This is a genomic window from Hydrangea phyllody phytoplasma (genome assembly GCF_036985185.1).
GTDB classification, from domain to species: Bacteria; Bacillota_I; Bacilli_A; order Acholeplasmatales; family Acholeplasmataceae; genus Phytoplasma; species Phytoplasma asteris.
In genome coordinates, this window is the sequence record NZ_BSDA01000003.1 from 1 (window position 1) to 57,671 (window position 57,671).

Annotated in this window: 50 protein-coding genes and 3 pseudogenes (1 of these 53 running past the window's edge); 25 read left to right on the forward strand and 28 right to left on the reverse strand. The window is 30.5% G+C overall.

Going from position 1 to position 57,671, the window contains the following annotated elements; translation table 11 throughout:
• Positions 1-572: 572 nt before the first annotated feature.
• The 4 genes and pseudogenes from AACP42_RS01505 to AACP42_RS01520 form a co-directional block, all read left to right on the forward strand.
• Positions 573-1,301, forward strand: a pseudogene (locus tag AACP42_RS01505) (AAA family ATPase); the annotation flags it as partial.
• A 72-nt stretch (positions 1,302-1,373) separates the two neighbouring features.
• Entirely contained in the window at positions 1,374-1,706 is a 333-nt protein-coding gene (locus AACP42_RS01510; protein WP_212775309.1) for a hypothetical protein, read from the forward strand.
• Between the two features lie 178 nt (positions 1,707-1,884).
• On the forward strand, positions 1,885-2,100 hold the full coding sequence (locus tag AACP42_RS01515) for a hypothetical protein (protein ID WP_212775308.1): 216 nt from the start codon (positions 1,885-1,887) through the stop codon (positions 2,098-2,100).
• Positions 2,101-2,300: 200 nt separating this feature from the next.
• Positions 2,301-3,584, forward strand: a complete 1,284-nt coding sequence (locus AACP42_RS01520; RefSeq protein WP_308437382.1) for a hypothetical protein — start codon at positions 2,301-2,303, stop codon at positions 3,582-3,584.
• A 686-nt stretch (positions 3,585-4,270) separates the two neighbouring features.
• On the opposite strand, the gene AACP42_RS03090 is transcribed toward AACP42_RS01520, so the two are convergent.
• Positions 4,271-4,501, reverse strand: a complete 231-nt coding sequence (locus AACP42_RS03090) for a type I restriction endonuclease (protein ID WP_425342244.1) — start codon at positions 4,499-4,501, stop codon at positions 4,271-4,273.
• The gene (locus AACP42_RS01525; RefSeq protein WP_212775524.1) at positions 4,489-4,794 is read right to left on the reverse strand and encodes a hypothetical protein; all 306 of its coding nucleotides are present in this window, start codon (positions 4,792-4,794) and stop codon (positions 4,489-4,491) included. Before AACP42_RS01525 ends, AACP42_RS03090 begins: the two co-directional genes overlap by 13 nt.
• Before the next feature lie 962 nt (positions 4,795-5,756).
• Between AACP42_RS01525 and dnaX the strand changes: the two genes are divergently transcribed.
• From dnaX to AACP42_RS01555, 6 genes are all read left to right on the forward strand, one after another.
• On the forward strand, positions 5,757-7,739 hold the full coding sequence (dnaX, locus tag AACP42_RS01530; protein ID WP_212775525.1) for a DNA polymerase III subunit gamma/tau: 1,983 nt from the start codon (positions 5,757-5,759) through the stop codon (positions 7,737-7,739).
• A 12-nt stretch (positions 7,740-7,751) separates the two neighbouring features.
• Positions 7,752-8,036, forward strand: a complete 285-nt coding sequence (locus tag AACP42_RS01535) for a YbaB/EbfC family nucleoid-associated protein (protein ID WP_212509169.1) — start codon at positions 7,752-7,754, stop codon at positions 8,034-8,036.
• 133 nt (positions 8,037-8,169) lie between these two features.
• On the forward strand, positions 8,170-8,562 hold the full coding sequence (gene rpoE / locus AACP42_RS01540; protein ID WP_227807046.1) for a DNA-directed RNA polymerase subunit delta: 393 nt from the start codon (positions 8,170-8,172) through the stop codon (positions 8,560-8,562).
• Positions 8,563-8,854: 292 nt separating this feature from the next.
• Positions 8,855-9,589 (forward strand): CDP-alcohol phosphatidyltransferase family protein, encoded by a 735-nt coding sequence (locus AACP42_RS01545; RefSeq protein WP_212509168.1) that lies wholly within the window; start codon positions 8,855-8,857, stop codon positions 9,587-9,589.
• 12 nt (positions 9,590-9,601) lie between these two features.
• On the forward strand, positions 9,602-10,600 hold the full coding sequence (locus AACP42_RS01550) for a phosphatidylserine decarboxylase (RefSeq protein ID WP_212509167.1): 999 nt from the start codon (positions 9,602-9,604) through the stop codon (positions 10,598-10,600).
• Positions 10,593-12,215, forward strand: a complete 1,623-nt coding sequence (locus AACP42_RS01555; protein WP_212775526.1) for a CTP synthase — start codon at positions 10,593-10,595, stop codon at positions 12,213-12,215. Before AACP42_RS01550 ends, AACP42_RS01555 begins: the two co-directional genes overlap by 8 nt.
• 79 nt (positions 12,216-12,294) lie before the next feature.
• On the opposite strand, the gene AACP42_RS01560 is transcribed toward AACP42_RS01555, so the two are convergent.
• From AACP42_RS01560 to plsX, 4 genes are all read right to left on the reverse strand, one after another.
• Positions 12,295-12,762 carry a hypothetical protein gene (locus AACP42_RS01560; RefSeq protein WP_212775527.1) on the reverse strand — a complete coding sequence of 156 codons (468 nt, stop codon included), beginning with the start codon at positions 12,760-12,762 and terminating at the stop codon, positions 12,295-12,297.
• 126 nt (positions 12,763-12,888) lie between these two features.
• Entirely contained in the window at positions 12,889-13,509 is a 621-nt protein-coding gene (locus AACP42_RS01565) for a DnaD domain protein (protein WP_212775528.1), read from the reverse strand.
• 4 nt (positions 13,510-13,513) lie between these two features.
• Positions 13,514-14,230 (reverse strand): ribonuclease III, encoded by a 717-nt coding sequence (gene rnc / locus AACP42_RS01570; RefSeq protein WP_212775529.1) that lies wholly within the window; start codon positions 14,228-14,230, stop codon positions 13,514-13,516.
• An 80-nt stretch (positions 14,231-14,310) separates the two neighbouring features.
• Positions 14,311-15,342 carry a phosphate acyltransferase PlsX gene (gene plsX, locus AACP42_RS01575; RefSeq protein ID WP_212775530.1) on the reverse strand — a complete coding sequence of 344 codons (1,032 nt, stop codon included), beginning with the start codon at positions 15,340-15,342 and terminating at the stop codon, positions 14,311-14,313.
• A 691-nt stretch (positions 15,343-16,033) separates the two neighbouring features.
• On the opposite strand from plsX, the gene AACP42_RS01580 reads away from it, so the two are divergent.
• Positions 16,034-16,360 carry a hypothetical protein gene (locus AACP42_RS01580; protein WP_041624979.1) on the forward strand — a complete coding sequence of 109 codons (327 nt, stop codon included), beginning with the start codon at positions 16,034-16,036 and terminating at the stop codon, positions 16,358-16,360.
• A 94-nt stretch (positions 16,361-16,454) separates the two neighbouring features.
• Here AACP42_RS01580 and AACP42_RS01585 read toward each other — a convergent pair whose 3' ends face one another.
• The 17 genes and pseudogenes from AACP42_RS01585 to dnaE form a co-directional block, all read right to left on the reverse strand.
• Positions 16,455-17,222 (reverse strand): TatD family hydrolase, encoded by a 768-nt coding sequence (locus AACP42_RS01585; RefSeq protein WP_212509161.1) that lies wholly within the window; start codon positions 17,220-17,222, stop codon positions 16,455-16,457.
• Positions 17,223-17,419: 197 nt separating this feature from the next.
• A complete protein-coding gene (locus tag AACP42_RS01590) occupies positions 17,420-17,884 on the reverse strand; it encodes a hypothetical protein (RefSeq protein WP_212775531.1) in 465 nt (154 codons plus the stop codon).
• Positions 17,885-17,900: 16 nt separating this feature from the next.
• Positions 17,901-18,092, reverse strand: a complete 192-nt coding sequence (locus AACP42_RS01595; protein WP_212775532.1) for a hypothetical protein — start codon at positions 18,090-18,092, stop codon at positions 17,901-17,903.
• Positions 18,093-18,283: 191 nt separating this feature from the next.
• Positions 18,284-19,657, reverse strand: a complete 1,374-nt coding sequence (gene lpdA, locus AACP42_RS01600; protein WP_212775533.1) for a dihydrolipoyl dehydrogenase — start codon at positions 19,655-19,657, stop codon at positions 18,284-18,286.
• 21 nt (positions 19,658-19,678) lie between these two features.
• Positions 19,679-20,935: a dihydrolipoamide acetyltransferase family protein gene (locus AACP42_RS01605; RefSeq protein ID WP_212775534.1), complete on the reverse strand. Its 1,257-nt coding sequence runs from the start codon at positions 20,933-20,935 to the stop codon at positions 19,679-19,681.
• A gap of 30 nt (positions 20,936-20,965) precedes the next feature.
• Entirely contained in the window at positions 20,966-21,940 is a 975-nt protein-coding gene (locus AACP42_RS01610) for an alpha-ketoacid dehydrogenase subunit beta (protein WP_212775535.1), read from the reverse strand.
• A gap of 2 nt (positions 21,941-21,942) precedes the next feature.
• Positions 21,943-23,034: a pyruvate dehydrogenase (acetyl-transferring) E1 component subunit alpha gene (gene pdhA / locus AACP42_RS01615; protein ID WP_212509156.1), complete on the reverse strand. Its 1,092-nt coding sequence runs from the start codon at positions 23,032-23,034 to the stop codon at positions 21,943-21,945.
• Between the two features lie 224 nt (positions 23,035-23,258).
• A complete protein-coding gene (locus tag AACP42_RS01620) occupies positions 23,259-24,896 on the reverse strand; it encodes an ABC transporter ATP-binding protein (RefSeq protein ID WP_212775536.1) in 1,638 nt (545 codons plus the stop codon).
• Between the two features lie 187 nt (positions 24,897-25,083).
• The gene (gene pheT, locus AACP42_RS01625; protein WP_212775537.1) at positions 25,084-27,552 is read right to left on the reverse strand and encodes a phenylalanine--tRNA ligase subunit beta; all 2,469 of its coding nucleotides are present in this window, start codon (positions 27,550-27,552) and stop codon (positions 25,084-25,086) included.
• Entirely contained in the window at positions 27,539-28,573 is a 1,035-nt protein-coding gene (gene pheS / locus AACP42_RS01630; protein ID WP_212509153.1) for a phenylalanine--tRNA ligase subunit alpha, read from the reverse strand. Before pheS ends, pheT begins: the two co-directional genes overlap by 14 nt.
• 65 nt (positions 28,574-28,638) lie before the next feature.
• Positions 28,639-28,992: a hypothetical protein gene (locus AACP42_RS01635; RefSeq protein ID WP_212775538.1), complete on the reverse strand. Its 354-nt coding sequence runs from the start codon at positions 28,990-28,992 to the stop codon at positions 28,639-28,641.
• A 301-nt stretch (positions 28,993-29,293) separates the two neighbouring features.
• Positions 29,294-30,971, reverse strand: a pseudogene (asnB, locus tag AACP42_RS03095) (asparagine synthase B).
• Between the two features lie 58 nt (positions 30,972-31,029).
• Positions 31,030-31,809: pseudogene (locus AACP42_RS01660) on the reverse strand (HAD-IIB family hydrolase).
• A 113-nt stretch (positions 31,810-31,922) separates the two neighbouring features.
• The gene (locus tag AACP42_RS01665; RefSeq protein ID WP_212775545.1) at positions 31,923-32,174 is read right to left on the reverse strand and encodes a hypothetical protein; all 252 of its coding nucleotides are present in this window, start codon (positions 32,172-32,174) and stop codon (positions 31,923-31,925) included.
• A 19-nt stretch (positions 32,175-32,193) separates the two neighbouring features.
• Positions 32,194-32,700, reverse strand: a complete 507-nt coding sequence (locus AACP42_RS01670) for a hypothetical protein (protein WP_212775546.1) — start codon at positions 32,698-32,700, stop codon at positions 32,194-32,196.
• Positions 32,701-33,101: 401 nt separating this feature from the next.
• On the reverse strand, positions 33,102-34,733 hold the full coding sequence (gene ltrA, locus AACP42_RS01675) for a group II intron reverse transcriptase/maturase (RefSeq protein WP_339332557.1): 1,632 nt from the start codon (positions 34,731-34,733) through the stop codon (positions 33,102-33,104).
• Positions 34,734-35,418: 685 nt separating this feature from the next.
• Positions 35,419-38,172 carry a DNA polymerase III subunit alpha gene (gene dnaE, locus AACP42_RS01680; RefSeq protein ID WP_212775261.1) on the reverse strand — a complete coding sequence of 918 codons (2,754 nt, stop codon included), beginning with the start codon at positions 38,170-38,172 and terminating at the stop codon, positions 35,419-35,421.
• 47 nt (positions 38,173-38,219) lie between these two features.
• Here dnaE and AACP42_RS01685 point away from each other — a divergent pair, with 47 nt between their 5' ends.
• A complete protein-coding gene (locus AACP42_RS01685) occupies positions 38,220-38,489 on the forward strand; it encodes a hypothetical protein (protein WP_212775262.1) in 270 nt (89 codons plus the stop codon).
• 586 nt (positions 38,490-39,075) lie between these two features.
• Here AACP42_RS01685 and lysS read toward each other — a convergent pair.
• A complete protein-coding gene (gene lysS, locus AACP42_RS01690) occupies positions 39,076-40,611 on the reverse strand; it encodes a lysine--tRNA ligase (protein WP_212775263.1) in 1,536 nt (511 codons plus the stop codon).
• A 756-nt stretch (positions 40,612-41,367) separates the two neighbouring features.
• Positions 41,368-41,532: a hypothetical protein gene (locus tag AACP42_RS01695; protein WP_212509203.1), complete on the reverse strand. Its 165-nt coding sequence runs from the start codon at positions 41,530-41,532 to the stop codon at positions 41,368-41,370.
• Between the two features lie 112 nt (positions 41,533-41,644).
• On the opposite strand from AACP42_RS01695, the gene AACP42_RS01700 reads away from it, so the two are divergent.
• The 13 genes from AACP42_RS01700 to AACP42_RS01760 all read left to right on the forward strand — a co-directional run bounded on the left by AACP42_RS01700 (position 41,645) and on the right by AACP42_RS01760 (position 55,483).
• Positions 41,645-42,364, forward strand: coding sequence for an N-6 DNA methylase (locus AACP42_RS01700; protein WP_283241822.1), 720 nt, complete (start codon positions 41,645-41,647; stop codon positions 42,362-42,364).
• Positions 42,365-42,398: 34 nt separating this feature from the next.
• Positions 42,399-42,767 (forward strand): restriction endonuclease subunit S, encoded by a 369-nt coding sequence (locus AACP42_RS01705; protein ID WP_249402797.1) that lies wholly within the window; start codon positions 42,399-42,401, stop codon positions 42,765-42,767.
• Between the two features lie 431 nt (positions 42,768-43,198).
• The gene (glnS, locus tag AACP42_RS01710; RefSeq protein ID WP_212775265.1) at positions 43,199-44,926 is read left to right on the forward strand and encodes a glutamine--tRNA ligase; all 1,728 of its coding nucleotides are present in this window, start codon (positions 43,199-43,201) and stop codon (positions 44,924-44,926) included.
• Between the two features lie 119 nt (positions 44,927-45,045).
• On the forward strand, positions 45,046-47,289 hold the full coding sequence (locus AACP42_RS01715; protein WP_212775266.1) for an ATP-dependent helicase: 2,244 nt from the start codon (positions 45,046-45,048) through the stop codon (positions 47,287-47,289).
• A 117-nt stretch (positions 47,290-47,406) separates the two neighbouring features.
• Entirely contained in the window at positions 47,407-47,619 is a 213-nt protein-coding gene (locus AACP42_RS01720; protein WP_042068387.1) for a hypothetical protein, read from the forward strand.
• A 10-nt stretch (positions 47,620-47,629) separates the two neighbouring features.
• The gene (locus AACP42_RS01725) at positions 47,630-48,208 is read left to right on the forward strand and encodes a YqaJ viral recombinase family protein (RefSeq protein ID WP_212509194.1); all 579 of its coding nucleotides are present in this window, start codon (positions 47,630-47,632) and stop codon (positions 48,206-48,208) included.
• Positions 48,209-48,436: 228 nt separating this feature from the next.
• The gene (rpsU, locus tag AACP42_RS01730) at positions 48,437-48,610 is read left to right on the forward strand and encodes a 30S ribosomal protein S21 (RefSeq protein ID WP_011160972.1); all 174 of its coding nucleotides are present in this window, start codon (positions 48,437-48,439) and stop codon (positions 48,608-48,610) included.
• A gap of 221 nt (positions 48,611-48,831) precedes the next feature.
• Complete coding sequence (ybeY, locus tag AACP42_RS01735; RefSeq protein ID WP_212775267.1) at positions 48,832-49,272, forward strand: rRNA maturation RNase YbeY; 441 nt, start codon at positions 48,832-48,834, stop codon at positions 49,270-49,272.
• A gap of 125 nt (positions 49,273-49,397) precedes the next feature.
• Positions 49,398-50,273, forward strand: a complete 876-nt coding sequence (gene era, locus AACP42_RS01740) for a GTPase Era (protein WP_249402798.1) — start codon at positions 49,398-49,400, stop codon at positions 50,271-50,273.
• Positions 50,274-50,375: 102 nt separating this feature from the next.
• The gene (locus AACP42_RS01745; protein WP_212775269.1) at positions 50,376-51,734 is read left to right on the forward strand and encodes a glycine--tRNA ligase; all 1,359 of its coding nucleotides are present in this window, start codon (positions 50,376-50,378) and stop codon (positions 51,732-51,734) included.
• Between the two features lie 9 nt (positions 51,735-51,743).
• On the forward strand, positions 51,744-53,558 hold the full coding sequence (dnaG, locus tag AACP42_RS01750; protein WP_212775270.1) for a DNA primase: 1,815 nt from the start codon (positions 51,744-51,746) through the stop codon (positions 53,556-53,558).
• An 82-nt stretch (positions 53,559-53,640) separates the two neighbouring features.
• The gene (rpoD, locus tag AACP42_RS01755) at positions 53,641-55,038 is read left to right on the forward strand and encodes an RNA polymerase sigma factor RpoD (protein ID WP_212775271.1); all 1,398 of its coding nucleotides are present in this window, start codon (positions 53,641-53,643) and stop codon (positions 55,036-55,038) included.
• 1 nt (position 55,039) lies between these two features.
• The gene (locus AACP42_RS01760; protein WP_212775272.1) at positions 55,040-55,483 is read left to right on the forward strand and encodes a class I SAM-dependent methyltransferase; all 444 of its coding nucleotides are present in this window, start codon (positions 55,040-55,042) and stop codon (positions 55,481-55,483) included.
• A 273-nt stretch (positions 55,484-55,756) separates the two neighbouring features.
• On the opposite strand, the gene AACP42_RS01765 is transcribed toward AACP42_RS01760, so the two are convergent.
• The 3 genes from AACP42_RS01765 to spx form a co-directional block, all read right to left on the reverse strand.
• Complete coding sequence (locus tag AACP42_RS01765; RefSeq protein ID WP_034171969.1) at positions 55,757-56,176, reverse strand: HIT family protein; 420 nt, start codon at positions 56,174-56,176, stop codon at positions 55,757-55,759.
• A 63-nt stretch (positions 56,177-56,239) separates the two neighbouring features.
• Positions 56,240-57,229 carry a ribonuclease HIII gene (rnhC, locus tag AACP42_RS01770; RefSeq protein ID WP_249402799.1) on the reverse strand — a complete coding sequence of 330 codons (990 nt, stop codon included), beginning with the start codon at positions 57,227-57,229 and terminating at the stop codon, positions 56,240-56,242.
• A gap of 409 nt (positions 57,230-57,638) precedes the next feature.
• On the reverse strand, positions 57,639-57,671 hold the final stretch of the coding sequence (gene spx / locus AACP42_RS01775) for a transcriptional regulator Spx (protein ID WP_212509188.1). The gene runs 420 nt beyond the window's last position; 33 of the gene's 453 nt are visible here — the last part of the coding sequence; the start codon falls outside the window, past its right edge; the stop codon is at positions 57,639-57,641.

Genomic DNA, 57,671 nt, shown 5'->3' on the forward strand with positions numbered 1-57,671 from the left:
ATATAGTAATACCCAAACCTTAAAGTAAAAGTTATTAAATTCTTTAAGATTGAGGAAGATATAAGGACAGATTAAAAGTCTTTATAGATAATCACAAGTCACCTTAAATGGAAACCTCAATGATATCGTTTGTCAGAATAGAAATATTTTAGTATATCCGCAACGGATTTAGCAAACGAAAGCGAACCTAAAACTATCGGGCATAATGATGTCGGAAATTCGAGATTCCTAAAAACCATCCCAAACAAAGGGAATTGAAAAGCCTTTGGGCTCAAGGATAAAGAGGCTTTTAGTAGTCGGAGGAGTTAAAACTTAATTTGGAATAGTTAAGATAATTGCCCTCACACGGAGCCTAGGAAAGCTAGGTACAAGGCGAAGAAGTTAGATTTATAGTGTTTACACCAACGAATACAATCATCAATTGATGACGAAAAACAAACAGTCAAACAAATAATAATATTTGAAAGATCCTAGAAATAGGCTATGAATGGGAAAGCCGTATACTTGGAAACTTGTTCGTACGGTTTGGAGCGGGGCTGCACGTAAATAACCAACACGAGTGTAATCTATCGCTATTGTATGGGTGCCTAGGCACTGGTAAAACCACTTTAGCACGAGCGATTGCCAAAGAAACCAATTTGCCTTTCTTTGAAATAAGTAGTTCTTTATTCTCCCAAAAGTATAAAGGAATTACTCCTCAGATGGTTAAAAATTTATTCACAGATGCAAGAATTGCTGCAGAAAAAAATAATGGTGCTATCATCTTTTTAAATGAATGTGAAACCATCTTTGTTAATTTAAGTCAATTAGAAGGTGGTTCAGAAATCGCGAATGTCGTGAACCAATTCAAAACTGAAATGACTTCGATGGATAATAACCCTGAAAAACCTATTTTTGTCATTGGGGCTACTAATCATATACATTTAATTGATGAAGCAATTAAATCACGTTTTACGTACAACATCGAATTAAAACCAGGAAATAAAGTTGAACGCCAACAAATGTTAGAATTTTTAATTAACAAAAGGAAAAATCCTTACAGTGAGGAAGCTAAAAAGTACTTATTTGAAGTCATTAACGAATCTTTAGAAAAAATACCTTCAGATAAAGAATATTTAAAAGCTAATCGCACCTTAGAAAACCTTTTAAAAACATCTGTAAATATTTTCGCTCGAAATAGAGGGCAAGGAGAAACACTCAGAAATGAAATTAACAAAGCAGATTTAAAACAAGCATACAAAATGATTTTTTTCCAAGATACTAGTATTTTAGATGAAATCGAAAACAAAGGAGGCAAATAATATATGGTACTATCTCCTTTAAATTTAATTAAAAGTTATTTTAATTTTAAATTATATTACCTTTGAGTTGTAATGGCTATCGTTGTATTTGTTTTGTTTGTTTTCTTTAAAAGAAAATTTACATCCGATACAAATACTACAACCTGGAAAGACTATTTGATGACTTTTATCATTATCTTATTGATTTTTAGTTTCATTTACTTATGTTTTTTTGAATCACGATCAGAAGCAGCATCAAAATATACAGGTCAATTAATCACTAAAATAGATGAAACCATTGATAAATACGATAAAACTATTAATAGTTTCAAAGGATTAAAAAGCGATTGGGAAAATGAATTAAAGGAACTTTATAAATCTCAAGAAATCCACAAGAACAAAAAGCTAAAATTAAAAAATACTTAGATGAAAACGAATCTAAAATTAAAAATATCCAAAACGAATTAAAAAATACAACAGGAAATATCACTTTTTAAAAGGTAAATTACAAAAATTAGAAAAAGACAAAGAAGATAAAGATAAAGAAATTAACCAAACAGAAGAACAATTAAAACAAACAACTAATAAAGATGATAAAAAACGTTTGCAAGAAAACCACGATAAATTAAAAAAAGAAAGATTAGACATAATACAAAAAATCAGTGATGTTAAACTTGAAATCGGAAAATTAGAATCAAAAGAAAAAATGTATGAAGGTATGTTATCTAGAGCTAATAAACTGAAAGAGAATCTTGAAAGTGAAGCTTATAATTTAACAGAAGACGGAAAACAACTATACGCCACGGAACCAAAGGTGTAATTTCTCGCATCTTACCTAAAGAAGACCTATACGAAATCATTGCATAATATCAAATTACCATTAATTAAAAACCCTTTTAAAGGTTTTTTTATTTACCATATCTGAGCGAAGTAAAAAAACAAATATAATAGGAGGAATTAATTATCATAAAAAATAAAAAAAATAATTTATTAAAATTTTTTATCAGCATTATATTTATTTTGATTTTTAACTTTTTTCCTTTCACCTATGCTCATTCTTATTTTCATTACCGAACTAAATCAACTATAAAACTAGCTGATACCGAAACCCTTAAACAAGAATGGTTAACCTTCCAACCTAAAATGAAAAGGTATGATATCAGCGTTTTATCCAAAGAAAGTATTCCTGAAATTTTAAAATATTTTGATGCCAAAGCTTCTATCTGCAGAATCAAAGAACCGCCTGTAGGCTTATTAGAAGTTTATTTAAAACCCACATTAACCAATCCTTTTGACATCAGATATCCTTCTTTTGATAATAAATACACTTTAGAAGATCTCTTAAAATATGAATACGACATCGAAGAAATTTTTGTCTTTTGGGATGCTACCCAAACCCGACAAAAAGAACATGTCAATATTGAGGTTAAAAAAATTGACATATTTGCAGACCAAAATAAAGTAGAAGTGCTGGAAAAATATTTAATCGAAGAAAAAATCATTCAAAAACAAAAATTAATCAAATTAGGTTGTTATAACATAACCCCTGATACGGACTTGGTAGCGCCTTTGCCATCAGATGATTGGAATGGTTTAAAAATTGAGGCTATGTATTTTGATGATGGAATAAGAATATTACCTATAAACCCCAAGCATCAACGAGGGCAAAATTTAAACAATCCCCAAACTTATACCATTGAAGATTTGCTGAAATTATCAAATGGTGCTAAAAATGTTTATCTTTTCACTTTTAACACCCAAAAAAAAGTAATTAATATTAAACTCCCAGACTCCTTAAAACCTCATGACGCTATACTCCAATGGAAAAGAGATAATAATTTATATAATTATGAAGGTACTTCCAAATTAATGGAGGAAACCAGCGATCAATCTACATGGGTTTCAGCAACTGGGTGCCAAAAAAAAATAGAAACATTTTGCAAAGATAAAACGTTAAAACATACCTTTGAAACTGAAACAAAAATTTATTATATTATCTGCACCAATTTAGAACCATTAAGAAAAATAAATAAAGATTATCAAGGAAAATATGTAGATTGGCTAACCCAATGTTGCATTCGTGCTGGAGAATGTTATTCGAAAACAAACATAATAAATAAGTTTGGTTCTTCAGATCGATACATTTATGATGAAAAAGGAAGATCATGTCAATATATTTATTCCAGTTCGTGGGGTTTTTCAAGTTGTAAAGTGAACGGATATACATGTACATGGTATAATAATGTATTTACATCTTTTTATAACACTACCCCGCCACCAACTAAACCTGAAGAATTAGAGTAGTTGTTGATTAAGACCGCTCAAAAGTTATCTCAAATAACATTAAAAAAAAGAAAAAAATAAAATTATATTTTGGATGATTGTATAATTGTTAATTACACTACTCACAGTTAAGGGATTCATCTTAAACGCATTATTTTGCCCCTCTCGCATCGATTTAAATCCAATTAGGGTTATTCTAGGATTGATTTAGACACCCCTTAAATTTAATTTAATGAAAAAGCAGTCCTCAAAACCCTAGGAAAACACTCACTTTTATTTTTTCCAATTTTTGCATAAATTTAAACGAATCATTTTTTTAATCTAATTTAGACCCCTCATTTGAGGGGTCTTTTTTTTATTTTTGAGGGAGATTTTTTTGATCGTTTTTTGACTACTTTTTTTGGTTTTTTTGTCTCTTCCCATCAAATTCGCTAGTGTTTATGGTAAGCAATTTGCCCTTTAACCCTGTTATTATCTGGCATAACCGACCTAAAATCAAAAACTCCGCATAATCTCGTAAAAAATTTAATCCATGTCGTTTTATAGGTGAGTTTTTCGTTTTTTCGGCCTATATATATAGTGTAGGGATAAAATATTTAAAAAAAATATCTTTTGAAACTAGCAAATTATGAAAAAACATTAGACACTTTTTAAGTTTAATGAAATTATTTGTTAGTTTGAAAAGATATGAAATTATCTATTTAATTTTAAGTCTTAAAGAGTAATTTTGAAATAAAAAAGTGTCTAAAAAAACGGAACAGTTCATAGTCTTCTACTTGTTTAAAAGCTTTGTCAAGCCCTTTATCCAAACTTCTTTTTTTTAATTCTATTAATACCAGTGGTATGCCATTAATTAATATTACTATATCATACTCAGCTGATTTTGACTCGTTTTTATATGAATTTTGAGCAGGAACGTTTTGTGCTACTTGAAAAATATTTTTACACCAATTTTTTTATTAAAAAAATTAAAATAAAAATAGTCTTTTTTGTCTTTTTTTGGAATTTTTATTTCTTTTCTTAAATATTTATAAATGTCGATAACATCCATTTTTTCATTGGTAAGCAATTCACTATTAATTGTAGAAAACCAGTATTCATTCAGCTCCTCCTTCCCCTTCTCTTGAAAAGAAGTGTCAGGACCATACCTACTGTTATATTCTATAAATTGTCTTTTAAAATTATCCTCTAATTTTTCTTGTGTTTTGATGCTAACTTCTGCATAACCCATTTTTTTAATTTGTTAATAATGCTTTTTCTTAATATTGCCTCTTCCTTTTTATTTTTTTGTTTTTTATTATTTAAACACATATTTGTTAATTCTCCACTCTCATTAACTATTTTAGAAAATATTTAAAATGAAAAAAAATAATTAGATAATTTGTCTTTTGTATATTAGGTCGTTGATTTATATTTAATATTTAAACGTCGCTTGATAAACGTTATTAACTATATTTTATCAAAAAAAACAAAACAACAATATAATTCGTTATTTTAACCACTTTTTATGTCTTTTTGGCTTTTATTTTTTCTTTATGGGTGGGAATTAATTTTATTTTAAAACGATTATAAATTATTATTTTGATATTTTTTGGGTTATAATAAAGTCATAAGCAATTTAGTTTATTTTAGATTATTATTTATTATGTTAATTATTTTATTTATAGACAAATAGCTTTTATAATTTTAATCAGTTATCGAGTATATTGTTTTTAGCAAAACCAAAGAAATAGAAAAAATATATACTCAAAATGGTGAAAAATATTTTGTTCAAAACAATGGCGATATAGAAAATAAAAATGGCGACAAAGTATTTTTCAAAAAATGCGAGACAATAGAAAAAATAAACCGCAAAAATGGGCAAATAGAATTTTATAAAAAGAATGGCAAAATGCATAAAAAAGAATTGAAAGATGGAACTCTTATTTATTATGACGCAAAGGGAAAAAAATACAAAAATAATAAATGTAAAGTTAATTCAATCTAATCGTATTCTAACCATAGAATAGATCAATATTTTTAATTACAATAAACAAATAATTCATTTGCAAATTTGCAAAATAAACTTCTATTTTCATCTAATATTATGTTATAATATTTAGGAGATTTTTTTGTATATAAAAATTATTTATGTTCTAATTTATCTAGATTTATTGTTGTAGTTTGGGCATAATTTAATCAAAGGAGTTTTTAGTGTCTTATTTAGTTTTATACAGAAAATACAGACCACAAACTTTTGCAGATGTTGTCGGTCAAGAAATTATTATCCAAACTTTAAAAAATTCCATCAGATACCAAAAAATTAATCATTGTTATCTTTTTAGCGGCAACAAAGGCACTGGAAAAACTACTTTAGCCAAAATTTTTGCCAAAGCCATTAATTGCTTGTTGCCCAATCAAGGAGATGTGTGTTGTTCTTGTCATTATTGCCAAAACTTTACCAAAGCAAACACAGACATCACAGAAATTGATGGCGCTTCTTATAATGGGGTTGACGAAATCAGAGAATTACAGGATAAAGCCCAATACAAAGCTCACACAGGCAAATACAAAGTCTATATTATTGACGAAGTTCACGTCCTTACACCAAACGCTTTTAACGCTTTGTTAAAAATTTTAGAAGAACCGCCCGAACATGTAGTTTTCATCTTGATTACTACCGAAATTTATAAAATCCCTGACACCATTTTTTCGCGCGCCCAAAGTTTTGCCTTTGAAAATTTGAACCTCAAAAACATCACTGCACAATTAACCAAAATTGCTGCTTTGGAAAATATGTTTATCACTGAAGATGCCATCAAAAGCATTGCTTGCCATTCGGAAGGTGGAATGCGAAACGCCCTTAGTTTGTTAGATCAGGTAAGCGCTTATCAAAATAATTTGATTACTTCAGAAGATGTTGCAAATATTAAAGGTACGGTGTCTGCCAGCATTATCAAAAAATTGTTCCAAAATCTACTAAAAAAAGAAGCGATCAAAGCATTGCAACTTTTGCACAAAGCAATTGATTCAGGCAAAAACATCGACCTTTTAATTTTAGATTTAATTGATGCTATCAAAGATTATTTAATTTGGAATGCCAAAAATAAAAAAGATTCCAAAACATCGCCACTTTCCCAAGACCAAAAAATATTATTGCTTGAAGAAACAAACCACATTGATCATTTTTTAAGAATCTTAATTAAATTACAGCAAGACCTCAAAAAAAGCGATCAAAAAAAATCTTTGGTAGAAATTGCCTTTTTGCAAATATGCTCTCTACATTCTTTTCAATTTCAAGCCAATTTACAAGAAACTCAACAATTTGTAACAAATAAAACAAATATTTACAATAATGAGCAAGCATCACTTGCATTAGATGAAACAAATGCCAAAGAAAATTATGAACCAACAAAGCTTACCCAAAACAATACAGAAAAAAAAACCTTTGACAAAACAGAAAAAATCAAACCAACTAAACTTGCGTCAATAGCAAACGAAAAACCACCAAAGCCACCAAAAACAGAATATCTGCATCCAGTCCAAGATTTACAGTCTCAAAATAATTTTTCACAAAAAACACCTAACAATTCTACTACCTCCGAATTGACTCAACAAAATAACTTGCCTTCCCAAAACTCACAAGAAACCAAATCCCCAACAAAAAAACACCCTTATTTTTCCAATTCTTCTCTTTGTAATTTGATATCATTTGCAATTAATATTTTATCTAATCAAGACGAGCCAACCAAAAACACAATAACAAATTTTTGGACAAATTTAAAAAATCGCTATTCTACTCACAGTTATTATAAAAGTGTAGCCGAAATTTTGGATAGAGGAAAAATAGTTGCTTTGAGTCAATCCCAAAAAATGATTTTAGTTTTTGAAGATGAAGATGCCTTTGAACTTGTTTTACAAAAAAACATCAAACAAAAAGCTTTAGAAATTTTGAATAACGACACTTTTGCAATTATAGACTACATTGCTTTTTTAAAACAAGATTGGCAAGCCTTAGAAACTTTTTACAACAAAAATCATCCTCAGCCAAACCAGGCATCAATTGCAAAATTCAAAGCTACTTGCAATTTTGATCTTGACTTATATCAAATCAAAGCGACCCAACCAACCAAGCCTGCTATTATCCAACTAGCTTATGATTTTTTTGGTAAAGATATAGTAGAAATAATTAACTAGGAGCAAAAAATTATGAAAACACAATCTAATATGTTTGAAAAATTAAAAAAAATGCAAGAAGCAATTGAAAACGCTCAACAACAATTAGAATTACAAGAATTTATTGGCAAAGCAGGGGATGTAGAAATTGTTTTACAAGGCACCAAAAAAGTCGTAGATGTTATTATTTCTCAAATTCACAGCAAAGCAATTCTCCAAGAAAGCGTTTTGTTGGCTTTTAATGCTGCTTTAAAAAAGTTAGAAAGAAAATCCAAAGAACTCATGCAAAAAGCATCTGGAGATTTGATAGAATTCTAAAATTTTTACCCCCCCATATTTTGCATTTCTTTATTTTATTTAGCCCTTTTCTTTTCCTTTCTTTTCTTTTTATTTTATCACTTATCATTATTTCCCAAATCCCAAACATTATTACATTAAAAGGAGGTATTTTATGAAAAAAACCAAAACTCCAAAATCACTTTTGGAAACTGCTTATGACATTATGAAAAAACATCACAATCCTGTTTCAGTCTATGATTTATTAAAACAAACATTGCAAAAACACCAAATACCAAATAACAACCCCAATGTAGCTAATCAGCTTTATTTAGACATCGCTTTGAGCGGAAAATTTGTTTTTTGTGAAGACAATCAATTAATTATTAAAGAAAATAATAAACTTTTTTGGGATAAAGATTTTTTTGAAAAAACTCAAATTTCAAACGACGAACCTCTAGACGAAGATACCAATTTACAAGAATTAGATTTTGAGGATTTCCTTTCTGACAAAGACACTGTCCAAACTGACCCTCTACAAGATGATTTGCTTGATTTAGAAGACTAACCTTCAGAAGAACAAAACAAAGACGATGACAAAATTGAAGATGATATTGTTTTAGAAGACAAAGATGATTATGAAGATCCATTAGAAGAAGAATACGAACATCTTTATGAAAAATAATTACTACTTTACAATTTGCATTTACAAACAACCAATCAATAATTATCAAGTTTTTTAAGTTCATTAATATCCTTTATTCTTGATGGATAAGGGATTTTTCCTTTTTTATTTCCCCCAACTCTAAACAACCAAAAATGGTTTAAGAAAAAACATTAGTAAAACGAGATTAAATAATATGTTTTTAGGTTTTTACAATTATACAACTTATTTAACTTACCTAAATTTAATGAGTGGTTTTTGTGGCATTGGCTTTGGTGCTTGCGGCAAATACACTTCTGCTTTAATCTGCCTATTAATATCAGGCGTTTGTGATATGTTTGATGGTGTGGTAAGCCGAACCAAAAAAAATCGCAGTCATACAGAAAAAAGCTATGGCATTCAAATTGATTCTTTAGCCGATATAATAAGCTTTGGCGTCCTTCCTATTTTTATTAACTATTCTTTGAGTTTCAAAGGTGAAACTTCAACCCTAAAAGAAGAATTTTGGCTATTTGCACTTGTTTGGCTAGTTTGGGGCTTTTATCTTTTGGCAGCCTTAATTAGACTTGCTTATTATAATGTTTTAGCTGAAACCCAAAAATACGACTCTCAAAGCCCTTCTTATTTTACAGGTTTGCCCGTAACTGCAGCTGTTATTTTATTTCCTTTTTTATTTTTAGCTAAGTTTATTTGCAAAACTTGGGATTTCAAAAGTTTAGGATTTATCGAACAAAGACCTACTTTTTTTTGGTTTCATTTTGCCTGCATGTTACTTTTAACTTTTTTATTTCTTTGTAAAAAAATCCATTTCCCCAAGCCAAAAGCCAAAACTACAATAACAATTATTTTATTATTAGCACTAAATTTTATCCTATTTATGTTGCTTAAAATCTTATTAAAATATTTGTTACCAATGGCAATTACAAAGTGAGCGATTTACAATATGAAAATAGTTAATTTAGAAGGAAAAATTATTTGTCAAGACCCAGCAAGTCGTCTGCAAAAATTTTTATACACAAACTTAGAAAAAAACTTTTGGAAAAGATGCCTTCTCAAAATTTTGATCACTAAACCTATTTCTTGGTTAGTTAATCTGTATTTTTATTCTCCTTGGTCACGCCAATACGCTTTGAAAATCATCGAACAACACCAAATTGATTTAAACTTATTTGAAAAACAAAAATTTAGTTCTTATAATGATTTTTTTACAAGAAAATACAAAGAACTTGCTATTCCTCAAGACAACTTTGCTTTTATCAGTCCTTGTGAATCCAAATTAAGTATTTATCCTATCACCAAAAAAGCACTCTATTGCATCAAAGAAACCAATTACAGTTTAGTTGATTTGTTGCAAAATCCCACATTAGCTCAAGAATACGAGGAAGGCTATTTGCTTATTTTCCGCTTAGAACCCCATGATTATCACCGTTATCTTTTTGTAGACGAAGGTTTTTTTCAAATGTTTCCTTGCAAAATCAAAGGAAAATTACATATAGTAAATCCCATTGCCTTTGAAAGTTTTGATGTGTTTAAAACAAACACTCGCGAATATAGTATCTTACAAACCAAAAATTTTGGTAAAATAGTTCAAATAGAAGTAGGAGCCACATTGGTAGGAAAAATCCAAAATCATCCTTTGCAAACGTTTTCAAAAGGTCAAGAAAAAGGCTATTTTGATACAGGAGGTTCAACTATTATTATCTTAGTTAAAAAAAATATAGTTTCATTTGATCCTCGTATTTTAGAACACACCCAAAAAAGATATGAAACCCAAATCCCTATTTTAACTGTTATTGGTAAAAAAATAACTCCTACAAAGCCCCATCCAATCACTTATAAATCCTTCTCTGAACCAATTACACCCCAATCAAAATCAAATCAAAACTCCAATTGCACCACACAAGCCAATCATAAAGAAAGCGAAGTACAAAAACTTGAATAAAAAAGATTTAAAAACCAAATTTATTTTTATTACTGGAGGAGTCGTTTCAAGCCTAGGAAAAGGCATCACTGCTGCTTCTATTGGGCAAATTTTAAAAAATAGAGGTCTTAAAGTAAGTATTCAAAAACTAGATCCTTATATTAATATTGATCCTGGAACAATGAGCCCTTATCAACACGGTGAGGTCTTTGTCACTGATGATGGCGCTGAAACTGATCTTGATTTGGGTCATTATGAAAGATTTTTAGATGAAAACATGAGCAAAAAGTCAAATGTCACTGCAGGGCAAATTTATCAAAGTGTGATCAATAAAGAACGCGAAGGCAAATACTTAGGTAAAACCGTTCAAGTTATTCCACACATCACTGAAGAAATCAAACGCAAACTAATTGATGCTGCTCTTTTTCACAAATCAGATGTTGTTATTGTAGAAATTGGAGGCACCGTAGGAGACATTGAATCATCGCCTTTTTTAGAAGCCATCAGACAAGTGCGCTTTGATTTTGGTTATCACAATGTTTTGTATCTTCATACCACTTTAGTTCCTTATTTAAAAAAAGCTCAAGAAATCAAAACAAAACCTACCCAACACAGCGTTAAAGAATTACGTGCTTTAGGAATACAACCTCAAATTTTGGTCTTACGTAGTGAAGTTCCTATCAACCAAGAAACCAAAAATAAAATTGCTGCTTTATGTGACATCAATCCACAAGCTATTTTTGAAGCCTTAGATGTTGATATTTTATATCAAATGATTCTTAACTTGCATCATCAAGGAATCGATGATTTTATTTTACAACATTTAAAACTTACTAATTTTTCAAACGCCGATTTGCAAGCCTGGCAACAACTAATTACACGCATCCAAAATTTAGAAAAAAAAGTAGTCATTGCTCTAGTGGGTAAATACATTGTTTTACATGATGCTTATTTATCAATCATAGAAGCTCTTAAACATGCTTCTTATCAATATAATTGTAAACTGGAAATTAAATGGATAGATGCTGAAAAAGTAACGCCAGACAATATTTCTTCTTTGCTTGAAGACTATGATGGTATTTTAGTTCCTTATGGTTTTGGCAATCGCGCTATTGAAGGCAAAATTTTAGCCATTAATTATGCAAGAACTAACAATATTCCTTTCTTTGGGATTTGTCTAGGTATGCAGTTAGCAGTTATTGAATATGCCCGCAATGTGCTACATTTACAAGGTGCCAATTCTTTGGAAGTTGACGAAAAGACGCCGCATCCTGTAATTACTAAAAAAATAGTTGACAGCAATTTAGGAGGAACCCTGCGATTAGGTTCTTATCCGTGCCATCTTAAAGCCAACACCAAAAGTAAAGCTATTTATAATCAAGAAATAATTTATGAAAGACATCGTCATCGTTTTGAGATGAATCCTCATTATGTTGCTTTATTTGAAAAAAATAATGATTTTGTTGTTTCTGGAATAAATCAAGAACAAAAGCTTTGTGAAATTGTTGAGTTAAAAAGCCATCCTTGGTTTATTGCAGTACAATTTCATCCTGAGTTTTTGTCAAGACCATTAAAACCACATCCTTTATTTAAAGGGTTTGTTGAAGCGTCTTTATTAAATCAAAAAAATAAATAATTTATAAATGAAAAAAACTACCTTAATAAGGTAGTTTTTTTTATATGCATAATAAAAAACACCCTTATTAAGGGTGTTTTTATTTGGTTAAATTATTAACTTTTTCTTGGAGGTTTTTGGCATTATCGTTTTTAAATAATGTTTTTATATTTGAAAAAATTGCATCATCTGCTTTATTATCGTTTTTTTTTAAATCATCATAAGCACCGTCTTTTGCTTTAACAATTTTTTCGTATAGTTCTTTTACTACTTTGTATTCATTGCTAGTTGATTCTTTATAATATTCAATTACGTGTTTATTTACTGCTTCTAAATTAGTTTTAATGCTGGCAAGTTTGGAATTAACATTGCCTTTATTTTCTTCTTTTGTTAACTTTTCAATTGAATTATACAAATTTTGAACTGCTTGTTTTGCCCAAACTTTTTTAGGAGAAAGCCAGTTAACAGGATTAAAAGAAATATAAAAACCTAAACCTACATAAAGAGTAACAGTAATAAAAATAATGCCAGTAATGATTTTTCCTCGTTTAGTTGCTAAAAATTTCATTTTTTTAATTCCTTTACTAGTTATTTTTCATAAATAAAATAATTGAAATACTAAAAAAATAATTACATAAGTAATTATAACACATAAAAAGAGTAAGCTTGACTTTTTGTTTGCCCAAACTGAGTGTTATTTTATTTTTTTAAAAAGTTTTGCTAAGGCTTTGTCTGCTTTTTCATCGGGTATAACTGTCAAAAATTTCTTTTTGCCAAGCAAAGTGTTGATGTAAAAAACAGAGGTTTTTTTAACACAAAGAGCTTCTTCAATTGTGTTTTTAATTTCTTCATGGCTAAATTCTTGGTCTTGATACCAATTTCTAACTAAATCTAATTCGTTAGATGTAAGAGTTTGTCCTTTGTTGTGTTCTAAATATTCAATAGTTTGTTGGATTAAGGTAAGTTGGTTTTGGCGTTTGGATTCGCGAATTTGGTCTTGATAGATTTTTTCTAGCTTGGCAAAAGTGGGGTGTAGTGAAAAAACTTCAATAATTTTATGGTTTTTAGTTTCTTGGGAAAGGTCAAAAAAATTCTTTGACATTAATTGTTCTAAAATATGTTCTACTTCTTTTTTAGTGATTCCTGCTTTTTTGGCTAAGGCGTTGGACGAAAAGACGCGTTTTTTGGAAAAATCTAGTAAGAATAGCAAAATAGTTAGTTCAGGGTAGGTTAATCCTAATTTTTGGTATTCTTGAATTAACATTTTTTCTACTTGTAAAAAACCATCTTCGTAAAGTTTTTGAAACATAACCATATTATTATTGAAGCTCCTTTTCTTTGCCGCCTTTGTTGTTGAGTAGGTCTTTGGGTTTGGCAACTTTGGATAATGCTTGTTGGGCTGCTTTTTGCTCAGCGGCTTTTTTAGTGTTGCCTTCACCTGTTCCTAAAAGATTTTTTTCTAAATAAACTTCTGCTACAAAATTTTTAGAATGAGCAAATCCTTGCTCTTGGACTATTTTATATTGGATAGTTTTTTTTTCTGACTGAACTATTTCTTGTAATTGAGTTTTAAAATCAATAATATAGATAGTTTTTGCTAAGTGAGGTAAGACAATATTATGAAAAACTTTTTTGGCTGTCAAATATCCTAAATCAAGATAAATAGCACCAAATAAGGCTTCAAAAGTATCTGCCATAATACTTTTAGCATTAAAATCTTTGTTTTTTTCTCCTTTGCCTAAAAGAAGATAATTTTGCAATTCAATGTTTTGAGCGTAGATGATAAGTGACCTTCCACACACCGCTTGAGCTCTTTTTTTAGTCATAATGCCTTCGTCTTCTTTGGATTGGGAATAAAGATAGTCAGCCATAAGTAAGCCTACGATGGCATCTCCTAAAAATTCAAGTCTTTCGTTGTCTTCTTGGGGTGGGTTTTGTTCGTTAGAATAAGAGCTGTGGGTAAGAGCTTGTTTGTAAAGGGCAAGGTTTTGGGGAGTGATATTGAGGGTTTGAAAAAGAGTTTGGATGTTTTTCATAGGAATTGCTTTCTTTGGTGGTTTCAGAATTTTTGGGAGTTTCAGAGGTTTTGGGAGCTGTGTTTGTTGTTGATGCTTGTTTACTTTGGGTTTCTTTGTTTTTTTGAACTTTCTAAGGAATGAGCAATTTTTTGATTTACTTGGGCTTTAATTAGTTTTTGAGCTTGTAAAATAGCTTGGCAAAAAGCGTAAGCTTGGGAAGAACCGTGAGCTTTAATGACAATTTTGTTAAGTCCTAAAAGCATAGCTCCTCCAATTTGGCGTGGGTCTAGTTGGTTTTTTAATTGTTGTAGTGGTTTTTGAAATAAAGTTTTAGTGGCCATTTTTTTGATAAGATTTTTAGTAAGGATAGTTTTTAAGTGGTTCATGAAATTAAGCATTGTGCCTTCATAAGTTTTTAAGGCGATGTTGGCAGTAAATCCATCACTTAATAAAATGTCTGCTGAAGTAGTAAGAAGGTTTTGAGGTTCTTCGTTACCGCCAAAATTAAGATTGGAGTCTTGGGATAAAAGTTGGTAAGTTTCAAGTTCCAAAGCTCTTCCTTTGGTAGGCTCTGTTCCGATGTTAAGTAGTTTTATTTGGGGATTTGGAATTTCTAAAATTTCTTTGGCAATAATGGTGGCATAATTTGCAAAAGTGTGCAAATGCTGGGGTTTTAGTTCGGTGTTAGCGCCTGCATCTAACAAAATTCTTGTGCGATTATCAAAGGAATTAAACATAGGGGCAATGGCAATTCTTTGCATTAAAGGCATTTTTTTAAGAATAAGATGACTTGCTAAGACCAAAGTTTGGGTAGCGCCTGCCGAAACTACTCCTTGAACCTCATCTTGTTTGGCTGCTTCAAGCGCTAAAAATAAAGAAGCGTTGGGAGTGGCTTTTAATTGGTCTCTTATATTTTTGTCGGCTGATTTTGAAAAATAAGGGGTGTGTTTGATAGTAATTTGGTTGTTGCCAAAAAAAGAAGTTTTTTCAATAAGTGGAGTTATTAATTTTTGATTGCCATATAAAACGACATGAAGTTCTTTATTTTTATTTAAGGCAAGCAAGGTTCCTTTGACAATTTCTAATGGGGCAAAATCGCCTCCCATGGAATCTATTGCTATTTTAATCATAAAAAAGCTCCTTTCTTTTGTGTATTTTTTTTGAAATTTAATTTTGTTTTTGTTTTTTAGATTAAATTGTTTTGTTGGTAAATAAAACGTTTGAGGTTTTTTAAGTTTGGGGTTCATTAAAAAGTATTTTATTTTTACCAAATCGAAATATAGAGGCAAAAAATAAAAATAAGGCTAAATCATAATTTGATTGTTTCTTTTGTGAAGTGTTGAAAAATTATAATCCATCATAATAAATTACTTTGATAATAATTATCTTCTAGCCTTTTTGAGTTAAAATTTCAAAGCATTTGCAATTAAAAGAAATTTCAGAAAAAGCATTATCAAAATAATTTTCAAGTTGCAATTAATAAGTCTTGGCAAAAATGTGGCAAAAATAAAAAAAATAAAGAGGCAAATAATGATATCAAAAGATTGGTTGACAAATAATTATAGAAACAAAAAGATAATTTAGAACAAATTAATGATAAATTTATTACAAATATTTTTTTATCAAAATAAAATTTATAATAATTTGCTATAATAGTAAATGAAATGTTAAATAAAAAAACTACATTAAACAGTTCAATATTATTTTATCATATTAGGAGATAATTTCATTATTTTAAGTTTTTAAGTAATGAATTAAACTTGAAAAGTAACGATTTTATCAACAAAAAATTGTAAAAGGAAGCGTTAGAAAATGGAATGCATGCAACAAGCAATCGTTAAAAATTTTTATTTAGAAGTAAAAGTTAGATATTTAAAACAAAATGGTAGTTCAAAAAGACAATGGTTTGCTACTAATGTTTGTGTAGGAACTGATAATTGTAAACAAAAATATGATGAAGTTCTTATGAATTTTACTCATATTGACGCTGATAATCCTGAGTTTTTTTTGCAACCCGGACAAGTTATTAAAGTGTTAGAAGGAAAAGTTAAGCAAAGTAAATGTGGTACTGTTTCTGAAGTTTGGTTAGATGTAGATAGTTTTCGCCAAACTGATGAAGAAGAAAAAAGCAAAATCAACTTCGTATAAGCGGAGTTGATTTTTTTATTATATAAGGGATGTTTTTTGGGTGTGATTTTGAATTATTCTATATTTCAAATATTTTTTTGATATGCCAAAAAGATTAAAAAGAATTTTTATTTAAAAACAACTTAGCTACATTATTGCTTGTTTGAGTAGCAACACATTGCAAAGAAATATTTCTTAATTGAGCAATTTTTTGGGCAATTAATTTGATATGATAAGGCTCATTGGTTTCATTTTGAAACGGATAAGGAGTTAAATAAGGACAATCAGTTTCTAATAAAATTTTATCTAGGGGAATAGTTTTTGCAATTTCGTGGGCAACTTGGGCATGAGGATAAGTAACAACTCCTCCAATTCCAATGTAAAAACCTAGTTCCAAAGCTTTTTTGGCTTCTTCTAAACTAAAAACTAAACAATGAAAAACTCCTCTAACTTGATTGCGATAAGGTAGTAAAAGTTGATAAATTTCTTCAAAAGATTTGCGTGCATGAATAATAATAGGTAAGTTATATTGGATAGCAATTTTAACTTGGGCTTGAAAAAACTTTTTTTGGACAGCTAAATTATCTTGTCTGTGATGAAGATCAAGGCCAATTTCTCCTATAGCAACTGTTTGCGGATGATTGAGGTATTTGATGATGCTTTCGGGCGTTTCTTGGGAAAAATCAGAACAAGGATGAATCCCAAAAGCTACCATTACTTCTTTATATTTATTAGCGATTTCATATGCTTTTTGGTTAGTTTTTTCATCCATGCCTATAACAATCATTTTTTTGACTTCATTATTCCAAGCTTTTTGAAAAACATCATCTAATTTATTTTTATATGTTTTAAGATTGAGATGAGCGTGAGTGTCTATTAACATTTTAATGTATTCCTTTTTTTGATTTTAAGGGGTTGGAAAATGGTTATTTTGTTGTTATTTATAAGTTTTAAAAAATGGTAAATATAAAAGATTAAAGAAGTGATTTTAGATTTGTTAATTTCATAGGGTAAATTATTTTGCAAGGTTAAAAGTAATAATAATTTATAATTAGATACATAAGAAAGCAAAACAAAAATTTATTTAATAAATGTTGGGCTTTTAATCTTTATTTTTCTTATTCTTTTTTGGTTTTCATAATAAAAAATACTAATAGCAAATAAATTATGTTTTTTGATAGTTTTGATAAAATCTTTTTCAAAATAAGCAAAACCTAACCATTTAAAAAATTTAACATATAAAAACCATAAAACACTATATGAATATAAAGTAAAATAGATATAAAAACAAATAAAATAAGTTAAAGAAATATAAAATAAAAATTTTGCCAATGTTTCTTTTTTTAATTCCACACTAAAAAATAGTGCTAAAATCATTAGTATAACAACTAAAACAAAAGAGCAACAAACTATTTTAGTTTTTTTCTCTTTAGAATTAAAACCTATATTGCCATCATACATGCATGCTTTAAAATCTGGCCTAATAGATTCACCAAAATCAATATTTTGAAGTGTTTCCCTCTTGTTAGGGTCTTTATTAAACAAATTCTTTACCTTGGGATCATTTAAATCCAATATAAAAAGGAATGCCAGAAAGAGTCAAAAATGGCAACAAATAAATAAAAGGTAAACTTAATGCCCAATATTTATTTGTGATTGTAAATATTTTGGCTTTTTCGAGAAAAGCTATGGTAAAATCTGCAAATAATAAGATAAAAAATAAAACTTTTCTAATGGTATATTTAGTAATCATTTATCATCTCCTTTTATTCAAAAATATTTGAGGATTTAATATTTAATGTTGTGCTTTATCTTTATTTTAGTTTTGTTGTTTTATTTCGCTTCGTTTTCTTTTTCTTTTTTTGAGTTTTCATAATTGCATCACCCATTTAAGGAAAAAGAACCTATTAAAGGTTCTTTTTTTGTTAAAAGATCAAATAATAATTATGCATGAATTGGTTTGTCAACGGCTCCTAAAAGAGCTTCAAAAGTAAGTTCTGATAAGGTAGGATGAGGATGAATTGCTTGAGATAGTTCATAAGCAGTTCCTTCAAGTTCCATTCCTACAGCCATTTCACTAATTAATTCAGTAGCATTGTAAGCATAAATATGCATTCCTAAAATTTCTAAATGTTTTTTGCAAACAATTAATTTAGCAAAACCTTCTTTTTCGCCATCAGCTAAAGATTTGCCAACAGCTCCCAGAGATATTTTAGAAACTTTATAATCCATTTGTTTTTCTTTGGCTTGTTGTTCGGTCATGCCAATAGAAGCAATTTCAGGAAAACCATAAATACAAGCAGGAACACGGTCATAATTAATGGAATGTGCTTTTTGTTCTAAAGCGTGAGTCACAGCTACAATACCTTCATGACTTGCCACGTGAGCTAACATGTGTTTGCCGTTTACATCACCAATAGCATATACTCCAGGAATTGAAGTTTGACAAAAATTATCAGTTTGGACGCTATTGCGGTTGAGGGCTAAATTTAATTTTTCTAAGCCTGCAAGATTGGCTTTGGTGCCTACAGCCATTAAAATAACATCCGAAGTAATTGTTTTGGCATTGCCTTTTTGAGTGTAGGTAGTTTGATTGTCATTAATTTTAGTTACTTCTACTTGAGTCAAAATTTGGATGCCGTCTGCTTGAAGTTTTTTAGTGTATGCAACAACAACGTCCCTATCCATACCATTTAGAATAGTGTCTTGTCTTTCTAAAATACTCACTTCGCTACCAAAAGAATTAAAAATAGTTGCAAATTCTACTCCAATAACACCGCCTCCTACAACAGTAACTTTGGAAGGATAGCTTTCTAGTTGTAGTAATTCTTTACTAGTTTTAAGAATGCCTTTTTGATAAGCTTCTTGGGCACCTGGAATAGGAGGAACAAAAGCGGTACTGCCTGTTGCAATAATTAATTTTTGGGTGTGCAATAAGTTAGTGTCTACTTGGACTTCGCAAGGAGAAAGAACACTTGCAAAACCATGGTAAAAATCAATTTTATTTTTTTTCAGGAGAAAAGATATACCTGTAGTAAGTTGAGCAACAATTTTATTTTTGCGTGATAAAATGGAGGACCAATCAAAAGAAACGCCGTTTTGAACTTTAATTCCAAAATCATCACAACGTTTGATATCTTTATACATTTTGGCACTTTTTAAATAAGCTTTGGTAGGAATACAGCCATAATTAAGACAAATACCACCTAATTTATGTTTTTCTACTAAAGCAACTTTAGCACCCATTTGAGCAGCTTTAATGGCAGCAACGTATCCACCAGGACCTCCACCAACCACTAAAACATCATAATTTTTCATAATTTGCCCTTGGTCTTTCTGTTAGGATAAAAGCAATAAAGTAGGAGTATTTAGCAATTCTTTAACGCGTTTTAAAAATCTACCGCCATCAGCACCATCAATAATACGGTGGTCAATTGCTAAGGAAAGAGGAAGCATGTCTGCAATTACAATTTGACTGTTTTCAACTACAGGTTTTTTGGTGATTTTTCCTACTCCTAAAATAGCTAATTCAGGGTAATTAATAACTGGAGTGCCGTAAGTAATATCGATAGAACCAAAATTAGTGATAGTAAAAGTTCCGTTTTGAAGCTGATTTAATTCTACTTTTCTTTCGGTAGTGGCTTTGGCTACTTGTTGTAATTGTTGTGCCATTTCTAAAAGAGTTAATTTGTTAGCATCTTTGATGTTAGGAACGATTAGACCGTCTTTGGTATCAACTGCTACTCCTAAATTAATGAATTTTTTGTAAGTAACTTCTTCTTTAACGTCATCATAACTAGCGTTAAATACTGGGAATTCTTGTAAGGCAATCGCTACTGCTTTCATGATAAAAGCCATAAAAGTTAATTTGATTCCTTGGGATTGTGCTTGATCTTTGGCTTGTTTGCGTAGTGTTACTAAAGCAGTAATGTTTACTTCGTCCATTAGAGTAGTTTCTGGGATTTTTCCTTTGGAAAGAACCATTTTTTGGGCGATGGCTTTTCTGAGGCGAGAAATTTTTACTACTTCTGTTTCTTGGCTAGATGTGGCAAAAGTTGGGGTGGGGGTTGGTTGTTCTTGGACAAAAGGGGTTTTTGGTTGGGGTTGAGTTTGTAAAGGGTTAGTTGCGTTTTGTACATCTACTTTTAAGATTTTTCCATTTACACCTGTTCCTTTAATGGTTGAAAGGTCAAGTCCTAGTTCTTTGGCTAGACTTTTTACTAATGGAGTAGCAAGTACTTTTTGAGGTGGTAAAGAGGTTTGTGCGGATGTTTGTGCTTGTTGGGTGTCGTTTTTTTCTGTAGCAGCAGTTTCATTAGGGTTTTGAGAAGAAAACTTTTTAACATCTGCATCAGTGTCACCTGATTCTTGGATTAAAACGATAGTATCTCCTACGCAAATAACTTCACCTTCATTAAGGTCTCTTTTTAAGATTTTTCCTGCTACAGGAGAAGTTAGTTCAACGTCTAATTTGTCAGTTTCAACTTTAACTAAAACATCACCTTCTTTTACTTGGTCGCCCACTTTAAAAAACCATCTTGTAATTGTACCTTCATGAATGCCTTCGCCGACATCAGCAAATTTAAATTCAAACATATTTTTATATCCTTATATCTTTTTGTTATCTTATTCGCAAACCACTTTTTTAATAGCATCAGCTATTTTTTCAGGGCTTAAAAACTGATAATGTTCTGCTTTGGCTAAAGGCATTATGATATCATTTCCAGTAACTCTGGCAGGAGCTGCATCTAGGTATAAGAAAGCTTGTTCGTTAACTAAAGCCATTAATTCTCCTGCAGGTCCATAAGTTTTACATGCTTCATGAACTACTAAAAAGCGTCCAGTTTTTTTAACAGATGTAATTACAGTTTCTCTGTCAATAGGATTAATAGTTCTTAAATCAATTAGTTCTACGGAAACATTAGGATCAAGTTGTTTAAGGGCTAATAGTGTTTCTGGTACCATTGCTCCCCAAGCTACAACTGTAATGTCTGTGCCTTCTTGAACGACTTTGGCTTTACCGATTTGGACTTCGTAATCTGTTTCGGGAACTTCTTGACGGAAACCACGATAAATTCTTTTAGGTTCCATGTAGACTACTGGATCAGGGTCGTTAATAGCAGCCATTAATAAACCTTTAGCGTCGTAAGGATTAGATGGAATAACTACTTTAAGACCAGGAACAGAGCCTAAAATTACTTCTAATGATTCGGAGTGATGTTCTAAGGATTTTACCCCTCCACCAACTGGGACTCTTACTACCATAGGTACTGTGTAATTACCACGACTACGGTTACGCAAACGGGCTGCGTGGGCAAATAGGTCTTCTAGTCCTACAAAAATAAAACCATCAAATTGGATTTCTGCAACTGGTCGCATGCCGTTAATGGCAAGTCCGATAGCACTTCCGATAATAGAAGATTCAGCAATAGGGGCATTAAAAACGCGAGTTTCTCCGTGTTTGTCTTGTAGGCCTTTAGTTACGCGGAAAACGCCGCCTAATTTTCCTACATCTTGTCCAAAAAGAACTACTCGAGGATCTTTTGCTAACTTGCTATCTAAAGTTTGATTAATTGCATCTAGTAATGTCATTGAAGCCATTATTATTTACCTTCCTTTGTGTTGAAAAAAGCTTTGCATTCTTCGTATTGTTCTTCTAATTGAGGAGTCATTTTTTCATAAGTGTATGCAAAAATATCTTTAATATCGATGTTGTTGCCTGTTTGTTCTACTTTTTGGTGTGCTAAAACAACTTCTTCTTGGGCTTCTTTTTCAAATTGTTCTACTTGTTTTTGAGTTAGATAACCTTTATTCATCAAGTATTTTTGAAAACGTACAATTGGGTCTTTTTTGCGCCACTCTAATTCTTCTTCTTTGCTACGGTAAACAGAAGCATTATCATTAGTGGAGTGTGCTTCTAGACGATAAGAAACATTTTCAATTAAAGTAGGTCCTTTTCCTTTGCGCGCTTCGTTAAAGGCTTCTTGGGCTGCTACATAAACAGCTAAAATGTCGTTGCCGTCTACTTGCATGCCAGGAATTCCACAAGCATAACATTTTTGAGCTAAAGTTTTAGCTTTGGATACTTTGTTACGAGGATTAGAAATAGAATACTGGTTATTTTGAATAAATACTACTAATGGTACTCCAAAAACAGCAGCATAGTTAAGACCTGCATTAAACTCTTCGTGTGCGGTTCCTCCGTCTCCAATAGTTGCAATAGTTACTTCTTTTTTATTTTGCATTTTGCTTGCTAAGGCAAGTCCTGCTCCTAAATTAACACTAGAGCCAATAATAATGTTAGCTGGTAAAATACGCAACTTAGGGTCTAGTTGAGAGCCTTTTTCATTGCCATACCAGTAAAGATAAAATTGTTCTAAAGAAACTCCACGGTAAAGAAAAATTCCTGCATCACGATAATAAGGTGATACCCAATCTTGGGGTTCTAAGGCAGCAGCGACACCTACTTGAGATGCTTCTTGCCCTGAGTTAAGTAAATAGTTTCCCATACGTCCCTGGCGTTGATATTTTAAGGCTGCTAAATCAGCTTGTCTACCTAAAACCATTGTTTTATACATTTTTAATAAAACATCTTTAGATAATTTTGGTTCTAATTCAGGTTGAACAAGGTTGCCATTTTCGTCAAGTATTTGGAATTGTTTACCTTTTAGGGGGTCGTACACATTCGTTAACATTGTAATACTCCTTATTTTATTTATATTAGTTTGTTTTTGATTAAATGTATTATATCTTTATTGTGTTACTAAATATAATTAATTTAGTGTTATTTGATAATATACATCTACACTTAAATTGTACTTGAAATTAAGACAAATGATGAAACAAAATAATGAAAATTGCAAGTTTAAGAGATAAAAAAAATACCATATATTATAATATATGGTATTTCAATTAATATTTATTTATTGTTGATGATGTCAACTGGTTTTTTGTTAGACCATTTATAAATAATGAAAGATATAAATAGTAGAGTCATGAAAAAGACATAACTAAATGATAATAAATTAAATAAAAGGACTCTTACAAAAGGATTGAAAGCTAAATATGGTGATGTAAACCATAATAAATTTTTTTGCTTTTCCGAATCTACTAAAGAATTAAAGAAAAACATAATGTCATTTTTACTTGCAAAATTGGGCAACGGTTTCATATCGAAAGATGAAAATAATATAGATGCATCTTTAAACCAAAATAAAATACTTAATAATAATAATACAAAAGTTAAAACCATTTGGAATAAAGCAAAAAAGAATGCTTCCACTAAAAAGATTTTACCAACATTAACACCATTAGAACCTAAAGCTCTTAGAATACCCATTTTTTTATTTTGAAGTTTGGCACTCATAGAAAAATAAAGCATAATCATAGCACCTGGAACAAATAAAATCCAAACCCAGAACATAGGGCTACTTATAATTTGAATAGTTTCAACAGCTATTTTAACAGCCGTTTCCATAAGACCAACAAAAGAATATAATTCAATATTTGTATATCTTTTATATCCTCCAAATAATGCATACATTTGATATATTTTATCACAGATTCCGAACCATTTATAACTCAAAAATGTAAAAGCAAAAAACATAAAAATAAAAGTTGCAATAGCAGTTATTAAAACATTCAATGCCAAGAAAAACTTTTTATTTTTAAAACTCTTTAAAGCAGCCTTAGCAACAAACGAAAAAGGCAAACAACTAGGAAAAGATACAAAATCAGTATCTTGTTGTAATACTTTAGTATAATCAGTTTTATCAAAGTTTTCTAAAGCAGGATTTTTAGTTAAGTTAGTTAAGTTTGCAATCATTTCAGATGTAAGAAATTGACCTTCTTTAAATACTTGTTTTTTTTTAGTAGTGTCTTTTTTTCTTGTCATATCTGATATGACTTTACCATCTTTACATTCTAAAATACGATCAGCATATTTATAAGCACTTTCGCTATCATGAGATACAATAACTACTAATTTTTCTTTACTTAAATTTTGAAGTAAATCAAAAACTTGGGTTCCTGTTTCTGAATCTAGATTTCCTGTAGGCTCATCAGCAAAGACCATTTTAGGATTTTTCACCAAAGCACGAACAATAACAACACGTTGTTTTTGTCCTCCTGAAAGTTCATTAACTCTTCTATTTAGGAACGAAGCATCCAATCCTACTTGATTTATTAAATCATTAATTAAGGTAATATCTGGTTTTTTATTTTGTAATTGTAATGCTAAGACAATATTTTCAAATACATTCATATCTTCTATTAAGTTGAATTCTTGGAAAATAAAACCAATCATTCCATTACGATAATTATCTAAATATTTTTGATTAAAAGTTGTAATAGGAACTTTGCATACTTCAACTACGCCGCCGTTTGCAACATCAATGCCTGTTAAAACATTTAATAAAGTAGATTTACCAGAACCTGATTTACCTAAGATAAAAACCATACCTTTATCAGGTAATTTTAAAGAAACGTCTTGTAAGGCCATCGTCATATTACCGCGTTTAGTAACGTAATTTTTGCTTAAATGGTTGACATTAAACATTTTTAAAGACTCCTTTAGTTGTTTAGTTGTTTTTTTGTTTTATTGATTAAAAAAATTTATAATTATACAAATGTAAAAAGGCAAAAAGATAAAAAGGGTAAAAAAACTAATTTAACTACCCTATTATTTTACCACAATTATTATATTTGCATATACACTTAAAAAGCAATATTTTTTTTATCTATTTTTATCTAATTTCAATATGAAAGTGTTTAATCAAATTAGAAGTAATTTTTTCCATACAATGTTCTACATCTTGTTTTTCTAAGTTTTTATCTAAATTATTGAAAAAAAGTCTAAGGGCAAGAGAATGTTTTTCTTTGGTTGTAGGTATTTGATAAACATCAAATAATTCACATTTGATTAAATCAAAAGGGGTAGTTTGTTTAATGGTTTGTTCGATTTGATAAAAGGAATATTTGGTATCTACTAAAAAGGCTAAATCACGAATAACAGTAGGAAATTTAGGAATTGGTTGGAAGGTAAACGTTTTGGTAGTGTTAAGAATTTCATCCGTTAAAAAAAGTTCACAAAGAAAACTTTCTTTTAAGTGGTATTTGGTATTAAGTTGAGGATGTGTTTTTCCGATAACTCCTATTATTTGATTGTTAAATAACAAATTGGCTTGCATTCCTGGATGAAAATTACTATGTTGTTGTGTTTTTTGATAAGTAAGGGTAATGCCTAGAAAAGCACTAATTTTTTCAAGGATGCCTTTGGTAACAAAAAAAGAACTTGAAACATCTTGTTTGTGCCACAAGGAATTTAAGAAATGACCACTCAAAGCAAAAGCAAGACTTAATGTTTCTTGGTTGGGAAAATAAGTTTTTCCAATTTCAAAAAAAGCAGTATCAAAAGTTTGTCGTTTGTGCTGATAGCTTAAAACTTCTACTAAACTACTTAGCAAACTTTGTCTTAAAATCATTTTGTCTTGTGACAAAGGATTCATTATTTTGATAAAGGGTTTTTGAGGAGTAAAAGCTTCAAACATCTCAGAGCTAATTAAACTGTAAGTAATAGTTTCATAAAATCCTAAATTAACTAAGAGTTTGCGCAATTCTCTAATATTTTTTTGTTTTAAGGTTAATTTTCCTTGAGTAGGGATTTGAATTGTTTGGGGAGGTAATTTATGGCAACCATAAAGTCTAGTTAAATCAGAAATGACATCTTCTTTAATTTTGACATCATAACGACGTAAAGGAGCTTGGAGGTTTAATTGTTCGTTTTTGTTCTGTGGTACTAAATGTTTGGATGTATGTATCTGATAATCTAGGTTTAATAACCAATTTTTGATTTGAGTAGGGCACAAAGAAACGCCAATTTTTCTTGTAACAAAATCAAGATTCAAAGAAATAGTAGGATTGGTACGGTTTTTTTGTTTTGTAATTATAGGTTTGTAAGTAATTTTGGCATCTGCTAAAGTGACTAAAAGTTGGCATGCTTTTTGAAAAGCTAAAGGAATAAGACTTTGGTCAATACCTCTTTCAAAACGTAGGGAACTTTCAGTTTTGGTTTTGAGTTTTTGACAAGTTTGGGCAATAGTTTGGGGCGAAAAATAAGCAGCTTCAAGAATAATTTTAGTAGTTGTAGGTTTAATGCTACTTTCTAAAAGTCCTACAATACCAGCTAGAGCAATGGCTTTTTTGCCATCTGTAATAACTAAATCATTTTCATCTAAAACAAAATCATTTTGGTTAAGAGTTGTAATATTTTCTTGTGGTAAGGCTTTTCTAACTTTGATTTGTTTGATGTTTTCAGAATCAAAAGCGTGTAGGGGAATACCGTATTCGATTAAAATTAAATTAGTGATGTCAACAACATTGTTGATTGGGTTGATGCCTGATTGTAAGAGGGCGTTTCGCAACCATAAAGGAGAAGGTTTGATTTTGATGTTTTCCAGGATACAAGCGTTGTATTCATAACAACTGTCGTTTTCAATTTGGACTTTTAAAGGAGATTGAGGCAAGTTTGCAAAAAAATCGGGGTTTAATTGGGGGAGCGTTTTTGGGGTTGTTTGGTCTTCGCTGTTTTTTGTTTTGTAGTTGGTTGCTTTTGTTTCTTGATTGTTATTGTAACTTTGAGAAGACAAAACTGCTTTGAGATCTTTGGCAAAACCTAGGTGAGATAAAAGGTCACCACGATTGGGTGTAAGCCCTAATTCTAAGATAAAACAATCAAGTCCTAAAGGAATTAAAGCATCACTTCCCAAAGCAATTTGGTCGTTGGGGTCATCAAAAAGATAAATTCCTTCTTGTTCTTGGGGAGTTAAAAATTTGGTACTAATTCCCAATTCTTCCAAAGCACAAAGCATTCCTTCTGAAAAAACTCCATAAATTTTTTTGTTTTTAAGGGTGGCGTTGATGCCTTCCAAAAAAGAACCTTCTGAAGCTACAATAACTTTTTTGCCATTTTGTAAATTAGAAGCTCCACAAACAATTTTGACTACTTTTTTGCCAGTGTTAACTTCTACTAAATTTAATTTTTGGGAACCTTGAATTTTTTGAAAGTTAAGAATTTGCCCCACCACTAAATTAGTGTTTTTGGATAGGGGGAAAAAATTTTGCACTTCGGTAATATAATTGTTAGTTAAGGCAGAAATATTTTGGGAAAGGGGTTGCGAAAAATGGTTTTTTAAAATATTTTCAATAATTTTCATTGTTGGCGGTGTTCCTTGCAAATTGTTTTAAAAAGCGAATATCATTAGTATAAAAATGTCTAATATTGTCAATTTGATATTTAATCATAGCAATTCTTTCAATACCTATTCCAAAGGCAAAACCTTGATATTTTTCAGGGTCATAATTAGCGTTTTTAAGAACTTGGGGATGCACTAAACCAGCTCCTAAAATTTCTAAATATTCTTTGGTGCCATCTTTTTTGGTAATTACTAAATCAACTTCAATGCTAGGTTCGGTAAAGGGAAAATAAGACGGTCTTAAATGAATTTCTTGGGAAGTGCCAAATAATTCTTTGGTAATGAGTAAAAGAGTTTCTTTGAGATGGGAAAAATTAATGTTTTTGTCAATGACAAGTCCTTCGAGTTGCATAAATTGATGGCTATGAGTGGCGTCATCATCGTCTTTGCGGTAAACTTTTCCAGGAGAAATAATTTTGAGGGGTCCTCCTTGGCGAGCTTTCATTTCTTTGACTTGGACGTTGGAAGTGTGGGTGCGCAAAAGTTTTTGGGGATCAATATAAAAAGAGTCTTGCATTGCTCTTGCGGGGTGGCCTTTGCCCATGTTGAGCATTTCAAAATTATAAAAATCAGTTTCAATTTCGTTGCCTTCTTTAATTTCATAACCTAAAGATAAAAATAAATCTTCAATTTGTTCAATGATTTGATTAAGGGGGTGGGTGCTTCCTTGGAAAAATTTCAATCCTGGTAAAGTAGGATCAATTTCTTCTTGGAGCAATTTGGCGTTTAGTTGGTTTCTTTGTAAAATTTCTTTTTCTTTTTGTAAAGTGAAAATAATTTCTTGTTTTAAAACGTTAATTAATTTGCCTGCAACTGCTTTTTGGGCATGAGGAAGGCTTTTTAGCTCTTGGGTAAGTTCAAACAAGATGCCCTTTTTGCCTAAAAATTCTTTGTCTAAGGTCATTAATTGGTCTAAATCATGTTTGTTTTTTTGTAAACTGGTGTGAAATTGTGCGGTTAGATTTTTGATTTTGGTTTGCATAAAAATGATAACACTTTCTTTATTTTGGAAATGAAAAATATTGGGGTTGGGGTTAAAATTAAAAACTACATTTGAATTATCGAAATAATGTTTCCTTTAGTAAGTAACGATAGCCACATTCCTAAGGTAGCTCCTAATAAAACTCCTAAAGAAACGCCAAAAGATCCTTTTTTTAATCCTAAAATAGTGCCTCCTAAAAACATTCCTGCTACCATTGCTGTTAAATGTAGTTGGGTGGTTTTTTGGTAAATATCTGTTTGAGTAGGTTTACTTAAATAAATTGCTAATACAACAATGACAATAGAGTTAAAAATAATGCAATTGCTTAATAGTTTGCTACTTAAAAAAGGTTTTTTGGGTGTGTTGGTTTGGGGCAAATTGTTTTTTTTAATTAAGGCTTTTCTTGGTTTTTGGTTCATATAAATATCCTTTCTGGGATAAAGTTGTAAAAATTTGGAGTTGCAAAATGGGTGTTAGAAATGTTTGCAAAAAATATAATTTGTGATTTGTGATTTTGGATTAGTTTTTTTATTTTATTATTTGTTTTTTATTATTTGTTTTTTATTATTTGTTTTTTATTATTTGTTTTTTATTATTTGTTTTTTATTATTTGTTTTTTATTATTTGTTTTTTATTATTTGTTTTTTATTATTTGGTTCGCACAAAACAATTAAAAGCAAAAAATAAAGTTAAGTTAAACTGGGGATTGTTGAATAAAATTTATTTGTCCTTATAAGCTTCATTATGCACCCCTAATGCAGCGCGTCTTGAAGGGTAGTTTATTTGTTTAAAAGCTTTGTCCCATTCGATAGCTTTTGCAGTACAGCAAGCAATTGAAGGACCACCAGGAACAAGACTTATTGCACTTGGCAAAGGAAATAAGGTTTCAAAAATTTCGCGATACATGTAGCCTTCTTTGTTTGTAGGAGTATTGTAAGGGAAACGAACATAAGCATTTTTTAATTGTGTATCTGTGATTTTGGTTTGGGCAAGTTTTTTTAAAGCATCAATCCAACTGTAGCCTACTCCATCAGAAAATTGTTCTTTTTGGGGCCATACAATCTTTTTGGGTAAATAAGATTCAAATGTTTGTCGTAGAATATGTTTTTCTATTTTGCCATTTGTGCCACACATTTTATCTTTGGGATTAAGTCTCATAGCAACATCTAAAAGTTTTTATCTAAGAAAGGCACTCGCGCCTCTACTCCCCAAGCACTCATTGCTTTGTTGGCTCTTGCACAATCATATAAATGTAATGAAGCTAATTTACGGACTGTTTCTTTGTGGAATTCTTGAGCATTAGGGGTTTTATGAAAATATAGATAACCTCCAAAAATCTCATCAGCACCTTCACCAGAAAGAACCATTTTGATGCCCATAGCTTTAATTTTGCGATCCATTAAATACATATAGGAATTGATGCGCGAATAGTTGTAATATCATACGTTTCAATGTGATAAATAACATTTTTTAAAACATCTATGCCTTCTTGAATAGTAAAATCAATTTCATGATGGACTGTTCCTAAATGATTGGCTACTTCTTTGGCAGCTTTAAGATCAGGAGCACCTTTAAGACCTACAGCAAAAGAATGAAGTGAAGGAAACCAAACCTCTTTTTTACTTGATTCTTCTATGCGGTGTTTGGCAAATTTTTTAGTGATTCCAGAAATAATAGAAGAATCAAGACCACCAGATAAAAGTACGCCATAAGGAACATCAGACATTAAATGTTTTTTTACTGATGCTTCAAGAAAATTGCGTAATTGGGTTGTGTTGGTTTGGTTGTTGTAAACATTTTGATAATCCATCCAATTGCGTTTATAATATTTCACCATTTTGCCAGATTCACTAGATAAATAATTTCCTGGAGGAAAATTAGAAAGGATTTGGCAAATGGGAATTAAGGCTTTCATTTCAGAAGCTATATAAAAATTTTGGTTAAGGTCATATCCCATATAAAGTGGAATTATTCCCATATGATCGCGTACTATAAGATATGTGTTTTTTGTAAGATCATATAAAATAAATGCAAACATTCCTTGTAATTCATCTAAAAAATTAACACCTTTTTCTTGATATAGTGCTAGAATAACTTCACAATCTGATTCTGTTTGAAATTCTTATTTATCTTTGTATTGTTGGCGTAATTCTAGGTGGTTATAAATTTCTCCATTTACTGCAAGTACTAAGGTTTTGGTTTTATTATAAAGTGGTTGAGCTCCAGCATTAACATCTACAATTGATAGCTTTTCGTGTTCTAAAATGGCTTTTTGAGAGGCAAAAATTCCTGACCAATCAGGTCCTCGATGACGCATCAAACTGGAAAGTTTAAGAGCTTGGTCACGCAACATTTGTGGATCGGTTTTAATATTTAGTATTCCAAAAATTAAACACATTTTATTCTCCTTTTAAACGCATTGAAAACACATTTTATTTTTTCTTCGATAAACAACTTCATAACAAATTATAATCTTTAAAAAAATCATATAAAGCGTTTTTTTCAATGTGAGGAACAGTTAAATTGGCAACTTTGTGAAGAGTTTCATAATGAGTATTTGCCATGACGATTCCTATATCTGCAAATTGAAGCATTTCAAAATCGCTGCAACCATCTCCCATGCAAATTAATTGGCAGTCTTTTTGGTCTTTCATAATTGCTTGGATAACATAAGCTTTATTAACTTGTTTGGCACTTAAACTTACAACACTATTTTTCCAATAATAAGCGTGGAGTTGTTCAAAATCTTTTAAAAAATCAACAACAAGGGAGGTATTTGGATGAAATAAATTAATTTTGTAAATAGGTTTTTCTAAATGAAGATTACTTTTGATGGGATTTTTTTGCAACATTACATTATCAAACAAACTTTTAGAATCAGGATCTGTTGTTTGGGTTATGCCCTTTTCTTCTCAACTGACATTGAGAACTATGATTCCTTTTTTTTGGGCTTGGCAATTTAGTTTAATTACAAGTTCTTGGGGGATGCAAGTTTGTTGGACGATATTTTTGGCTTTCCAAGTAATAGCTCCATTTAGAACAACAAAATACTTAAATAAAGAAGTAAGTTCTTTTAAAACGCTTAAACCTTTGTAGCTTCTTCCTGTAGCAATTCCTAAAATATTATTGGGGTTTTGCACTAGGGTTTGTAAAAGTTTTGTGGTTTGTGAAGGAATTTCTTTGGTTTTGCCGTTGTATAAAGTTTGGTCAATATCAAAAAAGAATAGTTTTTTCATATTTGTTTCTTTATTCCTTGATATATTATAATCAAAAGATAACTAATTAATACAAAAATGATGAAAAAAATAAATGACATAAAATATTATACAAATCAAATATTTTTATTTTGTCATAAATAAACTTTTAAACTTTGATATAAATAAAAGCATTCCCAAAAATCACTTTTTTGATAATAAATTTTTTGGGCTGATATGCATTTGTTTTTTTGATATTCAAAAGGATTGTCAAAAAAGATTTTAGCTAAACGATGAAAAATAATTTCTGCTCCCTTTTTGCCAACTTCAGGATGTAAAGGGTTTTTGGAATAATCACAAATTTTTAAATGCAAAAGAAAATGTTCTAATAAATTACAATACAACAAATTAATGCCTTTTTGGCATTCAAAAGGGTGGTGTTTGGCGTATTTGGGAATTTGATAATCCTCTTGCTTGATATTCTTTTATGTGGTGTATTTCTAAGCCTTCAGCTGTTTTTTTGATATTTGGGTTAGTTTGAGTAAAACTTGCATCCATAAAATAAGAGCCACTTACTAAACCATATTTTTGTTTTAAAAAAGTTACTGATTGATCGTATGTTAAAAGCATCATAATTTCAATATCAGTTATTTTTTGGTCTTGTTGTAATTTATCAAAAATGGTGTGAATGTCTTGTAAATGTTTTAATATATTGTTGCATTTACGATTGGAGTTCCAAAGAAATTTCATCAAAAAGAAATTATTTATTTTTTTTAATTCACAATAAATGGCATGATAAAAATAAAATGTTTGCATCCATAAACTGATTTTTTCTGATAAAAAGACAATATTTTTTTTGATGTTGACTTTTTGTTTAAAATGTATTGCGAAAAAAATGATTACTAATATTGTTACAATTAATAATTTATTCATTTTTATCCTCTTTTATTTATTTTTATTGATTGTGTAATTGTTTAAAAAACAGATTTAATTAAATTAAAAAACAAAAAAATGAAAAGCAAAGTAAAGCAAAAAATATGAAAAAGGCAAAAGGAGAAAAATATAGAAATATAATAATTTTATAGCGATAGATTACACGCGTGTTGGTTATTTACGTGCAGCCCCGCTCCAAACCGTACAAGCAAGTTTCCAAGCATACGGCTTTCCCATTCACAGCCTATTTCTAGGGTCTTCTAAATATCACTATTTAGTTGATTGATTATTCAGACGTTTATTATTTTCCTATTGTCATTGAAGCTTATTATTTGTTCGTTGGTTCTCCTTCTATGGCACTGTTTACATAGCACCATAGTTGCTTTATTCATCACGCTTTGCTAGTTGCGATTTCGCACTGTCTTAGTGTGGTGTATTTCCAACTTAACGTCATACCTTTGGCACATTTCACATTCTTCCGCTTTTAAACGGTCTGTGAGATGTGTACGACTTAGGTATATATTCGGATTAGGAATGATATCAAGGTTAATATCCTTATATCTTCTCATCCTTTTAATCCTATCCCAGGTGTACTTCGGCCAGGTTTCATATCTTGGTTTTGTTTTTATCGTGTACTTGACACCCCAAGTCCCCTGACCTCGGTTCAATTTCTTACGGACTCTGGCGATGGAAGTTTTGTATTTCCCCGCTATTGTCTTTAAACAAGAGTACTCTGCAATATAGGCCAACTTTGTTAACTGATTCAGGTTTCTTCCATATGCGAAGTATCTGATTATACCTTCAGCCACTCTTTTATATGACTTAATTATTTCTAATTCGTCTCTAAAATGTAGTTGTCTATCATGTATAATCTTTCTCTTCTTAGAGTCCGTCATCCATTTTTTGCATCTTTTGTCTATCTCATCCTTCGGAATTCCGATATCGGTTTCTCCGTTAAGCGTTTTCCTTGCAGATTTATTTTTAGACGATGCCGTTGGGTTGACTCTTATGAGGTATGAAAGAAATTTTGTTCCCTTTTGTGCTGGTACGATTTTGGATTTGTCATAAGATATTGACAATCCTAAATCCCGTACTAACCAGGATACCACCTTTTGTTGTAGTTCGTTGGCCTGTTCCATTGTTCCTGTACACCCGATGATGAAGTCGTCCGCATAGCGAATGTATTCTACTCTAATGTTTGGATTTATGTTAATGTCTCTCGCGACTTTAGCTTTTCTTACAAGTCCTAAACGTTGTAATTTTCTATATTTAGGATTGACTTTCCTTTTTGGTATTCCTTGTTCTATTAGTTTTTCCATCTTTTCGTCAATTTGATGAAGGTAGATGTTAGCTAATAAAGGAGATATAATTCCACCTTGGGGAGCGCCCGAGAAGGTCTTTTGAAAAACCCAGTTATCCATTATGCCTGCCTCCAACCATTGTTTTATGGTTTTGAGGGTTTTGGCTTTACGGATGTCTTTGCTGAGAAGTTTTAACAATATGTCATGATTAATTGTGTCAAAGAAGCCTTTGATATCAATTTTTATTAACCATTTTATTCCCTTAAATCTCTCCTTAATGCGTTTAATTGCATCATGTGGTGATTTGTTAGGTCTAAATCCATAGCTCCATTTTGAGAATTTTACTTCATAAAATGGATTGAGTAGTTGGTACATTGTCTGTTGGATTATTCTATCCTCCATTGTCGGGATACCTAATGGTCTTTTATCTCCGTTAGGTTTGGGGATATAAACTCTCCTGAGGGGCTTGGGTTGGTATTGATTGGTTCTGTATTTATCATTTAACCCGATAATGTAGTTCCAATCTTTTCCGTCAATAGTTTGACCGTCCGTCCCATGCGTCCCTGCACCGTCATTCCCTGCAACCTTGTTGAAGGCGAATGTGATGTTATCCAGGGAGTTCATATCTTGTTGCAGTTCCTTTTTCAAGGTTAACCTGTTTAATGATTTTGTCTGAACTCTATTCAGTAAGTTTGAAAGCTTAGAAGTTTTATCTGCTTCATTTGGTTGCATTTGCATCAACCTCCTTTCTCCCGAACTGAATAATTCACTGTGAATCTAACTTCTTCGCCTTGTACCTAGCTTTCCTAGGCTCCGTGTGAGGGCAATTATCTTGGTTATTCCAAACCAAGTTTTAATTCCTCCGACTACTAAAAGTCTCTTTTTCCTTGAACCCAAAGGCATTTTAATTTCCTCTGTTTGGGGTGGTTTTTAGGAATCTCGAATTTCCGACATCATTATGCCCGATAGTTTTAGGTTCGCTTTCGTTGTTAAAGCTTGTGGCTAGACTAGAACACTTTGTTTCCGCCAACGACATCATGAAGGGTGCTAATTAAAGCTACATGTGATTATATATAAAGACTTAAATCATATCTTCATATCTTACCTTCATTCCAGGGTTTCAATAACTTGCCCTTGAAGTTCTTAAATTACGATAATTTCCGCGATTAGGGATTTGCACCTTTTCCATGACTATCTTAGTCTTGCGAAAGCATCTTGGCTAGTTATTTCACCTCACTCCGCTTTTTCGGTCTGCTGTAATCCGCCATTCTTTCGTTTGGTTGACCGACCGTATGACCTCACGGAATAATCAAATCCGTGGCAACTGGCTAGATTACTATAATGATGCGTTTATTCGCGCCCAAATAATTTAATAATGTGTTTGTATTTACAATAATTTTGAATAATAAAATAATATTTAAGATTTATTTTTTTGATTAATTAATAAATTATGAAGTCCAAAACCTAATGTTTTTTTTTGTTTAATGACAAGTTCTTTTAAAGGTAATTCGGGGTGTATTTTAGGTTCGTAATCAGAATATGGATAATATTTAACTTCTTTTAAATCTTTGTTTTGTTCTAAAGTATTGCGGTTTATCCCCATTTTATCAAGGGCGCCTGCAAAAATTAAATTAGTTAATAAAGGTTCGGTGAGGAAAGGAAACAATTGTTGTTTAAAGGTTTTAAAAGAATAATAAAGGGGCATTTTTGAGGTAGTTTTAGTTAATTTTTGGTGTTCTTTAATTAATTTTTTTTGTTCTTTCATTAATTCTTGGCAAAAAGCAACATTTATTCCTTTAATAATAGTTAGAGGCAAAAATAATTTATTGTCTTTGAAATAATATTTATCTTGGCTACTAAATATATGGGGTGGTTCTATAATGATACCTTTTTGGATAACTTCTTTGAGCAAAATTTCTGTCTGGGTTGCATCTCCAATAGCATCATTTAATAAAGTAATTACAAAAGCAATAAAATGATTAGCTTTCAAATAAGCCATACGATAACTAATTAAAGAATAAGCGACACTGTGACTTTTGTTAAAACCGTAATTGGCAAATTTTAAAATATAATCATAAAGTTTGTTAGCTATTGTAAGGTTGCGTCCTTGTTCTTTGCTTTGGGCAATGAAGTTGTTTTTTTCTTGCAATAATAAATCTTTTTCCTTTTTGCTAATAGCTCTTATAAAAAGGTCTGCTTGGGCAAGACTGTATTTGGCAAAGACAGCTACAATTTGCATAATTTGTTCTTGATAAAGAATAATGCCATAAGTGGGTTGGAGGATAAAATCAATTAAGGGGCTAAAAAAAGTGGTAGTTTTTTGATGGCGGTTTTTTAAAAAAATATTAAAAGAATCAATGGGCCCTGGTCTATTTAAGGCAAGTAAGGCAATTAGGTCTTCGAACTTTTGGGGCATCATTTTTTGTAAAAAGTTTTGGGCGTTATAAGATTCTAATTGAAAAATCCCTATTGTTTTTCCTTGTTGCAACAACTCGAAAGTTTTTGTGTCGTTTAAAGGGATTTTAAAAAGACCAAAATGGGGATTAGTTTTTTGAATGGCTAAAACCATTTTATTCATCAAAGTAAGACTTCTTAATCCTAAAAAATCTATTTTGAGAAGTCCGATTGATTCAAGGAAAGAAGTTTCCCATTGGGTTTGTTGTAAGTTATTATGAGTGCCTTTTTGTAAGGGAATAATTTGATCAAGGGGCATTTGGCTTAAAATAATTCCTGCTGGATGGGTTCCTGTAAACCGTGGTATTCCTTCGATATAAGATGCCATTGTAAGTAAGTTTTTCATTTGCAAATCCAAAGTTTCTTTTTGATAAGTGCTTTTTTTATCCAAATATGCCAAAACACGTTTAGTTTGGAATTCCTTTACTGTGGGCATAAATTTAACTAATTCATTGATAATGGCTTTTTGGCTTACAAATCTACCAAAAGTAATAATACTTGCTACGTGTTTGGTGCCGTACTTTTGACAAACATATTGAATAATTAAATCTCTTGTATTGTCTGGAAAATCAAGGTCAATATCTGGCATAGTTTTTCTTTGAGGATTTAAAAAACGCTCAAAAATAAGGTCATATTGTAAAGGGTCAATCTCTGTAATTTGTAAACAAAAACACACCAAAGAACCCGAAGAAGAGCCTCTACCAGGACCTACTAAAATACCTTGTTTTTTGGCGTATCTTACAACATCACCTACAATTAAAAAATAATTGTCATATTCCATATCAGCTATAATTTGTAATTCTTGATCTAGCCTTTGTTGGTATTTGGTATATTTAGGGTTTTTAAAATCGATGTATTGGCGCAAACCTTCATAAGAAATTTGTTTTAAGTACTCTTTGGCAGTTATTTTTTGGGGTTGTAAAAAATCAACAAAGGAAGGCAACAACATTTTTTGTGGTAAATAATTTTGATATTTAATAGAAAAGATTAATTTTTTTAAATAAGCAAACATTGCTTTATGTGTTTGGGCGTTGTAGGCGCTATCAAAATTATCTTTGGTTAAAAAAGATAAATCAGTTTGGTCGTCGTTTTTTTTATTTTCCATTTTTGCAAGTATTTGATAGGTTGGTTGGGCTTGAAAAGTATCATAGCAAGTTTTGTTAATTGGTACATAAGGAATTTGGAAGTGGTTTGCAAAATCAATGATGTTTTCAGAAAGCAATTCCAAAAAGGAGTTTTGATAAGAAATACCTAATACAAGTTCGTCAAATATTTTTTGTAATTGAGTAGCTATTTGAAAAAATTTATCTTTTTGGTCGCGAAAAAACATATCATCAAAAAAGGGATTTTCTCCAGGAATCAAAGCAAACAAATCTTTACCTAAATGAGCAATTTGATTTAAGGTAATTTGGGGTGTTTCTTCATTTTTAATAATAGTTGAAATTCGAATTAAATTTTTGATTCCTTGGTCGTTTTTGGCATAAATTAAAAGTGTTGCTAGTTGATTGTTGTGCAAAAAATTTATTTTTAGTCCTAAAATAGGTTTGATTTGATAGTTATGGCATAATTTTAAAAAAGTTGGCATGCCATATAAATTATCATCGCTCAAAGCAACAAAATCATAATCATTTTCTTTGGCTTTTTGTACCAAAGTTTCTAAAGAATTAAGACTTTGTAATAAGCTATAAAAACTTTGCAAATAAAAAACGCCTCTCATAATTGCACTTCCTTGCTGGCTGAAAAATAAAAGTATTGTTGTTTTGGATGTTTGTTTGTTTGGATGTTTGTTTGGATTTTCTAATTTTATTTATTTTTTGTGATTTGCAAAAACTTTATTCATCTTCCCAATCTGTTTGGAACTCTTTTTCCCAATTTTCTTCTAATTCGTCTTCCCAATTTTGGCTTTGCCAATTTTGCAAATTTGGCGAACCATCCCAGTTTTTCTGTCTAGTTCTTGATGACGACGAATTTATTATTGCATCTCTTTGTTTTGGTTCTGCTTGCGAACCATCTTTTAACCAAAAAAAGGTATAAATTTTTAATACCTAATCGAGAATTTTAAATCTTCGATTCTATGAGTGTTATTGCCATAGCCGTATTTGGATAAATCAATGTCTTTTTGATAGACATATATTAATTTCTTTGGGGCATTTTTGAGGCAAAAAGGCTTTTTTGAATTTTGCAAAGAACACAAATAATAACAAAAAGAAGGGTAGTTAATGCAAAAAGGAAAAGAATCGGGGAATTTTTCTTTGATATAATTTTGGACTTGTTCGGCTGAATCTAGATAAATATCGTGAACTTTGGGTTTTGGGAATGTTGCATTATGATTTGAGTTTGGTATTTTGGCAAAAGTAAAGTTAGTTAAAAAATAAACTCCACAAATTAAAATTAAGGAAAAAAATGTAAAAATTGCTCCTAAAATAATTATAATTATCTTTTGTTTAATTTTTTTGCTCCCTTCGGTTGTTTTTGCAACACAAAATATTTAATTATCATTAACCCATTTTATATAAAATATTTTTTACCCTTTTTTATTTTCGGATTTTTGGGCTTTGGTGATTTGGAGATTTTTGCTTTTGGGAATAATTTATTTTTGGCTTGTTGGTTTTTGCTTGCTTTATTCGTTATCGTTATTCGTTAGGACTTTATTTGCTGTTTTGTTTTGACTAAATTTATTTTGATTTTTACAATGTGGAAATAAAATAACATCACGAATATTTGCAGTATCGGTTAAAAGCATAACCAAACGATCGAGTCCCATTCCAAGACCACCAGTTGGAGGCATGCCATAATTAAGGGCGTTTAGGAAATCATAGTCCATGTCATTGGCTTCGTCGTTGCCTAATTGTTTTTGTTGTAATTGATTTAAAAAACGTTTTTCTTGTTCGATAGGGTCGTTAAGTTCGCTAAAAGCATTAGCAAATTCCTTACCTACAATAAAAAGTTCAAAACGGTCAGTAAAGCGAGGATCAGCTTCGTTTTGTTTTGCCAAATGACTTATTTCCAGTGGATGTCCGTAGACAAAAGTAGGCTGAATGAGAGTGTTTTCTACGTATTTTCCAAAAAAAGCCTCAATGATATGTCCTTGACTAAAATGGGGCATAACTTCAATTTGGTGTTTTTTTGCCAAAGAAAGGCATTGTTCCAAGGTAAAATTATCTGTAAAATCAATTCCTGTTTTTTCCTTGATTGATGCAACCATACTTACTTTTGCAAAATGGGAAAAATCAATTTCTTGGTTTTGGTAAGTAAATTGCAACTTGCCAAACAATTTTTGGGCCAATTCTTGCAAGCATTGCTTTGTTAAGTCCATAATATCTTGCATATCAGCATAAACCAAGTAAGCCTCAATAGTGCTAAATTCGGGATTATGTGTGGCATCAATTCCTTCATTTCTGAAAAGACGTCCGATTTCATAGACTTTATTCATTCCACCAACAATTAATTTTTTAAGGGGCAATTCGGTAGCAATTCTCAAGTAAAAATCACAATTAAGAGCGTTGTGATGAGTGATAAAAGGTTTGGCAGAAGCGCCTCCCAAAGTTGGTTGTAAAATAGGAGTTTCTACTTCTAAAAAGCCCTGATTATCAAAAAAATTTCTAATGTATTTCATAATCAAACTGCGAGTTAAAAATACTTGTCTTGTTTTTTCGTTTACGATTAGATCAACATAGCGATTTTTTCTCATCTCTTCGCGGTTTTGCAAGCCATGAAATTTGTCAGGTAAAGGTTTTAGGGCTTTGGTAAGATGAATAAATTCCAAGGCTTTAATGGTTAATTCTTGCGTTTTTGTTTTAAATAAAAAACCTTTGATGCCTATGATATCTCCTAAATCACAATTTTGATAAATCTGAAAAGCATCTTTGCCCACTAAATCCAGTTTTATATATGCTTGCATTCGGAAATTAAAATCTTGTAAATGCAAAAAACCTGCTTTGCCTTGTCCTCTTTTTAAAACGATTCTGCCAGCTACACAAACATTGATTTGGGATTGTTCGAGAGCTAGACTATCTGCTTTTTGGTATTGCAAAAGAATTTGTTCGATGGAATGAGAAGGGACAAATTTTTTTCCAAAAGGATCAATGTTTATTTTTTTTAATTCATTCATTTTTTGATGTCTAATAATTTCTTGTTCGCTTAATTTTGTTGCCATTTATATGCTCCTTGCATCATTTAATTTTTTTAAACATTTAACCTTTATTATACCAAAAAAACTTGGGTTTTGGTGATGTTTTTGGAGGGGTTGGGGATTTTTTGTGGGGAAATGCAATTTTTTTTATTTGGTGGTTTGAAAAAGCAAAAAAAGTTAATTAGTTTGGATAAAATAAAAAAAGACACTCATAAAGAATGCCTTTGGGTTTGTAATTGAATTTTTCAAAATTAAAATTGCTTTTTGTTTTTTGATTGATGAATTAAAATTTGAAATCAAAATAGTTTTAAAAGAGATGATTTGCAAAAAAGATAATTTTTAAAAGGATGTTTTTAATAAAATAAGTAAATATTAAAAATTATTTATATCGTGGTTTTGGTGGTATTTTATTATTAGCTCCAACCGAATGAGGTGTTCCAAAACTTTGGACAACTTTTTACTTTTTAAAAATTCTTTAATATAAAAATAAAACCAATAAATAAAAATACCAAAGATAAAAGAAATAAAAGAAATAAATAATTTTGATTCAAAAATATTAATAATTGTTTGTTGTATATCCATTAATTTTTCCTTTCTATAAAATTATTATATATTCTCCTTAATGAACGTTTTTTTAAAAAACGTTCATTTATTTAAGCCATGTAATTTTAGTTGTATCAGGAACAATAAAACCAAATTTATAAGCTACAAATAGAAAAATACAACAAAGAGCAGATAAAACTAATATTTGTCTTAAATTCATTTTTTTCCTCCTTTTTATTATTTAGCTATTGATAAATAACCTTTTGAAGCAAAATAAACAGCCAAAGGAAGAACAATACCTAATGTAGGTAAAACCCAACACATAAAAAAACCGCCTAAGGTTAATTTATTTCTTCTAAAAGATTTTTTACTGAAATAAGAAGGTCTGTAAATTCTTGCCATTTTAATCTCCTTTTTTATTATTTAATAAGAAAAATATTTTTTAGTATTTAGAAACAATAAAGAAACCAACTTTAATGGTTCTTTAATCGCCTACAATATTCAAGTTTTTCTAATGCATATGTTACATCTCTTAGAAGAAGATGGCACTTTAGGTGTTATTTTACCATCTGGAGTTTTATGCGCTTCTACACCCGGAGTAATAGAATTTAGAAAATTTTTAGTAGAAAATCAATATATTGATACAATTATACAATTACCCCTAAATATTTTCCCTTATGTATCTGAAACAACCATTACTTATATTTTAATTATACAAAAATGTGTAGAAAATCAAAAACATCAAATTCGTTTTATTGATGCATCAGAAATGCATGAAAGAATTAAAAGTGGTATTTCTCTAAGACAATTAGGCAAAAAAAATATTAAAGATATAATGGAAATGGTGTCACAAAATAAAAAAAATGACAAAATGTCAATAGCAAATATAGAGCAAATTAGAAAAAATAATTATGTTTTAACCACAAACTTATATTGTTCAAATCATTTGCAAGAAAACAAAGAGGTAAATATAAAAAATATTGCGATTTTCAAAAGAGAAATAGAATTATTAGAAACTAAAAAAAATAATTTATCTCAAAAAATACAACAAATAGAAAAAGAGATTGAATTATTTTTCGAAAATTCTAAAGAAAGAAAAGAAATAGCAATTAAAGATATAATACAAGAAATAACAAAAACAAATAAAGATAGCTTCCCTTATGATATTTGTAGTCTAGATTGTAAAAAAGGTTTGATTTTAAGAGATAATAACAAACAATTTAAAAAAAATTAAAAATTATAGAATAGCATATCCCAACAATATTGTTATGAACAACAGAGATTTCTTAAAACATAAATCAATTGCTTATAATATTTATAATAAACCAGTATTGATTTCTAATATTTATTCAGTTTTTGAAGTTAAAGAGGGGGTTGATGCTAATTTTATATTGAATTTTTTAAAAAATTCTCAAGTTCATAAAAAATTAAAGGTTATTGGAAAACAAGGGGTAATATCCGAAATTGATAAAAATGTTTTTTATCAACTAACTTTTAAATTACCCGCTTTAAAAGAACAAAAACAAATAAATGTTTTTTTCAATAATTTATCTAAATTATTAAATGATATTGAAAATATTTCCATAGAAATACGCCAACTTCAAAAAGAAAAACAAGAATATTATTATTTATTATAATTATATAATTTATTCCTTACTTTTTCTTGCTTTTATTCTCCATTTTTTTAAAATACAAAAGACATTCATTAAATGAATGTCTTTTTTTGTAAATTGATATATGCTTAATGCAAATCTAAATTTAATATAAACCCTAACCCACTTTCACCAACTTCCAACTGTTAAAATGAAAAATATTTTCAAAATGCTAGTATAATATAATAGAGTGTTTTGATTAAAATATATGAAGGATATGATATTGACAGCGATATTTAGAAGTCTATTTTTTCAAAATCCTAAATTATATTTCTAATCATAAATAAAATACATAAATTGACTAATAAAAATTGGAGACCAAAACTAAGATTCCCAAACAAATTTTTTTGCAAACAAAACCACCCAAAAAACCCAAACCCCAAATAAACCAAATAAAAAGAAAAAGGACTTATAAAATGCAAAAACAATCAAATTTCATCAAAACCATCATTCAAAAAGACCTCCAAAGCGGAAAATGCAGCCAAATCATTACACGTTTCCCGCCCGAACCCAATGGTTTTTTACATTTAGGACACGCCAGAGCCATCATTATTAATTTTGAATTGGCACATTTTTTTGAAGGCAAAACCCTTTTACGTTATGATGACACCAACCCTTCCAAAGAAAAACAAATTTATGTTAATGCCATCCTCAATGACATCAAATGGCTGGGATACACTCCTTACAAAATCACTTTTGCCTCAGATTATTTCCCTCAAATGTATCAAATGGCACTTTTTTTAATCACACAAGGAAAAGCCTATGTTGATGACCAAACCGCTGAACAAATTGCCCAAAGTCGCGGTAATTTAACCCAAAAAGGTACCAATTCTCCTTATCGCAATCGTAGTATTGAAGAAAATATCTTGCTATTTGAACAAATGAAAAAAGGAAAATTTGTAGAAGGTAGCAAAGTTTTGCGTGCCAAAATTGATATGCAAAGCCCTAACCTTAATTTGAGAGACCCTATTTTGTACCGTATTCTTTCTGCTTTTACTTTAAAACAAAAACATTGGCATATTTTCCCTACCTATGATTACGCTCATCCATTGGAAGATTCCTTTGAAAACATCACACATTCTTTGTGTTCTTTGGAATTCGAAGACCACAGACCTTTATATGATTGGATAATCAAAGAAACAAAAGCCAAACATACTCCACGCCAAATTGAATTTGGAAGACTTAATCTTACCCAAACTTTGATGAGCAAAAGACATCTTAATAATTTGGTAGAAAAAAACTTAGTAACAGGTTGGGATGACCCTAGAATGCCAACTTTATCAGGCATCCGCAAAAAAGGCTACACTCCTGAAGCTATCAAAAATTTTGTCCTTGAAACAGGCTTATCCAAAGTAAATTCACAAGTCAAACAAGAAATGTTAGAATCTTTTGTAAGAGATGACCTTAAAGGAAAATCCTTGCCTCGCATGGCAGTTATAAACCCCCTCAAAATTACTATTACTAACTTTCCTGAAAACAAAATAGAAACTCTCAAAGCTCCTTGGACTAATAATTTTCATACTTGTAAATGTTGCAACACATCTCAAACCCAAGGAAAAACCCCAGAACAAAATCAAGAACAAACAAAAGGAAAAGAACAAACAAAAGGAAAAGAACAAAACCAAGAAAGAGAAATTTATTTTTCCCGCCATCTCTACATTGAAAAAGACGATTTTGCACTCCAAAAACCAGATAAAAATTATAAAAGATTAACTTTGGGCGAAGAAGTAAGATTATTTCATGCTTATTTTGTTAAAGCTTACGATGTTGTCAAAAACAACAAAGGAGAAATAACAGAAATTCTTGCAACATACGACCCCCAAACCAAAAGCGGCAGCGGCTTTAAAGATAGAAAACCAAACGGAACTATTCATTTTGTAGAAGCAAAGACTGCTTGCAAAGCCACTTTTAATTTTTTTGCTCCACTACTTTGCACAAATGGCAATTTCAACGATAAATCCTGGCATATCAAAAAAGGTTTTGTAGAATCAAGTTTACAAAAAAGCTGTTGTTGCAAAAACCATTTGCAATTTCTAAGACAAGGTTATTTTGCAGCAGACAAAATAACAAAAGACACAAATGGAAAAACGCAAGAACTTAATTTCAATGAAGTAGTAAGCTTAAAATCAAATCCTCAAAAATAAATTTGTTCTACTAAAAAAATAAAAACTAATAAATCCCATTAAATCACCCAACCAAAAAACACTCCCAGAAAAAACAACACAAAACAAAAAGGATAAACAACGAAATAAAAGATATAAAAATGTTTTACAATAAAACCAATTTTTTAGAAAAATTAAATAAACCCCAACTTGCAGCAGTCACAAGCAATGCTAAATCTTTTTATCTAGCAGCAGGAGCAGGCACTGGTAAAACCACCACTTTAACTGCTAAAATTGCTTATTTAATCGAACAAAAAAACTTGCCAAGCAACCAAATTTTAGCCCTTACTTTCACCAACAAAGCTGCCAAACAAATGCAAGAAAAACTTGCCAAAATGATTGGTCAAGAAAAAACCAAAGGCATTACTATTTGCACTTTTCACTCTTTGGGAAACCAAATTTTGAAAAAATTTATCCCCTTTTTGCCATTTTCATATCGCACCAATTTTAAAATTTTAGATGACAACGACTGCAAAAAAATCATCAAAGACATTTTAAAAGAAATGAATATCGACCCCAAAAGAATAAAAATTAGCGAATTAAGAAAAAACATTTCTGCTATCAAAAGAAAACACAAACCACAAAACAAAGACACTTTGCAACACGCAACCCAAAAAGAACACATTTTTCAACGTGAAAACAGATACGAATTCGAAATACCAATCAAAGCTAAATATCAAATTTTTTTGCAAAACAATAATTTAGTTGATTTTGATGACCTTATTTTATATACGCACCAACTGCTCCAAGAAAATGCCTATGTAAGGGCTTTTTATCAACAAAAATTCCAATATTTATTAGTTGATGAATTCCAAGATACTGATTTTTTCCAATACCAAATTTTGACTCTTTTAGCCCAAAACCATCAAAATATTTTTGTAGTAGGAGATCCTGACCAAAACATTTATTCTTTTCGAGGAGCCAGATTTGAAAACAGCCAATTGTTCTTAAATAAATTTAGTCCTCAAGTAGCTTTTTTGGAACAAAATTACCGTTCTTCTAAAAACATCCTAGACAAAGCCAACCTTTTGATTAAACACAACGAAGACCATCCTTTTAAAAAAAATCTCAAAAGCACTAAAAGCGGAGGCGAACCTGTTATTTACAAGTTTTTTTCAGATTATAAAGAAGAGACAGACTACATCACAAAAACCATCCAAAACCTTGTTTTACAAGGTATTTGCAGCTATCAAGATTTTACTATTTTATATCGTACTAACATTTTGGGACGCCCTTTGGAAGAAAAATTCTTAGCAAACAGCATTCCTTATCAAGTTTTTGGAGGTATTTCCTTTTACCAAAGCAAAGTAGTCAAAGATTTTTTAGCTTATCTCAATGTTATTGCAAATCCCTCACAAGATTTTGATTTCAAACGCATCATTAACACCCCTAAAAGAGGAATTGGAACAACTTCACTTGCACATCTAGAACAACTTGCCCAAGAAAAAAACTTAGCTCTCTTTGACGCCCTTAACTACCTAGACCAAACTCCAATTCAACCAAAAACCAAAACTAAACTAAACGAATTTCAAAAATTAATTACAGCTTTACGCCAAGAACTAATTAATGATTCTTTTGACTGTCTTAGTGATATAATTACTCATATTGATGAAAAAATTAAGTATTGTCACAAAAACGATGAAACTTACAAAATGCAATCAATAAAAGATTCTGAGCCTGCTTTACATTACATCGAAGAATTAAAATCAGTTTTTATGCAAGCAGAAAAAAATTTGGAAGGAAACATTTTTGAAAAACTAACCCAACTTTTAGATCAAATATCTTTGTATAGCGAAATTAACGAACAAACCGAACAAGACCCCAAAACCCCAAGCAAAAACGATCGCGTTAAACTTTCTACTATTCACAAAGTCAAAGGTTTAGAATTTAGAGTGGTTTTTATAGCTGCTTTTGAAGATATTTTTTTTGATTGCAACCAAAAAGAAAAAAGCGATTTAGAAGAATCAAGACGTCTAGCTTATGTAGCAATTACAAGAGCCGAAGAAAAGTTGTTTTTAACTGGGGCTTATCAAAGAGTTTCATATGGCAAACAAATAGACAGTCAACCTTCACGCTTTTTACAAGAAATGGGCTTTTTTCCAAAAGAAACCCCAAGACCAAATTATTTTTCCCCACATTTATTTCAACCAATCCAATCAAACCAAGTATCTTACACTAATGAAAATGGCTTTTTTCAAAAAGGAGACAAAGTCAAACACAAAACTCTCGGCTTGGGCGTAGTGGAAGCCATCATGCAAGATTTAATCCAAGTACGCTTTATAAATTCCCAAAATATAAAAATATTTGAAAATACAACTGCTTTTCTTGCTAAAATAAAAGAGTAAGTAAATTTTAAACATTTATCAAAAAACGAATCATCAATCATTATTTTATTAAATCGATTAGAAATTTAAAAACAACAAAACAACAAAATCAAATTACCAAAATCAAAGGAGATTTTTATGAATTATACCGTTTTTTTTGTAACTATTTGTACTTTTATCGTTTTAAGTACTTTATTTTTAGCAGATAGCAACGACAGCTTTTCTTTGGGAAATTCTTTTTCCGAACAAAAACAAGGACGCAAAATCAAAGGCGAACAATTCTTCTTAAACTGCTTTCTTACTGTTTTAACCATGGCTTTTTTTGGACTTTCCTTTTGGTGCCAACAATAGTTGATGCCATATGCAATTAGAACAAAATACCTTAGCTTGGCACAATCATCGTAAAAAATACATTAATGCTTCCGAAGTAGCAGCTATCATGGGCTTAAATCCATTTGAAACCAAAGAGCAATTATTAAAAAGAAAAGTTTTTGACACTCCAATCGAAGACAACGAAGCAATGAAACGCGGACGAATTTTGGAACCCCAAGCAAGAAATTTTTTCAACCAAACACAAAAAATGCAATTCGAACCCAAAGCCTTTGTCAAAGATTTCATGTCTGCTTCTTTGGATGGATGGGACGCCCAATCCCAAAGCCTCTTAGAAATCAAATGCCCCATTTCTTTTGCCTCTTATACTTGGCAATCCTTTTTAAATGAAGGAAAAATCCCTACTATCTATTATGCCCAACTCCAAGCCCAAATTTATTGTTCTCAATCAATTAAAGCTTACTTTTTGGTCTATCAAAACGACCAAACCAACAAAAATATCGAAGTCAAAGAAGACCCGAATTTTATCACAAACATGCTTGAACAGTGCAGTCATTTTTTTCAATTATACTTAAAAACTAAACAATTACAAAAACAACTTCAAATTTAAAATTAATCATTTATATAAATATAAAAATACATTATTACTATTGCATTTCATTTAACCGTATTTATGACAAATTTCACCATAAAAAACGACCATAAACAAAAGATAAAACCACTTACAAAAATATTTAATTATTTTTTTGCTTTTTCTTATTGACAAACAACAAAAAAAGAGATATACTATAAGTAGTATTGCTAATTTTTAATTTGAGATTACGGAAAGGAGATATTAATGCCAAAAACTGTTTTTCGTAAAGGAGAAACTATCGAAGAAACGCTACGTCGTTTTAAAAGAGAAGTTTCTAAATCTGGTGTCCTAGCAGAAGCGCGTCGCAAAGAACATTATATTAAACCAAGCGTACAAAAGAAAAATCGCCAAAAAAATATGCGTAGTAAAAAGCGTTAATGTTTTAATCAATTAAAAGCTACTTGAAATAAGTTGCTTTTTTTATTTTATATTTGCTTATATTTGCTTAAGTTTTTTTTGCAAATGTCTTTTTATTTTATTCGTTCAAATGTTCGCTCAAATCATCAAAAAATAATCTCATTATTAAAAATTACCAAAAAAACAACTCAATTGCAACCAAAACTACAACCACCACCCAAACCCCAAATAGGAAATGCTAAATGATCATTAAAATCCACAATCAAACTTCTTTTTGCATCACACCTTTTAAATCTTTATTAATTAAAATGTTTTTACCCATCAAAGAAAAAAAATTAATGCATCTCATTTTTGTTACCAACGAAAAAATTCAAGAACTTAATTCCTTTTATCGCCAAAAAAATTATCCCACAGATGTTTTGTCTTTTACTAATGATTTAACTTTTTTTGCAGGCTTAGAAGACAATTCTTTAGGCGATGTTTTTATTTCTTTTTCCAAAGCCCAAGTCCAAGCACAAACAGCCAAGCACAGTTTAGAACGCGAAATTGCTTTTTTAGCAGTGCATGGTTTTTTGCATCTTAAGGGTTATCAACACCGCACCGAAGAAGAGTTTCAAATAATGCTTGCTTTACAAGAAAAAATTTTACAAAACGTAGGTCTAAATTTAGACAAAACCACATAAAACAGCAGCAGCCCCAAATCCCATAAAAACCAAACAAAAAGAAACAAACCAAAATAAAAACACCCGCACAAACACCAACAAGGAAAAAGAAAAACAAAAAAATAACTAAGAAATTGAGGACTTACATGGATTTTAAATCTGGTTTTATTGCTATTTTGGGACGCCCAAACGTCGGCAAATCAACTCTTCTAAACGCATTAACCCAACAAAAAGTTGCCATCACAAGCGCCAAACCCCAAACAACACGCCACAAAATTATTGGCATTTGCCACGAACCTAACGCCCAATATATTTTTGTAGACACCCCAGGAATTAACCAATATAAACATTTATTGAACCAAAAAATGAACAACATCGCTTTTCAAAGCATCAAAGACGTTGATTTAATTCTCTTTTTAACAGATTCCTTTTATCATCCCAAAGAAGAAACTTTGTTAAAAATGATTTTCCAAACCAAAAAACCAGTTTTTTTAGTCATCAACAAAATTGACCGTTTAAAGAGCAAAAGCCAAATTGATGCTATTATTTTAAGCTATTTAAACCATTTTTCTTTTCAAACAGTAATCCCACTTTCTGCTATCAAAGCCAAAAACACCACTTTTTTAAAAGAAAATATCTATCAAAATATCAAACCAGGGGTCGCTTACTATCCGCAAGACATGATTACTGATCAAAAAAAAGAACTTTGGATAGCAGAAATAATCCGCGAAAAAGTCCTTTATTATGTCTACGAAGAAATCCCTCACGCCTCAGCCGTAATAATTGAAAAAATGGAACAAAAAGACCATTTATTAGAAATTTGGGGCTTGATTTTGGTAGAAAGAAGCTCTCAAAAACAAATCTTAATTGGCAAGGCAGGCTCCAAACTCAAACAAATAGGAACACATGTTCGCCAAGACCTCAATTGCCATTTGCAAATCAAAACTCACATTAATTTATGGGTCAAGGTGTATCCTAATTGGCGCAACCAAAAAGATTTATTAAGTCGCTTTGGATATTAAATAATTATAATTGAAAAAACTCAAAAAAACAAAATCAAAAAAAAAAAAAACAACAACGCAAAAATCAAAACATCAACACCAACAACAAAAAGGAGCTTTGGGATGCAACATTTAGACAAAGTTATTTCATTAGCCAAACAAACAGGATTTGTATTTGCAGGCAGTGAAATTTATGGGGGACTTGCCAATAGTTGGGATTATGGTCCTTTAGGCAGTTTATTAAAAAACAACATTAAAAAAGCTTGGTTGCAAAAATTTGTCCAAGAACAACCCAATAATTTTTTGTTAGATGGATCCATTTTACTTAATTCTACCGTATGGAAAGCCTCAGGTCATCTGGATTCTTTTTCGGATCCCCTTACCGAAAATCAAGACACCAACAAGAGATTTCGTGCTGATAAACTCATCGAAAGCCACAATCCACAGTTAGATATTAGCGGTTGGTCCTACGAACAAATGCATGACTATTTAGTCAAAAACCAAGTCTTAGGAACTCCCAACTGGACACCCATCAGACCTTTTAACATGCTTTTTAAAACCCATCAAGGAGTCATTTTGGAAAACTCCAAACCTCTATATTTAAGACCTGAAACAGCACAAGGAATTTTTATCCAATTTAAAAACATTTTAAAAACTACCAGAAAAAAACTTCCCTTTGGAGTCTGCCAAATTGGAAAAGTATTCCGCAACGAAGTGACACCTGGCAACTTTATTTTCCGTACTTGTGAATTTGAACAAATGGAACTAGAATTTTTTTGCCAACGAGGCACCGAAGCCCATTGGTTTAACCACTGGAAAAAATTAATGTATGATTTTTTAATTACTTTGGGTATGAACCCGCAAAATTTAACATTTAAAGATCACAAAAAAGAAAACCTCAGCCATTATTCACAACAAACTTGCGATATTTTATTCAAATTTCCTTGGGGTTTTGATGAACTTTGGGGGATTGCTTCCAGAACAAACTTCGACTTGAAAACCCACCAACAACACTCCAAAAAAGATCTTACTTATTTTGACGAAACTACCAAACAAAAAATTTTACCCTACGTTATCGAACCTTCTTTAGGAATAGAAAGACTATTTTTTGCTTTTCTAATTAACAATTACCACGAAGAAAACACCTCCAACGAAACAAGGCAAATCCTTACTTTTCACCCTTTTTTAGCACCTTACAAAGTAGCTGTTTTGCCATTAATCAAAAAAACACACAGCGCCAAAGCCCAAGAAATCCACCAGTATTTAGCCAAACATTTTGATGTTTGTTACGATGAGACACAAAGTATTGGCAAAAGATACCGCAGACAAGATATGATTGGTACTCCTTTTTGTCTCACTGTAGACGACCAAACCCTTACCCACAACACAGTGACTTTAAGAAACCGTGACACCGCCCAACAACAAACCTTTTTACTAGCAGAAGCCAAACAATACATCCAAGAAAAAATTATTTTAAAATAAAGGATCAAAATGGAAGATAACAAACAATTAATTGATCAAATCAATGAAAAAATGCCTATCCTTGATTTAGTTCAAGAATTTGTACAATTAAAAAAATCAGGCAAAAATTACATGGGGTTGTGCCCTTTTCACGATGAAAAAACGCCTTCTTTTTCTGTGTCTCCTGAAAGAAATATAGGAGTTTGTATGTCTTGTAAAAAAGGCGGTAATCCTGTTTTTTTTTACAAAAGCATCAAAAACACCTCTTTAAATCAAGCCATTTTTGAACTGGCAACCCGCTTGGGCATTGCTACTTCCCTACCCCAGCAAAGCCCCCATCAATACCAAAAATTCTACAACATCATTCAAGAAGCAGCAGATTTTTATTCCCATCAATTAAAACACAACAAACAAGTCCTCAATTATTTAGAAAAAAGAGGCTTTGACAATGACATAATAAAACATTTTAAATTAGGTTATGCTCCCAAAGCTTCCCATTTATCACGTTATTTAATAGAAGGTACCAAATTTGACCCTGATGACCTCAAAAAATTAAGTCTCATCAATCAAGACGACAAAACCGGCAACTTTTATGATTTTTTCAAAAACCGACTCATTTTTCCCATTACTAACAAATCAGGCCAAATTGTTGCTTTTTCCAGCCGCAGTCTAGATGATCAAATGCCTAAATATCTCAACAGTCCCGAAACAATAATTTTCAAAAAAGGCGAAACTTTGTATCAATACTACGAAAACCAAGCTGAAATCAGAAAAAAACAAAAAGTCATTTTGCATGAAGGTTTTTTTGATGTTATGGCATCTTTCAAAGCCCAATTCAAAAACGTAGTTGCTACCATGGGAACCAACCTTACTTTGGATCATGCCAAACTATTAAAAAAACTCACCGACAAAATAATTATTGCCTATGACGGCGACAAAGCAGGAAAAACCGCTACTTTAGAAATTGGAACCTTTCTCCAAAAAAACCACTTCAAAATCCAAATAGTAGATTTTCCCAATAATCTAGACCCCGATGAATACATCAAAACTGAAGGACCCGAAAAATACCAACACCTTCTAACTGATAATTTAAAGGATTTTTTAGCTTTGAAAGTGGATTTGATTTACCAACAAATGGATTCTTACAACCAAGCCCAAACCAAAAAAGAATTACAAGAACTATTCCAATCCTCAAGCTTTGAAATCAAAATGCTTTATCAAGAATACTTACAAAAAACATATCAACTAACAGTTAACCTTAATTCTCAAGTCTCCATTAACAAAACCCCAAAACCTCCTTACATTGCTCACACCAAACAACAATTAAATGTAACCAAATTTGACATTAAAATAGAAATCATCATAGAATTGCTTTTAAATGCTGCTTTTTTCAAAACCCAAAACTCCAAAACATTTGCCACTATCAAAAAAACCCCCGGTTTTGATGACTTGCAATGCAGTTGTCTGCTAAACTATATTAAAAATTATTACAAGAAAAATCCTAAACAAACTTGTATTCCTTGGGAAGAAATCAAAAACACCGCATTTAAAGAAAATATTGATGATTTATTGACATCTATCGAAAAACATCATTTTTTTAAAATGGAAAAGCGCCCTCTTTTACAAGATAAAGAAGGCAAAATATTTAACAATTATATAAAAGAATTAGAAATCCGCGACAAAATAGAACAAAAACAACAAAAAATAAATGAGTTAAATGATAAATTACTTCCAATAGATAACACTGAAAAAAACAAATTACAAAAAAAGAAAGACAAGCTCAAAAAAGAAAGAAGACAATTACAACAACAATTAAGCGAATTAGTAAATGATATATTTTGTTAAAAAACAAACCACTCAAAAAACCAAAATCAAAACAAGTTCATAGCCAAATTTTAATTAAAAAAAGAAAAAAGGGAGTTAATAAATGGAATTCGATAACATAATCAAAACTTTAAATGAGCAAGCTGGAAGCGAAAAAAAACTAACATCTCAATTAATTATGTCTTTTTTGCAAAATCAAAACATAAAAATACCATATCAACAAATAGCACAAAACCTAAAAGAACAAGGGATTCAAATTATTTCTTGCGAAACACAAGCAGCTCCATCTCTAAATGAAAACCCCAATCAAAATGATACGCACCCCCAAACAAACACCACCAATGATGATTTTACTGACCTTGATTCCGAATTAACAAATGCAAACTTAGAAAAAACAGATGACAACAAAGATGAAGACAACACACAAGACTCAGAAGAAGACATCCAAGATTTTGACATTTCTGAAAAGGACTTAATATCAGATGAAAAACTCATAGAATTAGAAGAAGACGAAGATGAAAAAATTTCTAAAGAAGAAATTTCTAAAATCCATTCTGATATTAAAATGGATGACTCAGTTCGCATGTATTTAAAAGAAATTGGTCAAATCCCTTTGCTTTCGCTAGCAGAAGAACAAAAAAAATCCATTTTAGTTTTTTTAGGAAAACAAGCCAAACAAAATCTTGCCAAGCACAAAACCAAAGAAATTGAATTATCCGAAGAACAACTCCAAGAAGCACATGACCAAATCGAACAAGCAAGGCGCGCCAAAGATATTTTGGTAGAATCCAATTATAGATTAGTAGTTTCCATTGCCAAACGATATATTGGAAGAGGCATTTTGTTTCTTGATTTAATCCAAGAAGGCAACATGGGCTTAATGCGTGCAGTAGATAAATTCGATTATCAAAAAGGATTTAAATTTTCTACCTATGCCACTTGGTGGATTAGACAAGCCATCACAAGAGCGATTGCCGATCAAGCAAGAACTATCCGAATTCCTGTCCACATCGTAGAAACTATTAATAAAATGGCACTTTGCACTCGCAAATTAACTCAAAAACTTAAGAAAAAACCTACAGTTGAAGAGTTAGCCGACAAAATGAATATTTCTGCTGAAAAAATTCGCAGCATCCAATATATTGAAAAAAAACCCATCTCTTTGGAAGCTCCCGCAAGAGAAAACGAAGAAGACGAAACTTCTTTGGGGGATTTTATCTCAGATCCCAACATTTTATCCCCCCACGAATACATGATGAAAGAAGTAACTCAAAATCTTTTAGATGAAGTCCTAGAAAATACCTTAACTGACCGCGAGGAAAAAGTATTAAAAATGCGCTATGGTTTTTTAGATGGCAAAACCCACACTTTAGAAGAAGTAGGCGCTTTATTTGGAGTTACTAGAGAAAGAATCCGCCAAATTGAATCCAAAGCTCTAAGACGACTCAGAACTCCAGCTAAACAAAGCAAATTAAAAAGTTTGTCCCACAACCACAAATAAAATGAAACGAATCCCTTTTATTGCGTCTCTTACTAAAAATTATGACACCGTTGTAGACATCGGAACAGATCATGGTTTAGTACTCAAAAAGGCTTTTCAACAAGGCTATATCAAACAAGCAATTGCAGCAGATATAAGATTAAAACCTTTATTTCAAGCCCAAAAAAACCTTGCTTGCTATCCAGTTACTTTTTGTTTAAATGACGGATTCCAAAACATTTGCCAAGATTTTGATCTTGCCCTAATTTGTGGTATGGGAACTTATGCTATTACTAAAATACTTGAAAAAAGTCCTGATAAAAGCAAACATTTTATATTAGGATCACAAAGCAATCAAGATTATCTTCAAGAATGGCTATTAAAAAACGATTTTCAAATTTTAGAAGAATATCATTTATTTGACAAATTTTTTTATCATTTCTTAAAAGTAACTCGCAAAAGCTAATTTTTGCTTCCAATTACATATCTATGATTAAACCAAACTATTTTAATAGTTTGGTTTTTTTGTTATAAGTTAATAATTGTGCCATTTTATAAACAAAAAAGGCCAACGATTAAGCTGGTCTTAAATGTTATATTAAAATATTAAGTTGTCTAAATAAATGAAACAGTTAGAAAAGACCCATAAAAACCCATATAAATATTTTGTAAAGGTTTTATCATCAAAAAAAGCAAGACAACAATATATTTATTTTATGTTTCCTTAACAATATATTTTTTATTTATTCAAATGCGCTAAAATAGCTTTTTGAACTTTTTCATAATCTTGAGGAAACATCAAAGAAGCATTATTTTTAAAAACCAAATTAATTTCTTTTTCATCAAAACGAGGAATCAAATGCACATGATAATGAAAAACAGTCTGCCCTGCTACTTTGCCATTATTATTTAATAAATTGATTCCCTGAGCTTGAAAAACATCCATTAATACTTTGCTTATTTGATGTACTACTTTAAACAAATGGGCAAAAACATCTTCGGGCATCATCAAAATATCACGATATTCTTGTTTAGGCACCACCAAAGTGTGTCCTTTGGTCGCTTGGGTAATATCTAAAAAAGCAACTACTAAATTATCCTCATAAAGTAGATAACCAGGAACTTGTTTTTTGATAATTTTAGTAAAAATAGTTGACATAAAAACTCCTTTAAATGTGTTTTTGGATAAATAAACTTGCAATTAAGCACCAATATTATAAATTTATTCCATTTTGCGCACAATATTTTTAAAATTACACTTAGCAATTTGAGGCAAAATCTCTAATCCGTGTTGTTTTACTATCAAATCAATTTGCAAATCTACCAATTTGCCTGCTCCTAATTGCAATTTGGAATTAATTTTCTTAGAAAGTTTTGCTATTTGTGTTAAAAAAAGATATCTAGCAATAACAGAAGCCACAGCAACACTAAAATAAGAACTATCGGCCTTAGTTTCAAAAATAATCTTTGTATAAATCTCATTTTGGGCTTTTTGGTCTGGCAAATAATTAAAATAATTTTTAGGAAAGCAAAACTGATCCAAAATGACAGGAACATTTGGAGAAGCTTTTAAAACGGTTTGCTTAATTGCTTCGTTATGCATTAAAGCCTTAATTTTGTTGAGATTACATTGTTTGATTGTTTGATTGTATTCTAAAGGCATCATTATTTTAACAGAATAAATAACTTCTTTCATAATTAAAGGAGCTAGCTGCATTATTTTTTCATCTGAGATTTTTTTGGATTCAGCAATAGTTCCTAATTTTTGCAAAAAAACAATATTTTTAGCAGTCAAGTAAACACAACAAACAATAACAGGACCAAAAACATCTCCTGTACCTACTTCATCAGAACCAATGGATGGAAGATAATAAGTTTTTTTGTTATAAAGTGGCAAAAATGAATTTGTCCCTGCATTGCTTTTAGTTTTTAACGTTGGAACTTGTTTGACTAATGAATGGCTAACTTCTTTTATTTCGCTATTATCGCTAACTGTTTTCATTTGCAATATTTTTTTAATAAAAGCAACGATAGATAAGGTATTTTTTCCTTGCACTAACAAAGTTCCGTTATTATAAACTGTTATTTTAGCCAAAGATTCATCTATAACAAAAGCAACCGTTTTATTAGGTGATAATTTTAATTGTTTGTAGTAGAATTTTTTAATTGTTGCTACTTGATTGTTGTTCAATTTGAAACTATAATTTGACATCACTTAATACCTCCTTAATATTTCTTGCATTTTGGCAGTTTTTGTTGTCTTTGGTTTTGCAAAAAAGACCAAAATTTGTCATTACTTCTTTTATTATATATCACAATAAACTGAAAAAAGATAAAATAACAAGCTAATATTTGCAATTTATATAAAAAAAAATTAGAATATTTGAAAAAAATTCTAACTTTGAATTGAAAATTATTTTTGCAAAATTATTTTTGATTAAAATTGCTTTTTGAAAGTCTTGCAACTTGCAACTTAGTTTATTTTTTTAATTACATCTTTTATAAATAGCCAATTTATAAATGGAAAGGGACAAATATTGTTTTTAAACTTGAGTTTGTTTATGATAAAAGAAACTTTGCAAATGATAAGAGACTTTTTGCAACAAAAATATTGCTCTTCATTATTTATGGTTTTTAAAAAAGTTTTGCAATAC

Bases quoted from the DNA above. Each gene is read 5' to 3' on its own strand.
- AACP42_RS01510 (WP_212775309.1), top strand. From the start codon at position 1,374: ATGGCTATCGTTGTATTTGTTTTGTTTGTTTTCTTTAAAAGAAAATTT.
- AACP42_RS01525 (WP_212775524.1), bottom strand. From the start codon at position 4,794: ATGGGTTATGCAGAAGTTAGCATCAAAACACAAGAAAAATTAGAGGAT.
- AACP42_RS01535 (WP_212509169.1), top strand. From the start codon at position 7,752: ATGAAAACACAATCTAATATGTTTGAAAAATTAAAAAAAATGCAAGAA.
- rpoE (WP_227807046.1), top strand. From the start codon at position 8,170: ATGAAAAAAACCAAAACTCCAAAATCACTTTTGGAAACTGCTTATGAC.
- AACP42_RS01545 (WP_212509168.1), top strand. From the start codon at position 8,855: ATGTTTTTAGGTTTTTACAATTATACAACTTATTTAACTTACCTAAAT.
- AACP42_RS01550 (WP_212509167.1), top strand. From the start codon at position 9,602: ATGAAAATAGTTAATTTAGAAGGAAAAATTATTTGTCAAGACCCAGCA.
- AACP42_RS01560 (WP_212775527.1), bottom strand. From the start codon at position 12,762: ATGAAATTTTTAGCAACTAAACGAGGAAAAATCATTACTGGCATTATT.
- AACP42_RS01565 (WP_212775528.1), bottom strand. From the start codon at position 13,509: ATGGTTATGTTTCAAAAACTTTACGAAGATGGTTTTTTACAAGTAGAA.
- rnc (WP_212775529.1), bottom strand. From the start codon at position 14,230: ATGAAAAACATCCAAACTCTTTTTCAAACCCTCAATATCACTCCCCAA.
- plsX (WP_212775530.1), bottom strand. From the start codon at position 15,342: ATGATTAAAATAGCAATAGATTCCATGGGAGGCGATTTTGCCCCATTA.
- AACP42_RS01580 (WP_041624979.1), top strand. From the start codon at position 16,034: ATGCAACAAGCAATCGTTAAAAATTTTTATTTAGAAGTAAAAGTTAGA.
- AACP42_RS01585 (WP_212509161.1), bottom strand. From the start codon at position 17,222: ATGTTAATAGACACTCACGCTCATCTCAATCTTAAAACATATAAAAAT.
- AACP42_RS01595 (WP_212775532.1), bottom strand. From the start codon at position 18,092: ATGATTACTAAATATACCATTAGAAAAGTTTTATTTTTTATCTTATTA.
- lpdA (WP_212775533.1), bottom strand. From the start codon at position 19,657: ATGAAAAATTATGATGTTTTAGTGGTTGGTGGAGGTCCTGGTGGATAC.
- AACP42_RS01605 (WP_212775534.1), bottom strand. From the start codon at position 20,935: ATGTTTGAATTTAAATTTGCTGATGTCGGCGAAGGCATTCATGAAGGT.
- AACP42_RS01610 (WP_212775535.1), bottom strand. From the start codon at position 21,940: ATGGCTTCAATGACATTACTAGATGCAATTAATCAAACTTTAGATAGC.
- pdhA (WP_212509156.1), bottom strand. From the start codon at position 23,034: ATGTTAACGAATGTGTACGACCCCCTAAAAGGTAAACAATTCCAAATA.
- AACP42_RS01620 (WP_212775536.1), bottom strand. From the start codon at position 24,896: ATGTTTAATGTCAACCATTTAAGCAAAAATTACGTTACTAAACGCGGT.
- pheT (WP_212775537.1), bottom strand. From the start codon at position 27,552: ATGAAAATTATTGAAAATATTTTAAAAAACCATTTTTCGCAACCCCTT.
- pheS (WP_212509153.1), bottom strand. From the start codon at position 28,573: ATGCAAACCAAAATCAAAAATCTAACCGCACAATTTCACACCAGTTTA.
- AACP42_RS01635 (WP_212775538.1), bottom strand. From the start codon at position 28,992: ATGAACCAAAAACCAAGAAAAGCCTTAATTAAAAAAAACAATTTGCCC.
- AACP42_RS01670 (WP_212775546.1), bottom strand. From the start codon at position 32,700: ATGAATAAATTATTAATTGTAACAATATTAGTAATCATTTTTTTCGCA.
- ltrA (WP_339332557.1), bottom strand. From the start codon at position 34,733: ATGCAACCAAATGAAGCAGATAAAACTTCTAAGCTTTCAAACTTACTG.
- dnaE (WP_212775261.1), bottom strand. From the start codon at position 38,172: ATGAGAGGCGTTTTTTATTTGCAAAGTTTTTATAGCTTATTACAAAGT.
- AACP42_RS01685 (WP_212775262.1), top strand. From the start codon at position 38,220: ATGTTTGTTTGTTTGGATGTTTGTTTGGATTTTCTAATTTTATTTATT.
- lysS (WP_212775263.1), bottom strand. From the start codon at position 40,611: ATGGCAACAAAATTAAGCGAACAAGAAATTATTAGACATCAAAAAATG.
- AACP42_RS01695 (WP_212509203.1), bottom strand. From the start codon at position 41,532: ATGGCAAGAATTTACAGACCTTCTTATTTCAGTAAAAAATCTTTTAGA.
- AACP42_RS01700 (WP_283241822.1), top strand. From the start codon at position 41,645: ATGCATATGTTACATCTCTTAGAAGAAGATGGCACTTTAGGTGTTATT.
- AACP42_RS01705 (WP_249402797.1), top strand. From the start codon at position 42,399: ATGAACAACAGAGATTTCTTAAAACATAAATCAATTGCTTATAATATT.
- glnS (WP_212775265.1), top strand. From the start codon at position 43,199: ATGCAAAAACAATCAAATTTCATCAAAACCATCATTCAAAAAGACCTC.
- AACP42_RS01715 (WP_212775266.1), top strand. From the start codon at position 45,046: ATGTTTTACAATAAAACCAATTTTTTAGAAAAATTAAATAAACCCCAA.
- AACP42_RS01720 (WP_042068387.1), top strand. From the start codon at position 47,407: ATGAATTATACCGTTTTTTTTGTAACTATTTGTACTTTTATCGTTTTA.
- AACP42_RS01725 (WP_212509194.1), top strand. From the start codon at position 47,630: ATGCAATTAGAACAAAATACCTTAGCTTGGCACAATCATCGTAAAAAA.
- rpsU (WP_011160972.1), top strand. From the start codon at position 48,437: ATGCCAAAAACTGTTTTTCGTAAAGGAGAAACTATCGAAGAAACGCTA.
- ybeY (WP_212775267.1), top strand. From the start codon at position 48,832: ATGATCATTAAAATCCACAATCAAACTTCTTTTTGCATCACACCTTTT.
- era (WP_249402798.1), top strand. From the start codon at position 49,398: ATGGATTTTAAATCTGGTTTTATTGCTATTTTGGGACGCCCAAACGTC.
- AACP42_RS01745 (WP_212775269.1), top strand. From the start codon at position 50,376: ATGCAACATTTAGACAAAGTTATTTCATTAGCCAAACAAACAGGATTT.
- dnaG (WP_212775270.1), top strand. From the start codon at position 51,744: ATGGAAGATAACAAACAATTAATTGATCAAATCAATGAAAAAATGCCT.
- rpoD (WP_212775271.1), top strand. From the start codon at position 53,641: ATGGAATTCGATAACATAATCAAAACTTTAAATGAGCAAGCTGGAAGC.
- AACP42_RS01760 (WP_212775272.1), top strand. From the start codon at position 55,040: ATGAAACGAATCCCTTTTATTGCGTCTCTTACTAAAAATTATGACACC.
- AACP42_RS01765 (WP_034171969.1), bottom strand. From the start codon at position 56,176: ATGTCAACTATTTTTACTAAAATTATCAAAAAACAAGTTCCTGGTTAT.
- rnhC (WP_249402799.1), bottom strand. From the start codon at position 57,229: ATGTCAAATTATAGTTTCAAATTGAACAACAATCAAGTAGCAACAATT.